Genomic DNA, 47,460 nt, shown 5'->3' on the forward strand with positions numbered 1-47,460 from the left:
CCGGCAACCGCGAACACGTCCTTGTCGCCGCGTCCGCACATGTTCATGACGAGCAGGTTGTCCTGGGGCAGCGTCGGCGCGAGTTTGGTGACCCACCCGAGCGCGTGCGAAGGCTCGAGCGCCGGGATGATGCCTTCGAGCTTGGCCGAGAGCTGGAACGCGGTAAGCGCTTCCTTGTCGGTGATCGAGACGTACTGCACGCGCCCCGTGTCCTTGAGCCAGGAGTGCTCGGGCCCCACGCCCGGATAATCCAGACCGGCCGAAATCGAATGCCCTTCGAGGATCTGTCCCTCGGCGTCCTGCAGCAGGTACGTGCGGTTGCCGTGCAGCACGCCCGGCCGCCCGCCGTTCATCGACGCTGCATGTCCGTTCTCAACCTCGAGACCGTGTCCTCCCGCTTCGACGCCGTAGATCGTTACGCCCTCGTCGTCGAGGAACGGATGGAAAAGTCCGATGGCGTTCGAGCCGCCGCCGATGCAGGCAACGAGCGTGTCCGGCAGCCGCCCCTCACGCTCCATCATCTGCTCGCGCGTCTCCGTGCCGATGATCGACTGGAAATCGCGCACCATGGCCGGATAGGGATGTGGGCCGGCCGCCGTGCCGATGAGGTAGTAGGTGTCGCGCACGTTGGTCACCCAATCGCGCAAGGCTTCGTTCATTGCGTCCTTGAGTGTGCCGGCGCCGGCCGTGACGGGATTGACCTTGGCGCCGAGCATATGCATGCGCGCCACGTTCGGCGACTGCCGCGCCACGTCGGTCGCACCCATGTAGATCTCGCACGGAAGGCCGAAACGCGCGCACACCGTCGCCACGGCAACGCCATGCTGCCCGGCGCCGGTCTCGGCGATGATGCGCGTCTTCTTCATGCGCCGCGCCAGCTGGATCTGGCCCAGGCAGTTGTTGATCTTATGGCTGCCCGTGTGGTTGAGCTCGTCGCGCTTGAAGTAGATTTTGGCGCCGCCCTTGCCGCCCTGGGCCTTCGCCACCTCGCGGAAATGCGTCGTCAGCCGCTCGGCGTAGTAAAGCGGGCTCGGCCTTCCGCCGTAGTGGAGCATGAGGTCGGTCAGCTCGGCCTGGAACGCCGGATCGTCCTTGGCGGCGTTATAGGCCGTCTCCAGATCGAGGATCAGCGGCATCAGCGTTTCGGCAACGAACCGCCCGCCGTAGAGGCCGAAGTGTCCCCGCTCGTCGGGACCGGCTTGCAGCGTGTTGAGCTTGGCTTCGCCTGACTTTTGCTTCTTCGAGGCCATAAGCCTGTTCCTTTGCGATGCGGCCCTTTCGGGCCGCGGATTTTCATGCCTCCTTAGCGGCCTTTGCGGCGTTTAGGAAGCGGCGGATGCGCTCGGGATCCTTCTCGCCCGGCCGGCTTTCGACGCCCGAAGAGACGTCGACGATGGAGGCTCCCGTGAGCGCGATGGCTTGAGCGACGTTTTCGGGTGTGAGGCCGCCTGCGAGCGCGAAGGGCGCCGGGTCGCGCCCGGCGGCGGGACGCACCGCATCCAGGATGCGCCAGTCGAAGGCGAGGCCATTTCCCCCGGGCAGCGCACCGGGGTCGGCGGGCGGCTTGGCGTCGAACAAGAGGAGGCTCGCCCGGCCCGGCGCCAGGTATCGGAGGGCGTCCCGCACCTCCTCCGCCGTTGCGACGGGAACCGCCTTGAGGATGGGAAGTCCGCTCCGGGACCGGATTTCGGCGACACGCTCCGGTGTCTCGTGGCCGTGCAGCTGGATGAAATCCGGCGCCACCTCGCTGGCGACGCGATCGACAAGGGCATCGTCCGGATCCACGAGCAGCGTCACCGTCGTCGCGCCCCCGCGCGTGCGCGCGTGCTGCGCGAGCGTGGCCGCCTCCGCGAGGCTCACGTTGCGCGGACTCCTGGGATAGAGAACGAAACCGACGAGGTCGGCCCCGGCATCGAGCGCTGCATCGAGCGCCGCCTCGGTCCGCAACCCGCAGATTTTCACGCGTGTCGACATGGAAATTTGATCAACTCGAGTCGAGCTAGCAATGCGCACGGCCCGCATCGGCAACCTGCGAGCGTGGCAATGGAGTGAACGGAGGAACGAATATCTTATGCCGCGTTGCGCTTCTCGGGGGCAGCAAGCGCCTTGGTCCGGGTTGAAACTTCTGCGTCGCGCTCCCGCATGAGGCGGTCCGCTTCCGTCTGCCACCGTTTCGCTTCGCCTGTGCGCACGCGCGCTGTACGCCGCCATCGCCCTTGCGAAAGCCACGTCGCCGCGCCGCCGAGCAGCACGCCGATGAGCAACGCCCCGAACAGGAAGCCGTAGAACGGCAGCACCAGCGAGATCACCGGGGCCTCGGGCCGGAAGGGATCGAGCACGAGCCGAACCGAATGACGGTTCGCGACGGCCAGCGTGATGAGAAGCGCCGCCGCAGGAAACGCCGTCAACAGCCAGAGAATTCTTTTGAGCACGCTCGCTCCTCTTGATCCGCATCGCGGACGCTTGCGCGCTCCGCTGAACTAGTCGTTCGTGTTGAGCCGGTCCCTGAGTTCCTTGCCCGTCTTGAAGAAGGGCACGAACTTTTCTGCCACCGGCACCGGAGTGCCCGTGCGCGGGTTGCGGCCCTGCCGCGCGGCGCGATGCTTCACTGTGAACGCACCGAAGCCACGCAACTCGACGCGGTCTCCCTGCGCGAGAGCATCCACGATCTCGTCGAACACAACATTGACGATACGCTCGACATCCCGATGATAGAGATGCGGGTTCGAGGCTGCAATTTTCTGAATAAGTTCTGATTTGATCAAAGCACTGGCCTCCCGGACGGAATTATTATCTTTAGTTTTCCGCAGGTTGCCAAACGGATACGAGTCCGTCAAGGCCGAGTCTGCCGACGTTTGCGGGAAGGTTTACGATATTGAGAAGCCCCCCCAGCGTCGCCGCGAGGACCGCCCCGGCCGCTTGGGAGGCGCTCCCCGTAACCGAGCCCCACGCGCTTTCGGTCGTAGGCTTCCAATCCACCACCTTGAGGTCTTTCGGCACATTGCGGCTGGTTTCGAGCCACCGCACGGCCTCCGCCTCCCCGCCGATCTCGTCGACGAGCTTGTGCGAGAGCGCCTGCCGGCCAGAGTAAATGCGCCCCTGGACCAGCCCGTCCACGTCCCGGGCCACGATCCCGCGCCGCGTCTCGACCAGGGACAGGAACCAGCGGAACCCGTCGTCGATGGTGTCCTGCATGACCTGGCGGGCCTCGGGCGTCGCCGGCTCGAACGGATTGGGCGCCGCCTTGAGGTCGCCGCTCTTCACCTCGTTGAACTTCACCCCGAGCTTGCCGAGCATCTCGGAGACTTCGGGCCACTGTGCAAGCACGCCGACCGAGCCGGTAATGCTGTTGCCGCGCGCCACGATGTGATCGGTGCCGAGTCCGACGATGTACCCGGCCGACGCCGCCACCGTGCCGAACTGCGCCACCACGGGCTTCTTCTCGGCCACATCGCGCAGCGCCAGGTAAAGGCTCTCTCCGCCGGTCGTCGTTCCGCCCGGGCTGTTGACGAACACGAGCAAGGCTTCCACGTGGCTCGCGTCGCGGATCTTCTTCAGCATGGCGAGCTGATCACGGTCATCGGTGATGGTCCCCTCGATGGAGACGCGCGCGATCTGCTTGGTGCCGGCGAGCGTCGAGAGGTCGTCGCCGTTGAACATCAAAGCGCCGAGCAGAAGGCCGACGAAGAGCACCGCCGCACTGCGCCAGAAGGTGAGGCGCCGGCGCATGCGGCGGCGGTCGAGAACGGCTTCGGTCTCAAGCGACATGGGGGATACTCCTGGGATAAACCCTTGCGCGCAAAATAGGAAACTGGCGGCCCCCGCGCAATGGGCAGAGCAGGCAAAAGAAAATGCGCGGGACTTTTCGCCCCGCGCATTGTCGGATCAACCCTGGGTAAGCGTGTGACGCTTACTCCTCGTCGCCCTGATCGGCGTCGCGCTTCTTGATGGCGGCCTTGAAGATGTCGCCGAGCGATGCGCCCGAGTCCGACGAGCCGTACTGAGCGACGGCCTGCTTCTCCTCCGCGATCTCGAGCGCCTTGATGGAGACCGAGATGCGGCGAGCCGCCTTGTCCGCCGCGATGACAGCCGCATCGACCTTCTGGCCGACGGAGAAGCGCTCGGAGCGCTGCTCCGAACGGTCACGCGACAGATCCGAACGCTTGATGAACGTGGTGATGTCGCTGTCGGCGATCTTCACCTCGATACCGTTCTCCTGCACGGCAATGACCTCGCAGGTCACCTGGTCGCCCTTCTTGTACTTGCCGAGAGCGTCCGCCGGATCGCCGCCGAGTTGCTTGATGCCGAGCGAGATGCGCTCCTTCGAGCTGTCGACGTCGAGCACCACCGCTTTGACGGTGTCGCCCTTCTTGAAGTCCTTGATCACCTCGTCGCCCGGCTTCTGCCAGTCGAGGTCCGAGAGATGCACCATGCCGTCCACGCCGCCATCGAGGCCGATGAACAGCCCGAACTCGGTGATGTTGCGGATCGGGCCTTCGACCACGGAGCCCTTCGGATGCTGGGTCAGGAACGCATCCCACGGATTGTCCTGGGTCTGCTTGAGGCCGAGCGAGATGCGCCGCTTGGCGGGGTCGACCTCGAGGATCTGTACCTCGACCTGCTGGCTGGTCGAGACGATCTTGCCCGGGTGAACGTTCTTCTTGGTCCAGCTCATCTCCGAGACGTGGATCAGGCCCTCGACGCCCGGCTCGAGCTCGACGAATGCGCCGTAATCGGCGATGTTCGTCACCGTGCCGGTGAAGCGGGCGCCGATCGGATACTTGGCCTCGATGGCCGACCACGGATCGGACTGCAGCTGCTTCATGCCGAGGCTGATGCGCTGCGTCTCCGGATTGATGCGGATGATCTGCACCTTCACCGTGTCGCCGACGTTCAGGATCTCGGACGGATGATTGACGCGGCGCCAGGCCATGTCGGTGACGTGCAGGAGGCCGTCGATGCCGCCGAGATCGATGAACGCGCCGTAGTCCGTGATGTTCTTCACGAGGCCGTCGATGATCTGGCCCTCTGCGAGGCGGGCGACGATGTCGGCACGCTGCTCGGCACGCGTCTCTTCGAGCACCGAGCGGCGCGAGACGACGATGTTGCCGCGGCGGCGGTCCATCTTGAGGATCTGGAACTGCATCGGCTGGTGCATCAGCGGGCCGATGTCGCGCACCGGGCGGATGTCGACCTGCGAGCCCGGCAGGAACGCCACGGCGCCGTCGAGATCGACCGTGAAGCCGCCCTTGACCTTGTTGAAGATGACGCCCGTCACCTTCTCGCCCTTCTCGGAAAGCTTCTCGAGGCGGGTCCAGCTCTCCTCGCGGCGCGCCTTGTCGCGTGAGAGAACGGCCTCACCGAGCGCGTTCTCGATGCGCTCCAGATAGACTTCGACGGTGTCGCCGACTTTGATCGTGCTGGGCTGGCCGGCCAGGCCGAACTCCTTGAGCGGCACGCGGCCTTCCATCTTGAGGCCGACGTCGATGACGGCGAGGTCCTTCTCGATGCCGACCACCTTGCCCTTGACGACGCTGCCTTCGAAGACGTCGTCCTTGGCGAGGCTTTCGGTGAGCATCGCTGCGAACTCGTCGCGCGACGGGGTGTAATCTTTGCTGATCTCAGCGGACATTCGAACTCCTGGAAGTGTGTTGGAATGAATGACATGCCGCACGGCCGCTCGCATGAGCTCCGTGCAGCGCGGATAGGGATGTGCCGCTGGTCCTCCCGAATGCGCAACGGCGCACACTCGGACGGTTCCAAACCGGCTCGTTCGTGTGGATCTTGTCTCGGCGCCGCCGTGATGGGCTTCTGCCCGCCACTTGAAATTGAGACGCTGTTTCAGCGTCCCGGGTGGCCGATCTTCCTCTTGATCAATCCGACGGCGGCGTCGAATGCCGCTTCTATACTCAAGTTGGTGGTGTCAAGCAACAAGGCATCCGGGGCGACCGCCATGGGGGCGTTGGGCCGCCCGGCGTCGCGCGCGTCCCGGGCGATGATGTCCGCCAGCACCGTCTCGTAGGCAACGCCCATTCCACGGGCCTCGAACTCGGCAAAACGGCGTTTTGCCCGAACTTCGGGGGATGCGGTCACGAAAATCTTAACGTCCGCGTCGGGGCAGACCACGGTGCCGATATCGCGCCCGTCGAGCACGGACCCGGGCTCTTGGCGGGAGAAATCCCGTTGATAGGCGAGCAGCGCCGCCCGCACCTCCGCAATGCGGGCCACGATCGAGGCCGCATCGCCTGCCGCGGTGCCCCGCAGATCGGCGTCTTCCAGCTCTGCAGGGTCGAGGCTGCGGGCTGTGGCCACCGCCGCCCAGAGATCGTCCAGCCGGAAGCCCCGCCGCGCCACGTCCCGGGCCACGGCCCGGTAGAGAAGCCCCGTGTCGAGGCAGTGAAAGCCGAGATGCTCCGCCAGCCGTTTGGCCAGAGTGCCCTTGCCCGATGCGGCCGGCCCGTCGATGGCGATGATCATGGCGACGTCACCCGCATTGCGTTGGGATCGAGGCGCGCCCATCTCCCGAAGGCGCCGGCGAGTGTGAGCGAAAGTCCAAACGCGATCAGGGTCGTCAGCACAGCGCCAAGCCACATTGCAGCGATCACGACCAGCGAGATCATGTACGGCGCGGGCTGCTCGCTGTGTGCCCACATCTCCCTCGGAATGCTGACGCCCCCGAGCACGAAGATGACAGGCATCCACGCCAGCGCATTGGCGACCAGTGTCCGGCCAAGTGGTCCATCCGCCGCGAAGCGCTTTGCGAGTTGCACGCCGAGAAGAATGGCGCCGACGCTGAGGACGAGGGCGGCGCCAAGCCAAAATGGGTGCGCCAAAATCAGAAGAAAGTGGAGCTTTAGGTAGATCAAAGGGCTCACGGTGCCTCCACGGGCGCAAACCGCGCCCCGATCTGCGCCATCAGCGAGCGGAACTCCGGGAAGCTGGTGGCGATCATGGCCGTATCGTCCACGGTGACGGGCGCCTCGCTCGCGAGCCCCATGACCAGGAAGCTCATCGCCATGCGATGATCGAGATGCGTGGCGACCCGTCCGCCGCCCGGCGCCCGCCCTGCACCGTGAACGGTCAGCGTGTCGCCGGAAACCTCGGCCCGGACGCCGTTGGCCGCTAGCCCAGCCGCCGTTGCCGCCAGGCGGTCGCTCTCCTTGACCTTGAGTTCGCCGAGACCGTCCATGCGCGTCGGGCCCTGCGCGAACGCCGCCGTTACCGCCAGCATCGGATACTCGTCGATCATCGACGGCGCCCGCTCCGCCGGCACCGAAACGCCCTTGAGCCTGGAAAAGCGCGCCCGGATATCGGCGACCGGCTCGCCGCCCTCCTCGCGCGGATTGAGGAAGGTGACGTCCCCGCCCATTTCGACCAGCGTCGTGTAGAGCCCCGTGCGCGTCGGGTTCACCAGCACGCCCTCGATCGTCACGTCCGAGCCCGGCACGATCAGAGCCGCCGCGATTAGGAAGGCAGCCGACGACGGGTCTCCCGGCACGGTCACGTCCTGCCCCGCGAGTTCCGCCCCGCCCTTGACCGTGATCCGCGTCGTGCCAGCGTCCGAGACCGTCGACACGCTCGCCCCGAAATGCCGCAGCATGCGCTCCGTGTGGTCGCGTGTCGCCTCCCGCTCGATGACCGTCGTTTCCCCCGCGGTGCCGAGCCCCGCGAGCAGGATTGCGCTTTTGATCTGCGCCGACGGCACCGGTAGCTCGTAGGCGATCGGCACCAGCCGCGAGGTGCCGCGGATGGTGAGCGGCAGTCGGTCCCCGTTACCGTCCACATCGACGCCCATTGAACGCAAGGGATTGAGCACGCGCCCCATGGGCCGCTTCGACAGCGACGCATCGCCGACCATGCTGACCGAGATGTCGTGTGGAGCGATGACGCCCATCATCAGCCGGGTTCCGGTCCCGGAGTTTCCGAAGTCGATCGGCCCCTTGGGCTGGGCGAGGCCCCCCGTGCCGCGCCCCAGCACCTCCCAGACGTCACCGGATTTCGAGGCCGGCGCGCCCAGAGCCGTGACCGCCCGGGCGGTGTTGATCACGTCCTCGGCCTCGAGCAGCCCCCGGATGCGGGTTTTGCCCGTTGCCAGGGCGCCGAGCATGAGGGCGCGGTGCGAGATGGATTTGTCGCCCGGCACACGAAGCAGCCCGCGCAAGGGCCCGGAGGACACTGAGGTGAGCGGCGTGGGATCGGCGTGGGACACGGGGGCTGAGGGCCTGAGTTGCGGGCAGGCGGCCGGAAAGACGGCGCCGGCTCCCGCTGATTTCGGGAAAGTCGAGCGCATAGAGCCGCCGGAGAGGGAAGCTGTCAACGTTGGGATCACGAGTTTCTGAAGCCACTTGCGGATTTCGTTTTGACAGCCGACATGGGCTGTGGCAGACCCCGCTATCCCAATTTTTACTGTGAGCAATAGCCATGGCGACCAAGCAAGCGCGCGGGACGAAGCGCACCTGCCAGAGCAGCGAATGCGGCGCTCGGTTCTACGATCTCAATCGTAACCCGATCACATGCCCGATCTGCGGCTCGATCTACGAGCTGGCCTCATCCCCGCTCGCGTTGGCGGCGTCGGGCGAGGAGAAATCCGGCCGCCGCGGCCGCAAGGCGGAATACGTCGAGAAAGCGCCGGTCGAAGCCACGGCCGAGGCCGAGACCGACGAGGCGCTGCCCGAGATCGAGGAGGATGGCGAAGCCATCGCCGCCGACGAGGACGAGACCTTCCTCGAGGAGGAGGAAGAGGAGGGCGGCGACGTTTCGAACATCATTGGCGGCCCTGTCGCCGAAGGCGACGAGGAGCGCTGACGCGCCGGTGGGCGGTGATGTTGCGCCGCTGTCCGGGATTTCCGTGCGCGGGAGCCAACTTCGCGCTTGAAGTTTTGAACCGATCGGCCTAATGAGCCGGTCTTCCTGCGGGGCTCGCGAGCCCCGCAGACATCCCAAGATCAGGGGCCATAGCTCAGCTGGGAGAGCGCTTGCATGGCATGCAAGAGGTCAGCGGTTCGATCCCGCTTGGCTCCACCATTTCCACTTCGTTTTAAGCATCAATGGCTTAGGCCCACACCCCGGCAAGGGGAGTCGGCGCCGCTCGCTTCGTCTCGTTCGCCGGCAAACGGCAACAGGTCCATCCGGATGCGTTGACGCGCCGCCGTGCGGTGTTGAAGGCGCGTGATGCGGCTATTTCGCTTTGGCGGTTTTCTCGGCCACTTTCACGAACAGCGTTTGCAGCTGCTTGACGGTCAAATTGCCGGTCGACTCCGCCCCGATTGAATCCTGGAACTGCATCACGGCGATCTTGGTCTTGAGGTCGAGCGTCCCGTTGAGCTCCGGCACGTCGTAGCCCATGTACTTCAGGTGTTCTTGCGCCGACTTGATCTCGGACTTTGACGAGATGGTTTTCGCGTCACTGGCCGCCGTCGCCGCGACTCCGGTTGCCGCGAGTGCCGCGGTTCCGCTAGGTGCCGACTGCACCGCAGCAGGTGTGGGCTGTCGAGCCGCGTCGACGGATCCCGTCGCGGTCGTGCTCGCGCTCTCCTCGGCGCTCTCATCGGCTTTGCCGGTTGTGCCGCTGTCGTCGTCGTCCTTCTTGGCCGTCGAGCTGCCGCTCCCCTTGCTCTTGGAGCCGTAAGTTTTCTTCTTGCTGCTCTTGCCTGAGGCGGAAGACTTGCTGGATTTGCCCTTCTTCGTCGTTCCGACTTTCGAAAGTTCGTTCAGAACGCTGAGCCCGCCGGCCACCCCAAGCCCGATGCCGACGCCGCGCCGCTGCGCCTGCGCCTCCGAGACCGGCCAGGCAAGTAGCGACACACAGAAGGCCATGACCATCGCGCACGTCATCGCCGATCGGCACCGAGGCCGGTAGGTTTCTGAGGCAATCATGTCATTTCTCCGCATTCTTCGGCTTCCGCATTTTGGCGAAACTCAGCTATTCCGGCTCTTGGAACACGGGCTTGTCGTTTGACGACGACCCGTAGTTGATCCGCTTGTCGGGATCCTTTTTCTTCTTTCCCACCGCCTTGACAGGCTTGTGGCAATTCGGCGGTGTTCCGACCAATCCGGCAGGGCAAGGCGGTGGGGCCGGCTTCGGCGGCGGCGCGACCGGTTTCGGCGGTGGAGGCTTCACCGCCTTCACGCAATTGGATCCGCTGCCGCCATTTGCGCAGTAGCAATTCGGTGGCGTGCCGATCTGCTTGCCCTTGCACTTGGCCACCTTCGGCGGCTTCGGCTCCTTGACCCTGGCGCAATAGTTGGGGCGGATCTCCTTCGTCCCTGGCGGGCAGAAGCAGGCCGGCGGTTGCCCGATCTGATTTCCGCGGCATCTCACGGGGGGCTTCGGTGTCGGCGGTGGCGATTGTGTTCTGACGCACGCCGTTTTCGTCATCTTCAGACCGGCGGGGCAATAGCAGTTCGGCCGCGTGCCGAGCTGATTGCCGGGGCACGGGTAGCGCGGCGGATCCTTGATGATGACCACGGGCCCGCATTGCGTCTTGCTGATGCGGCGCGTTCCGTCCGGACAGCGGCAGTAGGGTCGCGTGCCGACGAGGTCACCCGGACAGGGACGGACGTCAGGGACGCGGACCGGCGTAGCCGTAGTCTCGGGATCCTGGGCGGTCATGTTCATGCCGCCTGTCAGTGCCTCCTCATCCTCGTCCCGCGTCGGCGGATCGACGCAGGTCCCTGTCGCGGACGAGAGCACGGTCGGCGCCGGACACCGGCATTCGTTGCTGGAAGCGACCAGGATCATGCCGCCGAAGCACTGGTCGTCTTGCACCGTCCCGTTCATTCCGCCGGTGAGTTGATCCGGCTGCGCCGCCATGCTCGGCCCGCCGGTCGGCGGCGGGATGCAGTCAGGGTGAGTGCCGGTCCAGCCGTCCGGGCAGCTGAGCGTCGACGCGGTGTCATTCGTGCCGCCGGTGAGCGGATCCGGCTGCTCCGTCATGCTGGGCCCGCCGGTCATTTGCTCCGGTGGGACGCAGTTGGGATGGATGCCCGTCCAGCCTTCGGGACAGGTCTCCGGCGCAGCCGGCTCGAGCGTCGTCGTGTGGCAGGAGCCTCCGGCGGGCGTCGCACCCTTGTCGGCGCTCACGGCCTCCGGTTGAGTTCCCCCCTTCGGCCCCACGCTCGCGCAGTTGGTGAAAGCGCCCGTCGTCGGCGCGTCGTCCGGGATGCGGATCACGACCTCGTAGTTGTTGTGCTCGCCGACCTCGAGACGCATGTGCCCGGTGCATGTGAAAGGCGCTTGCGTCGGCGGCGGAGTGCACGGGAAGTCATCCGCATTGCCGACCTTGGTCAGCGACACGATCTGCGCCGTGCCGAGCCCGCTCATCTTGTCGGTGACGATGACCGGATCGTCATGCGGGATGTTGCCCGGATTGAAGATGTCGAGATTGAACTTGCACTCCTTGCCCGGCTGGCACGACTGCCCGCCGGTCTTCGCGACCTGCACGTCGAACGGATCGAGCCGCGCCGTCGCGCAGTCTTTACCGGAGTGCCGCGAAGGAGGCGCGGTGCCTTCGGCCGAAAGGTTCGCGCAGTTCTCGAGCTCGTTGGTTTGCGCGTTCTTCCATGTGTCGCCCGCCGTCACGTCGACGACGAGCGACACCGATTGGCCCGCCGGGATGAAGGCATTCTTCAGGTCGCACTCGAGGAGGTTCTTTTGCGAAGGAGCTGACCTGCAGCCCCAATTTCCCCCCGTGCTGTCCGCGGAAAGATGCATCGACTCGGCTTCCGCACTGATGACGCCGCTCGGCGTGCTGACCGCCTGACCAGGGAGAAAATCGGTGATCGAAACGGTTCCCTGGAACGCCGCCTCTCCCTGGTTCGTGATATCGATCTTGAACTTGCAGATCCCGTGCACCGGACAGTGCTCCGGGCCGCTCTTGTCGATGACGAGCTTCGGCGGAGCCGGCACTCGTGCCAATGTGCATTTACGCTGAGGAAGGGCCAAGATGTCTTTGGCGCCCGGTCCTGTCGGTGCCGTGCCATCGGGTGAAGGGACTGGAGGATCGAGCGCAACCACGGTGTCGAAAGTGCCGGATAGCCTGGCTCCTTGCGTGTCGCCGATCCTTGCCCGGATGGATTGCATCAGTGTGGTAGCGGCCTTGTCGCCCGGGAGGGACGGCGTCGTAGCGATGCTGAAATTCAGGGACTGGCCGGGCTCTATCGTGACGTTCGGCACATTGCAGACGCTCGGCTCCAGTGGCTTGTTGCAAACAAGCCCCTCGCCGGAGACAGCCTTGCTCGCGATGACACGCGAATCCGGGCCGACATTGGCAGTCGTGCCGTCGAAGCCATCAACGCTATTCTCAAACTCCAGCGGACCGGACATCGGTGCATTTGTCGTGTTCGTGACGGTAATATCCCAAACGCACTCGCCGCTCGGCGAGCAGGTGTCGCTGCGCGGCTTGGCGAAAACCGCCACGCCGTCTTTCGAGCTCGCGGTTGGCCGCACTTGATTGGCGACCTCGGGCGTAATCCCTTCGGGGATGCCGGAGAGATTGACGCAGTTGGCAACGCCGGTGCCCTGGTCCGATGGCGGAACCTTGAACTTTGCTCGCAGGATCTCTGTCTGTCCCGCGCGAAGAGGCCCGGGATGCGAGCAAGCCATCGTCTTCTCGCCTGGCGTGCAGGTCCACGGGGCGTTGACCGGCCCTGCGAGAGTGGGTTGGGGCGTACCGCTCGGACCCAAGCCGGCCACCATCTCGTCCAGTGCGATCGGGCCCTTCATGTCCTTTCCCGTCGTGTTCGTGACCGCTATTTCGAACTCGCAGTCCCCATCGGGGGAACACGCCCCGACCGCTCTCTTGGCAAGCTCGACCGGCTGAACGGGGGGCGGTGTGCCGCCGCCGGCGCTAGGGTTTGCGCCCGGCGTGGCAGGCGCCGGATTTGGTGTTTGTGGCAAGGTTGGTGTGTTCGTGGGTGTGCCCGGGTCGTCGGGCTTGTTGGTGTCGAAGGTCACGCACGATTGGTTGTCGCTCGGATCGGAATCGGCGCTGGCTGTCTGGGTGGCGCCGCCTTGATTTTGAGCGGCTGGCGCGCCGGCTGCGGCAATGAGCTTTTCGTCGTCCTCGGATTTCGGAATGACGGCCAGGGCTTCGGCGTCGGTCGGAATGGCGGTGTCGATTTTCACCGCGTTGATGTCCGCGTCCCTGGGAAGCGTCAGGCGGACAGGCACGGTACTCTCGGTTTTGCCATTGATGCCCCCGCCATTGATGAAGACGCGGTTCTCGCCGACCACCGTCGTATTGGTGCCGCTACCCGCCGAAGCGCTGTCGACCTTGGCTGGCGAGGTAACAGTGAGACGGACGCCCGTATTGGTATTGGCGTCGTTGTCGTTCCGCACCGTAACGTCGATCGTGCAGTCCTTGAGCCCGGTATTGGGGTCCGGTTCCGCGCATTTCCGCGTATCCGATTTGACCGAGGTGCCCGGAACCGGCGCGGTGTTCTGCGGCGCTGTCGGCGCAGCCGCCGGCAGCGGCACGGCCGGATCGGCGAACGAGACCGACGCGCAGTTCTCCACCGTCACGCCACCCGGCGGCACGGCGAAGCTCATCGTCACCGCGCGGCTCGGGATCGTGGCGCCGGGCTGGATGATCGCCGACCGGTTAATCGGCACGGTGAAGCCGTTCGCGGTCGCCTGCGCACCTCCGTTCGCGGGCAGGTTCGTCGTCGGCGTGGCGCCGGAGAATGCGTCGGTGATGGTCGCGCCGATCATGTTGAACGGCACCGCGCGATCGTTGATGAGCGAGATCGTGAACGTGCACTGGCCGGTAGCGCCGGAGACCGAGCATTGCCGCTCCTTCTTGACGGCGACGTTGGGCGCGTTGGGATCGACGCCTTCCTCGACCGGGGCGTCCTCGCCCGCCGCTAAGCCCTCTTCGACCTGCTGTTCGTCGAAGAAACCGCTCTCGCCTGGGGACCCGCCGCCGAAACCGCCGCCCGCACCACCTTCGGCGACGGCCGCCGCGGGTGCCTCCGCGCCCCCGCAGCGTTGGAAGATCTCGATATCGCCGATATGCCCGGTCAGCTCCTTGCTGTTCTGCATCGGGTCGAAATCGACGAACACGCTTTTGGCCGGCGCATCGGCAGGCCGCACGAGATCGGCGCTCATGATTTGCGCGCCATTGACGACATCGTCGTCCGCAGGCAGCGCGTCACCCGTCGCCGCGACGCTCCCCGAGCAGGCCGCGAGTTTTATGGTGCCGTTGCTTTCGTACGGGTATCCGAGCGTGACACCGCCCGAGGCACTGCTTTTTCCGTTTGCCGAGCCGATACCATAGATCTCCGGCTCGGCCTTCCAACGCGTTGCGCCGCCCGCCGCATCCGGAAGATAGCGCAGCACCGCGCCCGTTTCGGGCTCGATCAGCTTGCGATAGTCGTAAGGGCTCTTGGTCTCGCCGCGCAGCGCAACCGTCATCCGCCCATCGGCATCGAAGACGATGTCGGATACGACGGCCGGACGCTCGCTTTTGACAGAGATTTCGCGGCGTGCGTCCGAGCCGAAGACGCCATCCGCGCCGATGCCCACCGACCAGATCTCCGGACCCGCCGCCACCGCGTAGTAGAGCCGTCCGTCGCGCACGGCCAGGCCGTCGATGCGCCGCTCGGAGGGAGTGATGCCCCACGTCTTCGGATCGTTAGGCTTGAAAGCCGGGCTCGTGACGTCGAGCCGCTTTTTGTCGTCGGCCACGGCAGCAAGGCCCGCCGCCACGCGCCCTGCCGCACCATGGTCGAACGTCGCGCCGCTTTTCCCGCCGGCTTCCAGCGGAAAACGATGAATGAGACCCGTATCGAGATCCGAAGCGAACAAGCTGCCGCTCGCGGGGTCGACGGCAATGTCGCCGAGCGCGGCGCCGCTGTTGCCGCTGCTTCCCTCGACGGTCTCCGCAAACAGGCTGACGGCACCTGTTGCGCCATCGATCTTCCAGATGGCGCCGGGAGTTGCGCCCGGCCCGAACTGGCCGTCCATGAATTTCGCGCCCGGGGCACCCGCCTTGAGGCGCACGGGCTTGCCGTCCGGCCCGGGTTTGTCGGCGACGATGTAAAGGCCATACGCCGAGGTCGACGCGGCGAAGACGTCTGGAGGACTGTCGGCGGCGCCTTCATCGAAGGCCAGACCGAACACTTGGCCGATGTCCTTGGCAGCGACGGAGAACTTGATTTTCGGTGGCAGCAGTTGACCGACCGGCTCGCCTTCGATGTGCGAAAGATCGAGAATTTTCAACGAGGGGTTCGCGATCGAAATCACGGTTTTGTCGATCGGGTTCACACCGCGAGCAACACTTCCGCCCGAAAGCTCGACGCCGGAAAATCCGGAAAGCGCCCCATCGCCGGGTGAAATGCCGGCCTGCGCCGCCGCGTCCGTCGTCGCTGCGGGCGGCTCGGATTGCGCAACGGCAAGGGGAAAGACCGAGAACCCTATCAGAAATAAAAACAGAAACTTACGTGACTTGGCTCCGAACGGAATCCGCATATGCGCACCGCAAAAAAATATAAACGGACCTAAAAAGAGTGAACTTCATCAGGAAGATAGACGTTAGCATCGGGCGCTTCGGCCAGTCATCATTACAAAGGATGATTGAAACATGATGGGAGAATTGAAAGCCCATTTGGCGCGATTGTCTATCTGGAAAGCGTCGCCAGCGTTCCCCGCCAAAGTGGGCAATGAAATTCGAGCGCGATCTGAACAGGAGCTCAACTCACGCCCGTTCCGGTCGTGCGCTGTGGTCTTTGCGCCACCCTCGAAGGTTTGAAAGCACGAGCGCCTCTTATGTGAGGCTCGCGCGCTGCTATGACTTGATAGCGTTTCTTTTCTTCTGCCGTCGAAGAGAATTGATCGATTGGAGAATTTGCAAGTGATTGAGGGGCGCGAAGAAAAGCAGCCGGATCTGCTCGGATTGGTGGGTCAGATCTACGATTGCGCGATTGATCCGGCATTGTGGCCGCAAACGCTTGAGCGCGTCGCAGGCCTCATGGATGCCAAAAACGTCGCCCTCACGCTGAACAGCATTTCCAATCCTGGTTTCGAGATGCGGGCCCGCTGGAACATCGATGCCGATTTCGAGGAGTCGATGCGCGCCAACTACACCACCAATCCGCTGTTGCCCTCGGTGTGGTACTACGGCGTCGACGAGGCCTTCTCCGTCCTGCAGGTTCTTGACGAGGAGGAGCTGAAGCGTACGCCGTGGTGGGAAAAGACCATGGGAAAGCACGGTTACCGTGACTCAGCCGTGAGCTTGCTCGCCAAATCCGTCAGCCAGTTCGGCTCCATCTCAGTCCAGCGGACCGTAGACCGCGAACCGTTCGACGAGCCCGCCCTGTCCATCATGAGCCGGCTCGCCCCGCACATTCGCCGCGCGGTGCACATCGGCGATCTCCTGAAATCGCGCGCGCTGGAGCGCGACATGCTCTCCGACACGCTGCAGATGCTCACGGTTGGCATCGTGCTGACCGATAAGGCCGGCCGCATCGTGCACACCAATCTTGCCGGCAAGTCCTTGATCGAGACCAGCGCGGCATTCCATCGCGACGCCGGTATGCTGGCAGCGCGCAACCCGCGATCGGCCGCCGATCTTGAGAACGCAATCGCGAGCGCAGCCAGCGGCACGACCGTCGATATTCCACGCGTCGGCATCGGTGTCCCCTTGCAGAGCGACGACGGAAAGGACATCGCCGCCTGGGTGCTGCCGCTCGACGGAGGCCTGCGCCGGGATCTCGGCGCGGCTTACACGGCCCAGGTTGCGGTCTTCCTGCGCGAGCTCGGAAACACGTCGCCGGTTCCGGGCGAGCTTTTTGTGCGCCGCTACGGCATCAGCCACGCCGAATGCCGGGTGCTGCTGCTGATCGTGCAGGGCAAGACGGCCCGTGAGGTCGCGACCGAGCTCGGGATTTCCGTGGCGACGGTCAAAACGCATGTGGCGCGCCTACTGGACAAGACGCATACCGAGCGCACGGTTGACCTGATCCAGCTCGCGATGTCGGCCCTTGCGCCGGCTTCGACGTAGCAGCCCGCCCCGATCGGGCGGTTAGAGCGCCTCGGACCTGGCCGCGAGGCGTTGCTCGCGTGCTCGTCGCGCGTGCCGCTCTTCACTATCCCCGCCAAGACCCAGCCAGCCTTGCATGCGGATCAGCGCTTCGGGCAGCACCACGAGGTTGAGGAACGTCGCGGTCGCGAGCCCGCCGAGAATGGCGATGGCCATGGGGGCTTCGATCTCATGCCCCGGCCGCCCGAGGCCGAGCGCGAGCGGAACGAGGCCAAGGGCTGCCATCAGCGCCGTCATGAAGACTGGCGCGAAGCGCTCGGCCGCCGCCACCCTGATGGTGTGATCCGACCAGGGGTGGCCCTCGTTGTCGACGAGGTGCTCGACGTGCGCCAGCATCATCACCGAGTTGCGCGCACCGATGCCGAATACGGTCACGAGGCCGACCAGGCTGCCGAGCGTAAGTCCGATGCCGCTCGCGACGATCGCCGCCATGCCGCCGATGAGGCAGAACGGCACATTGATGAGCAGCACGGCCGCCAGCGCGCGCCGCTTGAACGCGGCCGTCAGCACGATCACGACCAGCGCAATGCTGAGCGCGGTGAGAAGCGCGAGACGCAGCTGGCCCGCCCGTTCCTCTTCGGCCTGCCCGGCGTAGGAGACGTAGACGCCGGGCGGGAGCGCGAGCGCGCCGACACGCTCCTTGACCTCGGCGACGACATCCCTGAGCGAACGCTCCCCGGATCCGTTGAAGTTGACGTTGACCCGCCGCTGCGCCCCCTCGTGCTGGATGTTGACACGCCCGTCGGTGACGGAGATCGATGCCACGTTGCCGAGCAAAACGCGCGTCTGTGCGTTGCTGACGAGCAGGTTCGAGAGCTGCTCGATGCGGTCGCGCTCGTTGGGCGCCAGGATGACGACCACGTCGACGGTCTGCGCGCCGATGAATGTCTGTCCGATCGTCGTGCCTGCAAACGCCGTCTGCACGGTTTCGAGCGCATCCCGTGCTGTAAGCCCGTAGTTCGTCAGCGCCGCGTGATCGAGCTTGATCGATAGCGTCGGGACCTTGGCGGCCTTCGGGATGCGCAAATCGTCGAGCCCCTCGACGTTGGCGATGGCTCTTTCGACCTGCTCCGCCGAGCGCTCGAGCGTCTCGAGATCGGTCCCCGTCAGATTGATGACGACCTGAGCCGTTTCGCCACTGAGGCTTTCGCTGATGCGGTCGCCGAGAAAAGTCATGGCTTCCGTGCGCACCTCGGGGAAGCGCTCGAGCACGTCGCGGATTTTCTCCTGGGCCTCCGTCTCCGTCTCCTCGTGCTCCTCCGTCAGCTCGACGTGAAATTCGCTCTTGTCCGGGCTCCAGGTGTCCTCGCCGAGGTCCGCGCGGCCGATCTGGTGGCCCACTGCGAGAATGAACGGCAGTTTCAGGAGCTCGTTCGAGATTCGCACGCCCGTTGCAGTCACGTCGCCGACCGACGTGCCCTGCGCCGCCATCGCCATCTGGATGACGAAGTGGCCCTCGCGGAACTGCGGGATGAGTTCGCTGCGCAGGAACGGCGCCACTGCGATGGCTGCTGCGGCAGCGCCGGCCAGCGCCGCCACCGTGAGCCGCCACCTCGTGCGCACCTTTTCCATGCACCAGGCCTGGAATTCTTTCATGCGATCGACAAGGCGAGGCGTTTCCTTCGTTTCCTCGCCCGTGAGCAGCAGCGCGCAGAGTGCCGGCGTCACCGTCAACGCCACCACCATGGATGCAATGACGGCAATGATGAAGGTCAGCGCCATGGGGCCGATGAAGCGGCCTTGCACGCCGCCCGTGAACAGGATCGGAAGAAAGACGAAGATCACGGCCAGCGTGCCGTAAAGCATCGATCCGCGGATCTCGATCGACGCCTCCTCGATGGTTGCGAGGTCGTCGTCTCGGCCTTCGGCCTTGGCGAGGCGCAGGCGCCGCATGATGTTTTCGATGTCGATGATCGCGTCGTCGACCAGCACCCCGAGCGCCAGCGCGAATCCGCCGAGCGTCATCGTGTTGAGCGTCTGCCCGAATTCGGCGAGCACGAAGATGGCGGCGAGCAGCGACAGCGGAATGGCGAGGAAGGAGATCAGCGCCGCCTTCCAGCTCCTGAGGAAGGCATAGAGCACGACGAGGATGAGCGCCGAGCCCAAAGCCAGAGCATGCTCGAGGTTGCCGAGCGCCCGCTCGATGAAGGACGCCGGCCTGTGCAGCAGGATGACGTCGATGCCTCGCTGCTTGAGCGCCGGTTTCAGGTCCTCGAGCGCCCTCTCCACCGCGTCCGTGGCCTCGAGCGTATTGGCTCCGAACTGGCTCGATACCGTGACCAGCACGCCGGGTTTTCCCATGATCGTTGCGTCGCCGATGGGCACAGCCGGGCCGAACGTGACGTTTGCAACCTGACCGATGGTGATCGGCGTGTTGTCCTGCATGGCGACCAGCGCCTGCGAGATCGCTTGCGGATCGGGCGTTGGCGGTGGCGCGTCGAGCGTAATGCGCTGCGCGCTGGTATCGATGGTGCCGCCTCCGCGCAGCGTCAACGCCGCTTTTCCCGCCTCCATCACGTCGTTGACGGTGAGGCCGAGCCCCGCCAGCCGCTCGAGGTCAGGCTGGATCTGCACCTGCCGGATGGCGCCGCCATAGACCGTCACGCGCGCAATGCCGGGCAGCGCCAGAAGATGCGGATTGATGGTCCAATCGGCGATGTCGCGGAGCGTGTAGGGATCGACGGAGTTTGAAAGCAGCCCGAACTTGAGCACGTCCATGGTGCTCGATGTGAGCGGCGTCAGCTTGGGCTGCTCGACACCGGCCGGCAGCTCGCCCGCCAGCGTCGCCAGGCGCTCGGAGATGCCTTGCCGGATCGTCTCGGGATCGACGTCCTCCTTGAACGTGATGAGCACCACCGACAGCCCGTAGACGGACTCCGACCGGATGGACTCGATTCCGGGAGCGCCATTGACGGCCGCCTCGATCGGTCGTGTTACGATTTGCTCGACGTGCTCCGGCGCAAACCCCGGCGCCTCGGTCTGGATGGTGACCTGGGGCGGCACGAATTCCGGGAACACGTCGAGCGGCGCATGAAAAGCGAAAAAGATGCCGGCCACGAGCCACGCCACGGACAACGCCGCCACGGCGGAGCGGTAGCGGATCGACCATCGGATCAGCGCATCCATGGCAGCGCTCTAGTCGGGATCGGAGCTGGCGATCGGAGCTGTCCGGTGCTCGCTCTCCGATCCCTGCTCCTCTTCGGGCTTCGGCTTCTTCGCGCGCGGCCGCTCGTCGCCGCCATCATCGTCGTCGTCGAAGGAGCCCGGCTCCGCTTCGCGCGAGAGCAACGCCGAGGCGCCCTGGATCACGACTTTGGTCCCCGCCGCGAAGTCGTTGGTCAGATAGCCGTCCGTCACGGGTGTCGCGAGAGAAACCCGCTTGCGCTCGAACGTACCGGAGCCGGTCTCGACGTAGCACCATGAATCGCCGGCATGCACGACGACGGCTGCCGCCGGAACGATGACGCCGGAGGACGGCGCGTTGCGCTCGGCCGTCACTTTGGCGCGATCGCCGGGCCTGAGGCCGGGGCCGGTCGGCATGATTCCGAAAAACGAGGTGCCGGGCATGGCGAGGCTGCCCGAGGGCGCGGGCCACACTTGATCCACGGTGATCTGCTCGCCACCGCCGAGCGGCGCGATGCGGACATTCTTGGGATCTCGCTCGACCGATCGCGGGAAGTCGAGGCGCACGAGGGTGGTCTTGCCGGACGAGAGCTCGTCGACCAGCTGTTGCCGGTTTGCGGCGGCCAGGAACGGCGCCGTCTCACCCCAGGCATTGCGCAGCTTGAGTTCGAGCAGGGCCACCTGGGTTGCATCCGTGGCCGCTTGCCGCTCGGCGTTGTCGAGGCGGTGCTCGCCAAGCGATGTGGTGCCCTTGAAGCGCTCCACGGTACGCTGGCTGAACGCGTACGCGATCTCCGCGGCACGGATCTCGGCGTTGAGCTGCGTCAGGGCGTCCGGATTGACGAGGGTGGCGGTGCCGTTGATCTTCTGCGCGGCTTCCGCAGGCACGAGGGCGACCGAAACCGGCGTGAAGTCGCTCTCCTCCTCTGCTGAATAGGCTTCGGACCTGGGCTCGTCACATCCGCCGAGGAACAGCGGTCCAAGCGCGAGCATGAGTACGAGCCGCCGCATACCGCTTCAAACGCCTCCCGGGAAAAAGTCCTACGTGAAGTCGGGAAGAATGCCCCATCGGGGATCGGCTCGCCAGCCCAAAGAGGAAGTTTTGATCCGTTATCTAGTTGCAGCAGGCAGCTTTCGACCTGCCGCCCGGGCGGCACTAAGGCATGCGTCCGCCGAAGGTTGCGAGCGGCGCGCGCCGCAGAGAGCTGAAAACGCGGGTTTTTTGCGCGGACTGCAGAGAGTGTATCTTGCCACAAACACGCGCTATACTTCAGTACACTCGCGTCTGTTTGCGCGTTTGTGCGGAGTGCATCGATGTTTGCCGATCTCGATCTGCAGCCCATCGTTAAAGGGCATGCCACGGGTCGAAGCACGGGCGACCGATCCAGCCCGATGCCATCTCGAACCCAACCGATTTCTCGGAGCGCCGGGCTCTTTCTCCGACCGCCACACGACGGCGCCATTGCAGCTTTAACCAAACCGCTTGAAAGCCGTCCCTTTCGCGGGGAAGGCTCGTATTTGTCTGACTGATCCTGGCACAGCGCTCGCCCGAGGGTGGGGTAGGCACCTCCTGGTGCAATCTCTTGGGTCGTTGCGAAGGAAGTCCAATCGATGTTGCAACCGATGTTACACCTTGGTCCATCGTCGGAAATGCAACCCTCTGGCGTCGAGCTGCGAGAGGTCATTGGCATCTTGCGGCGCAATTGGCTTTGGATCGTCAACTCGATCGTTATTGCGCTCCTGCTCGCGGCAACCAGCATCGTCCTGACGCGGCCGACCTATACGGCCACCGCCCAGATCGCATTGAGCCCGCCACGAACCACCACCGCTGCCGGTCAAACGGAGGCTGCGCTCGATCCCGGTGTGCTGGAAAGCCAGCTCATGTTCATCGGCTCGGTCACGCTCCTGAACAAAGTGGTGGAGTCGGAGAAGCTGCTCGACGATCCCGAATTCAACACCACGCTGTCGCCCAGCTTGCTGAGCCGGCTGCTCGGTTCCACGCCCAAGGACGGCCCGGACGCCGCCAACGCCGCTCTCGAAGCCACGCTCACCTCATTGCGCAAGCGTCTGATCGTCGAGCGCATCGGCAAGTCGTATGTGATCGCCGTGTCGGTCGCGACCACCGGCGCTATGAAATCCGTACGCCTCGCCAACGGCATCGCGCGCGCTTTCATCGCCGATGGCCTGGCAACCCAGGTCGGCGCTAACAATCGCGCCCTTCGCCTGATCAATCCGGCCATCCTGCCCACGTCGCCAAGCCATCCGAAGAAGGTGCTCTCCATCGCCATCGGCCTCATCGGCGGTTTGATGATTGGCGTGGCCCTCGCCCTCCTTGTCGAAGCAAGGCGGCCGGGCTTTACGAGCCCGAAGCAGATCGAGGGTAGGCTGGGCGTGCGGGTGTTTTCGGTCCTTGAAGATCTGAGGCGCAAGCGAAACCACCTGCAGATCGTGACCAGCTACCTGCGTCCGAGGAAGACAAACAAGTCCATGGCAGGCGCAGTGCCGGTGGAGAGGCCGCCAGCCGCGAACTATCTCGGCACCACCGACGCCGAGCCGGAACGCGGCAACGTGGTCGGCTTCATGCTGGGCGAGCCGTTCGGTCGCTATAGCGACGGTGTCCGCGGCTTGCGCACGCGCCTGCAGCAGCTCAACGCTGACAAGCCCTCGGTGGTCCTGGTGTCGTCGACGGTATCGAAGGAAGGAAAAACGGCGCTCTCGATGTGCCTCGCCGTCTGTGCCGTGACCGGCGGCCAGCGGGCGGCGATCGTCGATTGCGATCTCCGGCGCGCATCGCTGACGCTGGACTGGAAGCTCTGCGATCGGCCCGGCGTCACGGAGTTCGTCGAAAAGAACATGGGCCTGGAGCAGGTGATCCATCGCGCGAGCGACACCGACATCAGCATCGTCCCCGCGGGCGCGGCAACTCTCGATCCGCAGGCCGTCCTCACGTCCCCCCGCTTCAAGCAGCTGCTGACGGAGCTCAGGAAAAGCTACGATTTCATCGTCATCGATTCACCGCCGATCGATCCGGTCGTCGATGCCGCGCTGATCGCACAGCGTGCCGACGCCGCACTGATGCTGGTGCGCTGGAACTCGACCCCGCAGCATCTGGTGCAGCAGGCCGTGCAGCGGCTCGGTATGCGGCCTGAGAAGCTGGTGACCGCGCTGACGTTCGTGGATGCCGAGCGCTCCCGGCGCTTCGATGCATCGGCTTTCCAGGTCTTCTCGAACGAGTACCAGAATTACTACCGCAAGCATTGACCGCGGCGCGTGCCGGCGGCGCTGCGGCGGAGCGTCTTGCGGTGGGATTGGTCGAAGTTAATGATATACTAACGTCGGCGTTGATCCGGCCCGGCCAGGTGCTCTTGGTATCGGATTGGATACGGATGGCCCTGGCGCAGCTCGGTAGGCGCCGCCTCGGTCTGGAGGAGCGCAGCGAGGCGCTCCTTCTCGAACAGTTCCCTAGGGGGCAAGTCGCGATGGCCTTTCCATCACTCGGGCTAAGAAACAGCGCCGCTTTTCTGAAGGCCCTGTCGTGCGTCGCCGCGCTGGTCGTCACGTGCGGGTCGGCCGCTGCTGCGGAATACAAGCTGCAGCCTGGAGATACGGTCGAGATTACCGTGCAAGGCGTGCCGGAGCTTCAGCGCAAGGCCACCATCCGGGAAGATGGATACATCCCGTTCCCGATGATCGGAAACGTAAACTTCGTCGACCTCACGCTGTCGGAGGTGCGCGACAGCATTCGCGATAAGCTCATCGAGAAAGACATCGTCGCCTATCCCGATGTGACCGTGGATCTGACCGAGGTCAGGCCGATGTACATCCTGGGCAACGTGGCCCGTCCGGGCATGTATCCCTTCAAACCGGAATACACGGTGCGTCACGCGCTGTCTCTCGCAGGTGGCGTGGGCGGGCAGGGCCTGCGTAGCGACAGCATTCTCGAAGCGGCCCAGGTCGCGGGAGAGTTCGAGGCGCTCCGCGTCGAATTCGTGCGTTACCAGGCGAAAGTTCGCCGGCTGCAGGCCGAGCTCGCCGGAAAGACGAGCATCGATTTCGGCACGTTCTCCGCGCTTCCGTTTCCCGAAACGATCTTCAAGGACATCAAGGCGACCGAGGAGCGGCATCTGGGCGCCACGCTCACCAACATCGAGAACGACCGCGCGGCCCACAGCCGTGAGCTTGAGCAAGCGAAAGCCCAGCTCGAAGCACTCGAGGAGCAGCAGCAGACCGAGGACACGGGCCTCAAGCAGCAGACCGAGGATGTCGAGCGCATCAAATCCTTGAGTGAGCGGGGCATGGCCACGTCGGCACGCGTGATCGACGAGCAGCGCTCGATCCTGCTCTCCAAGGGGCGCTTGATGCAGACCATGGCCCAGGTGGCGTCGGTACGCCGCAGCATCGAGGAGCTGCGGCGCGAGATCGACAAATCGCTGGAGTCGCGCAATCTCGAGGCGCTGAAGGAGCTTCAGGAGGCGCTGGTGAATGCCGAGACGGTGTTCGTCAAGATGCAGACCACCCAGGAGAAGATGAGCTACTTCGGATCTCCTTGGCAGAGCGATGACGCCAGCAGCCGGATCCGCTTCGTGATTCACCGCAAGCAGGTCGGCAAGGACATCGAGGTTGTGGCACAGCCCGGCACGACGCTCATGCCGGGCGACGTCATCGAGGTGCTGATCAACCGCCCGACGATGGATTTCCTGAAGCCGACCTCGCTGCCGTCCGCCGAACCCCCGACGAACGCCGAGATCGCCGATCAGAAGACCTCTGCTCCCATCCCCTGAGGGGCGGGGTGACGGCAAAGGCGCGCCCAAAAGCTTTTTTGCCGCCTCGGCTGGACCCGGCCCCGCACCTTCTCTTCCGCACGTCAGTCCCGAGCGAGCATGGCGCGCAGTCAAAGAGAAAGGCCGCGCAACGATGGCTGCGCGGCCGAGGAACGTTTGCTGATATTTGTAGCTCTGCGGCGTTTTAGGCCGTGCGATCCTTGCGCCAGGTCTCGGAGGCAACTTCCGCCAGATCGGCCGTCACCATTTCATCGACAAGCGTCGGGAAATCGCACTTCGGCTCCCAGCCGAGCTTCTCGCGCGCCTTGGTCGCGTCGCCGAGCAGCAGATCCACTTCGGTCGGACGGAAATGCGCCGGGTCGATGCGCACCACGTCGCGCCCGCTCCGGGAATCGACACCGACCTCGTCGACGCCCTTCCCGCGCCACACGATCTTGCGCCCGACCTTGGCGAACGCCAGCTCGACGAACTCGCGTACGCTGTGCGTCTCGCCTGTTGCCAGCACGTAGTCGTCGGCCTCCGGCTGCTGCAGCACGCGCCACATGCCCTCGACATAATCGCGGGCATGACCCCAGTCGCGCTTGGCGTCGAGATTGCCGAGCACCAGGCGCTGCTGAAGCCCGAGCTCGATCGCTGCGACTGCGCGCGTGATCTTGCGCGTGACGAACGTTTCGCCGCGCATCGGGCTCTCGTGGTTGAAGAGGATGCCGTTGGCGCCGTAGATGCCGTAAGCCTCGCGGTAGTTGATGGTGATCCAGTAGGCGTAGAGCTTGGCCACCGCATACGGCGAGCGCGGATAGAACGGCGTCGTCTCGCGCTGCGGCGTCTCCTGCACCTTGCCGAACAATTCCGACGTCGAGGCCTGATAGAAGCGCACGCGCTCCTTCATGCCGAGAATGCGAATGGCCTCCAGCAGCCGCAGCGTTCCGAGCGCGTCCGCGTTGGCCGTATATTCCGGCGTTTCGAAGCTCACCTGCACGTGGCTCTGCGCGGCGAGATTGTAGATTTCGTCGGGCTGGGTCTCTTGCAGAAGGCGGATCAGGTTGGTGGCGTCGGTGAGATCGCCGTAGTGGAGATGGAGCTTGGTGAAGCTCTCGCGCGGGTCGACGTAGATGTCGTCGATGCGTCCCGTGTTGAAGGACGAGGACCGCCTGCGAACACCGTGCACGGTGTAGCCCTTGGAAAGCAGCAGGCGGGCGAGATACGCGCCGTCCTGACCGGTGATCCCTAGAAGTAGTGCAACTTTTTCCGCCACGATGCCGAGCTCCCCGCTGAAATAGGTGTGGGCTGAGAGTGTGTCTGAAACAATCTTATCACGCCCGCCCTTGCATGCGTTAACCCTAATCGTCCCGCTGCGTCGTTCCCGCGCGTCCCTTACGCTAGGAAAATGACTGTCCTGCGGGCCGTTGAAAGGCCGCATGCGCGCTTCATCTTGTGGCGCGAAAGGCCGACCCCGGTTGTCATGGCAAAGACCAACTTTATGAGCAGCGATGACGCGCCGGGGCGCCGCAAGGTCCTCGCGATACCGGCGCCGTACGGGCTGCACCCGATACCGCTCGCCCTTGTTCTTATCCAGGGCAAGTTCTTCTACTGGACGAATTTCTCGTTCGAGCAGCACCCGCTCGCAATGCCCGGTCTGCGCGAGCTTTATCTGTTGGTGTCGCTCGTGTTCGCCGCCAGCTTCGTGCTCGGTGCGCTCTACGGACGCAGGTTCTATCCGACCGACCTCGCCCTCGTCGGGCTCTTGCTGGGCTTCAATCTCATCTGCGCCACGCTCGCCTATCTGAACTTCGGCCAGCCCTTGCCGTACGGCATCCTCGAGGAACGCAGGATGGCGTCGTTTCTGTCGTTCTTCGTATTGCTCTATGCCATCGAGCGCTTCCGCATCTCACCCGAGGCGCTGGTGTCGTCCATCCTCGTGGCGGCCGCGATCTACCTCGGGCTCGGTCTTTTTCTGCAGACCGGCGTTCTGGGCGATCTGACGGCCCGCGACATCCCCTATCTCGACCCGCGCAAACACCGGATCCTGAATGGCGTCGAGCTCTACATGGTCTCGATTGCGATCAGTCTCGTCATGGTGCTCCGCTTCCGCGCCTGGTCGTATGTCGTTCCCATGATGGTGGGCGCCATGGGCATGCTTCTGATTTCCCAGACCCGCAGCTCCATGGCGGTTATGCTGCTTGCAGGGACGATCATCTTCGCTCTGAGCAGCCCGACGCGTCTCGTCATGTTTGGGCTTGGCGCTGCCGGGCTCGCGGTCCTGGCCGTGTTCGGCGGCGACCTGCTCTGGGAGGCAGTGGAGTTCCTGCACGGCTTCGTTGTCGAGATCTTCTCGGGCGGTCAATCGACGAACAGTCCGGCCGAGATCACGCTCGAAGATTCCGTTCGCACCCACACCGCGTCCGTCATTCTATCCGAGCTGTGGAAGAACGGCTGGATGGGGATGGGATCCCTGTCGCTGCAGTGGAACGGCGGATTCCACTCCGTCTACGATCCGCACTTCTTCCTGACCGATGTTGGTATGCTCGGCGAGTTCTATCGCTTCGGGATGCTGCTGCCGCTGGTCTATGGTTCGTTTTTCTATCTCATCTACTGCTTCATCAGTCCCATCCGCGACCCCATTGGCCGCCAGGTCCTGATCGGAATTCTTGTTCTGCTCGTTTGCAATGCGATCGCGGGCTCGGGATTCATCTCGCTGCCCGGAGAGCTCTACGCGCTCATGTTTGCGGTGGCCGCCGCTTATCGGCGCCGGGAAGCATTGCAGGCACGGTACGAACCGATGCGCCAGGTGGAGCAGTTGCCCGGCGGCGGCGCACAGGCAGAGCCCATCACAAGCTTCGATCAGGAAGCTGCCAGCGGCCCACCAAATCGCGCATCTTGAGAGCGCTGTCCATGAGGCGCCGCTGTGCGCGCCGCATGATGCTCTTCGATCCGGCGCGCTGGCCGGCGCGGATCAGGCGCCGATCGGAGAAGATCGTGACCGGAAGCCGTCGCACCGGCCCCACGTCGGCGATGCTGTTGTCGAACAGTCTCGTGTCCGCGCAGTGCAGGCCCGACCCATCGTGCCCGATGTTGTCGACCAGCGAGCGTACCGGACAGATCGAAAGATAGCTGTGCCGGAACTGGCTGAAGCTGTACGGCAGCACCCAGTCGTCGAATTCTCCGGCCTGCTGGCGGACGAGCAATTCGAAGAGATCGTCGCCCACGTCGCGCAACGCCTGAACCTCGCTTTTGGAGGCTGAGAAACGTTGAAAATCGCTGACCGACCAATCGACGTTATCGAGTGTCCGCTCCCAGGTCGCCCAGCCCCAGGGGAAAAAGCGTGGGGTGAAGTAGGCGTCGTACTCGTAAGCCTGCGGGATCGGCATCAGGCGCGCCGGAAAATTATACGCGCAGGCCGACATGACGTTGGGATGCGCGGCATATTTGTCGAGACACGTCGTGAGGAAGCCGAGGGCGTGCTTCGAGAAGACGAGATCGTCCTCCATGACGATCGCGCGCCCCCTATCCCGGAGAATCTCGGTAAGCCCGGTTATGATGGAGCTCGCCGCGCCCATGTTCTTTTCGCGCAGCACGCTTCGAACCGACGCAAAGCCCTCCACATTGCTGATGATCTCGCGCACCTCGCGCACGGCGGAAGCGGCGCGCTCCGTCTTCGGTGCATCGGAGAAAATGACAAGGTCGCACTCCGAGGCGCCGTCGCAGGCAGCCAGAGATCGAAGCGCTTTTAAGGTGTGCGCCGGCCGGTTGTAAACGAACAGCGCTACGGGCGTCCGCACGACCAATGCCCTTTCTAAGGGTATTCAATAATTACAAAAGTAAGCGTGTACGTGTGTGGCGGCTTGTGTAGCTGAAGCGTGGCAATTCCGGACTGCGGTAGAATTGCAGTCCGCCCTTCGAACCCCCCAGCCACCCTGCGCCCCCACAGACGTCTGCAGGATAACAGATGTCGATTATGGGACGGAAAACTACATAAGTTTAGGGTTGCTAACCGCGGCAGTGAGGCGCAGCCCGTCAGCCGGCGCGTATAATTAACGCTACCTTCCGACTTCGATCTCGTTGTTCGTGGACGAAGGCTACAATCGCCCTCCGAGCAGTCCGCATTGCGGGCCCGTGGGATGCTGCGTGACGGACGCTCGCCGTTGATTTCGCTCGCTTCCACATGGTGTGGCGGCCGAGGCGTAGAATTGTGCGAGAAGGCAGCGCATGGGGACTCCGCCACTTTTTTCCATAATCACCGTATGCCGCAACGACTTGCCGCGGCTTCACGACACGGCCGCATCGATCAGGCGGCAGACCTTCAAGGATTGGGAGTGGGTGGTCGTTGACGGGGCGTCGAGCGACGGCACGTCGGCCTATCTCGAGACCCGGCCGCTCGAGAACATGATCTGGAAGTCGGAGCCGGATCGCGGCATCTACGACGGCTTCAACAAGGCCGCGGCGCTTTCGACCGGTCAGATCCTGATCTACATCTGCGCCGGCGATCTCCTGACCGACCCGGACGTGCTCCAGCGCACCGCGGATTTCATCGCCAAGAACCCGTCCTTCGATATCTATTATGGCGACGCCAACGAGCTCTACGACGACGGCAGCAGGTTCCTGCGCGCCGCACGCAGCCACACCTGGGTTTGGTACAGCCAGTTCACCCACCACCAGTCGATCTTTTATCGGCGCCGTTGCTTTGATCTGGCGCAGTATCGTGAGGAGCACGCCATCGGCGGCGACTACACCTTCACTGCCGAGCTTCTTCACAAGGGCGCCACCGCGGTGCAGATGCCGATTGTTGTGGCCGATTTCCCGGTCGGCGGACACTCGTACCGCAACTATTGGCAGGGCGAATGGGACAACTGGCGTTGCCGGCGTGACATCCTGGACATGTCGTGGCCGACGTGCGCCGCCATCCTCGCCGTACATGGCGCCGTCCGTGTCGGCCGGCTCGCGCTGCCTGGCGTATATCGTCAGCTTCGCTACGCGGGCCGCGCACAGGACCAGCAGGCTTGAGAGTACGACATTAAGGGAATGCGCCCGGCGCGGGACGGCCTGCGCCGGGTCTTAGAGACCCATCCAGTCCTTCGAGAGGCCATCCGTGACCGCCGCAACCGAGCAATCCGCGGAGGGGCAGACCGAGCGCATCCTCGGCCTTCCGATCCGCTCGATGGCCCCGGAGCGTTGCGTGGCCGAGCTCGACACGCTTGTCGAGCAGGCGCCCGTGCGCCTCGGCTTCGTCAACATCAATACGGCCTACCTGATTGCCAACGATCCCGCATACCAGGATGCGTTGCGCCGTTTCGTGCTCCTGAATGACGGCGTGGGCCTGGATCTCGTGAGCCTCGTCCTGCACGGACGGGCGTTCTCTCACAATCTCAATGGCACCGATTTCGTCCCGCACTATCTGCGTTCGACGCGGCATAGCTATCGTGTGTTTCTGCTCGGGGCCAAGCCCGGAATAGCGGATGCCGCCCTCGAAGTGCTGCGCAAGCTGGCGCCCCAACACGAATATGTCGGCTCCCGCCACGGCTATTTCACGTCCGAGGAGAACGAGGCCGTACTGCAGCGCATTCGCGATGCCAGGGCCGACGTGGTGATCGTCGCGCTCGGTAACCCCGGCCAGGAAATGTGGATCGCCAGCAATACCGAGCGCTCGGGCGCCAAACTGGCCATCGGTGTCGGCGCGCTGTTCGATTTTTTGACGGGCACCGTCTCCCGCGCCCCGCTTTGGGTGCGCAAGGCGCGCCTCGAATGGCTCTATCGGCTGATGCAGGAGCCGAAACGGTTGGCGATGCGCTATTGCGTATACGCGCCTGCCGTCCTCTTCCGCGCCATTGCGTTCGGCAACGGCAACCAGCGTCGCAGCTCCTAGACCTCGCCGTCCCTGACGACTAGTAGGCGTTGGGGTTGACGAACCCTTTGAACGGGGTGAGCAGGATGATCTTCATGTCCATCCAGAACGACCAGTTCTCGATGTAGAAGAGATCCATCTTCACGCGCCGCGCCATGAGCTCGGGATCCTCGGTCGAGCCGCGCAATCCGTTGATCTGCGACAGACCCGTCAGGCCCGGGCGCACGAGATGGCGCTGCGCATAGCTCTGCACGTGCTGGCGATAGTAGTGGTTGTGCGCAAGCGCATGCGGCCGTGGTCCCACGAGAGACATTTCGCCCTTGAGCACGTTGATGAGCTGCGGCAGCTCGTCGAGGCTCGTGCGGCGCAGGAACTTGCCGACGAACGTCACGCGATCGTCGTCCTTGGTTGCCTGCGTGACCTTGTCGCCGTTCTCCATCACCCGCATGGTGCGGAACTTGTACACGTCGATGATGCGGTGATTGTAGCCGTTGCGCCGCTGGCGGAAGAACGCCGGGCCCGGGCTATCGAGGCGGATGGCAATGGCGATCAGCACCATCAGCGGCGCGAACGCCAGCAGGCAAAGCAAGCCGAAGCTGTAGTCGAAAAACAGCTTGCAGACGCGCCCCCACTCGCCCATCGGGCGCGACCTAGTCTCGAGCAGGTTGAGGCCACCGAGCCGCTGAGCGCTGCGGATTGGCAGGCCAAGCTCCGCATAGTGCAACCACACGTGCACCGGAAGCACGCTGAGCTGATCGACCACCGCGCCGAGCCGCGCATCGGGCCGCGAGAAGGCGACGATGATCTCGTCGATTTCGTTGCGCTCGCCGATGGAGATGACCTTCTCGATCACGTTCGCTTCGTCGACCGCACCATTGGTCGCAAACACGCCGGTGACGCCGATTCCCGGCATTTTCCGAAGTTGCTCGGCGACCTGCTCCCCGGAGTCGTCGATCGTCACAACGGCAATCCGCCGTGCGGCCGATCCCATGCGGTAGAGCCACGCCAGAATTTGCGCCGACGCGATGCGCCAGAGAACGAGAAGAAGCGCCGACAGCACGAACCACGTCAGCAGCCAGCCGCGCGAATAGTCTTCGGACACTTTGAATAGGAACGCGACGACGATGAGCAGCAGGAACGTCGCGCCGATGCAGAACAGAAGATCGTGAACGCGTGCGCGCCAGTCGAGCAGCGCGCCACGCTCGTGCAGTCCGTAGCCGCGCGCCATGTAGTAGGTGATGAGACCGGCAACCAGACCGGCTACGAAATACGGATGCGATGCTTGCTCGCTGCCGAGCACCAGCGTGATGTAGAAAAATTTCGCCAGAAGCGCTGCGACTGCGACCAGCACGAAGTCCGCAAGCGCCAGGAGATCGAGAACGATGCGGTCCGACAGGTGCACGTTGAAATCGCGCCGCCCGAAAGGCATATCGAGAGCATTAGCAATCGCTCCCAGGCTCCGCCGTACCATTTTTCCTAGTCCCCCAAACCGCACTTGAGCGAAATGCTAGGGATGCAGATTTGTCTGCGCAACGTGAAGCTTAAGGAATGATTAATAACGTCGAGGCATCTGCGTCGGTGGCGTCAGGTGCGACAGTTAGACCCTTGACGATGGATCGCGCGGGAACGGTCGCAGTTCACCACCGCGAATGTCCGCTGTTGCTGGAGATCCGCCGTCGTGCCACTTGATGGCTCGGGCCTTGGATCCGGAAAAGTTTCCCTGCGCCATTCGGGAAGCGACGCATGAGCAAAATAATCCTGCTTGCGGCGGCAGCGGTCGCAGCAATGGCGCCGTCATCGACGCCGGTTGTCGAGCCGCAGGCCGACCCGCTTTCCACGCGCAGTATTTTTCTGACCGGCGTCAATCTTGCTGGCGCGGAGTTTGGCCCGCCGCCTCGTCCCGGCGGCCCGCCGGCCAAACACGGCGTTGACTATGTCTACCCGAGCGAAGCCTACGTCGAGGGATACAAGTCGCCGTCCTACTTCCTGGCCAAGGGGATGAATACGTTTCGCATTGCGTTTCTTTGGGAGCGCATTCAGCCCAAGCTCATGCAGGGGTTGGATCATGCCGAGCTTGCACGCCTGGCGCGCACGGTGAATACCCTCGCCCGGCGAGGTGCCTGGGTCATTCTCGATCTGCATAACTACGCCCGCTACGAAGGCAAGACCATCGGTTCCCAGGATGTGACGCTCGAGGCCTTTGCCGACGTCTGGAAACGTCTAGCGGCCACCTTCAAGCACAATCCGAAAGTGCTTTTCGGCATCATGAACGAGCCGTACGAGATGCCGACCGAAACCTGGGTCGATGCGGCAAATGCCGCGCTGGTGGCTATTCGCGCCACGCGCGCCCGCAATATCGTGCTGGTGCCTGGCAATGGCTATACCAGCGCCGGGCTTTGGGCGTCCGACGTCTACGGCACTCCGAACGCGATGGCCCTCGATAAAATTCACGATCCGCTGCAACGGATTGTGTTCGAAGCGCATCTCTATCTGGATCACGACGGGTCCGGCACCAATGGGGAATGTCCGAGCGCGACGCTTGGTGTCGAGCGGCTGCAGCCGTTTACCGATTGGCTGAAAGCGCGCAAGCAGCTCGGATTCATCGGCGAGTTCGGCGCCGGTACGAGTGACGTCTGTCTCGAAGCTCTATCGTCCCTGGCAACAACGATGCTCGACAACCGGGACGTGCTCTTGGGCTGGACGTACTGGGCCGCAGGACCTTGGTGGCCGGTGGACTACTTTTCGCGCATCGAGCCGGGAGAGAAGAGCGATGCCCCACAGATGAGGGCGCTGCTGCCGCATCTTGGTGCACCGCAAACGGTCGGCGCCATGGCGCCGCACCTAAGCGCACCCGAAGACGGAACCGCGCGTGCCATAGCGCGCTGAGCGTCCGCACCCTGATAGGGATATTCGTGTCCGGCCGCGATAGTTACGGAAGCGGCCGGTCCGGCGGCGATGCGGCCGGAGGCTCGCTCGTCAGAATGCCCTCGAGTGAAAATCGCTGCTTTGCCTGCAGGCGGAAGAGGTGACGCCCGCCGCGGCCGAGCAGCAGATGCACGCCGATGCCGGTGATGAATACCGTGAGCACGCTGGCAATCGCCGCACCGACCGCGCCGAACGGCGGGATCAGAAGAAGATTGAGCAACACATTGGCGACGGCCCCGGCGAGCGTACGCTTCATGGACACCACTAGCCGGCCGCGTGCGATCCACCAGTATTCGGTCGCAACGCCCTGGGCAACGAACACCAGTCCCACGATCTGGATGGCGAGGATCAGGGCGCTCTCATGGTAGGCCTCGCCGAACAGGAGATGGATCAGGAAGGGCGAGAGCAGGCAAACGACGACGGAAATGGCAATGAAGACCACATTGAAATAGGTGAGCAGCACCTGGAAGAGCCGCAGGAACTGATGCAGGTTGTTGCGATAGCTCCGGAATAGGAACGGCGCCGCCGCGGTCATCAGCACGACGGGCGCAATTTGAGCCGCCTCGTAGATGCGCGTCGCCGCCGCGTAGACGCCGACCTCGTGATCGCCTTTCAGCGCCGCGAGCATCATCACGTCGCAGCGCATGTAGACCATGTTGGCCAGCGTGGTGATGAAAAGCGGCGCGCCAAGCACGTAGAGCTCGCGCACTTGCCGCGGCAGCGCGGCGTCGAATTTCAGTTTGAGGCCGCGCTTGAGGTAAAAGACCAGCAGCAGCACGCCCACAAGTGCGAGCTGGACCACATGCGCCACGCCGACCAGCGCCATGCTGGCGCCGAAGGCGACGAGGGCGATCTTGAGAGCGGATCCCGTAAGAATGGCCGTGATGCGCGCGATCGCCGGCACCGTGGCGTTCTTCGTGGCGCGGAACCAGGCTTCCAGCGTTTCCAGCGGGATGAACAGCAACACCGGCAGCATGATGAGCAGGAGCTCATAGCCGACCGCGCCTTCCGGATACGTGAAGTAGCCCGCGATAGCTGCCAGCAGCATGAAGCCCACCGCATTGATGAGCCGCATGACGATAGCGCTGGCGAGGAAGCTGTCGTGGGATTTGGTGTCGTCCGAGCAGTGGCGGATGATGGCGAGGTCGAGGCCGTACTTGAGGCTGGTCGCGGACACCAGGATGATCGAGGTGGCGAGGCTCCACACGCCGAACTTGTCGGGTCCGAACACGCGCGCCATGTAAACCGTGACGAACAGGCCGAAAACGATGTTCACGAGCTGCTCGGTAGCCTGAATGATGCTGCTCTTGCTGAAGGTCATGAACGCCCCCGAGCCGAGCAGGGGCTGCACGAACTTTGTGATGCGAGCGATCATTCACCGGCTCCGCGTGAGCGCCGGACCGCGCTGCCCATGTGCGCAGCGGCCGTCTTCGCGGCGAGGAGGCTCGGAGCAGCGATCCAGCAATGCACTGTAGGACACTCCGGGCGAGAGTTTTGCGATGCGGACCCGTGCCAGAAGGACCAGAAAAGTGTGGCGCCGCCAAGAGCTTCGCGCACGGCAACAGGCGACGACGTCGAGACAACCTTAATGAGTGCCGGACCAGCCGACGATAGGCCCGCGCGACTACCGGTTGGCGAAGAACGTACGGATCGTAGCCGCGACCCGCCGCGCATCGTCGTCGGAGATATGGTGATGCACCGGCAGGCAAAGGCCGGTCTCGGACAGCTTCTCGCTGACGGGCAGCGACACGGGAGGATCGCTCTTGAGCTTCGGCTGCAGGTGCATCGGGTAGAAGAAGCCGCGCGTCTCGATGTTCTCTTCGCGCATGAAAGCTTCGAGATCGGCCTTGTGCGCGGTGGTGAACGCCACGCGGAACGGAATGACGTCCGAGCTCGGATGCACCTGCATGAGCTTGATGTCGCCCACGCCGGCGAGCTCGCTGGCATAGAGCCGCCACAGCTCGTTGCGCCGGCTGCGGATGCGATCGAGCTTGCCGAATTGCACGAGACCCATGCCGGCCTGCAGATCGGTGATACGGAAGTTCATGCCGTGCTCGGGATGAATGAACGTTCCGGAGTTGGGCCGCCCCTGGTTTCTGAGCAGCTTCAGCCTCTCGAACAGCGCGTCGTCCTGGGTGAAAAGCGCGCTGCCCTCGCCCATGGTGATCGACTTGTCGGAGAAGAACGAGAACACGCCGACATTGCCGAACGTGCCTGCGTGCTTGCCGTTGAAATGCACGCCGAAAGCCTGCGCCGCGTCCTCGATGACCGCGAGTCCATGCCGGTTGGCGACGTCCATGACGCGCTCGATGTCGCACATCTGTCCGTAGATGTGCACCGGCATGATGGCGCGCGTGGCGGGCGTGATCTTCCGCTCGAGATCCTCGACATCGATGTTATAGGTGTCGGGATAGCAGTCGACGAAGACCGGTTTGAGGCCGGCGAAAACCGCCGACATCGCCGAGCCATAGAACGTGAAGGCCGGGATCAGGATCTCGCTGCCGCGCGGCAGATCGAGACCGAGCAGGCCGAGGAACAGTCCGAGCGTGCCGTTAGGCGCAAACACGACATGTTTGGTCTTGGTGTAGTCGCGGATGAGCTCGGCGAGCTTGGCCGCGTTGGGACCCTCGGTCAGCCATCGATCCATCACGGAGCGCTCGACCTTCTCCAGCTCCTCGGCGTCGAGGAACAGGTCGACTTGGGTAATACGTTTCTTGGGGGGCTCTTGGTTTGTCACCGCAGCACTCGCGCTCTCTAGAAATCACGCTCTGACAGGATTGGATCCGCTACCGGCCACCAGATCTTGGCACGCGGGTCGTTCCATTTGACGGTAAATTGCTTGGTCTCTTCGTAGTAGGTCGTCTGTTTGTAGTGGAAGATGCCGACGTCCGACATCACCAGGTAGCCGATGCCGTACTTGGCCGGCACGTAGACCTGGTGCCGGTTGGTGCTGGTCAGGTTGAACGACTGCCATTGCATGAACTGCGGGTGAGATTCGTCGGCCTGGACCGCGACCATGTAGAGCGACCCGTAGACGCATTTGACGAGCTTCTCGGTCTTGTCGTCGCCGTGCATGCCGCGCAACACGTGCTTGCGGTTGGTCGCGTAGTCGTCCTGCTTGAAGTCGGCGACGATTCCCGCGTTCCGATAGATGTCGCGATTATAGATCTCGACATAGTCACCGCGAAAGTCCTCGAACGCGGTGGCCGGTGTGATCAGCTTGACACCGTCGAGCTTGGTATCTTTGCACGTAAACGACATGTCGGTGTCTGCCCCCCAGCCCGACGCAGCACCCTGGCCGGCTCCGGCCGGCGTTGCTGCACCGCACGCTCGCGGACTTATAGACGGCGCGCAGCCCGGCGACCAGCCGCAACCGCGCGCACAGGTTAATGCCGCGGGGCCAAGGTCGGGAGGGCCGTCCGGACGGGGTCAGCTATCCGACCGAAACACCATTTTGGGGCGAAGATTGCCAAGATTGCGCGGCGGCGCCTTGAGCCGCACGGGCTGCGTTTTGCCGTTCCAGAACAGGCGGTCGGTGAACGCTAGCAGATCCACGGCCAGCGTCAGCGGCGGCGCCACCAGGAGATAGAGCATCTTGGTATCGGTCCGGCATTCCGGCCATTCGCGCCGTGCGATCCAAAGCGCCCGTCCGATGTAGAAGGCGAAAAGCGCGAGAAGCAGGGTCGAGCCGGAGATGAGGAAAGTGAAGTCGGTAGCTTCTTCTGTCACGTTGCGGAACCACGTTGCAGATTTCAGTTGGACGAAAATGTAACATCGAACTATGCGGTCGCGTTCCCCATAAATGACCCCTAAGGAATCTGGCGTAGGGCGCCGTTCGCGCATGCGAAAACTGCGCCGCCGGACCCGTTCATCTCCTTCATTTACCGTGCAACCGCTCTCGCTCGGGCAGGTCCGCCGACGCGCGTGATCTGGCATCGAAGCTGCAGCCTGCCGCTCAAGCAGGAGTAAGGCGGCCCATGAGCGAGAGATATCCCACACCAGCCCTGTCCCTCTGTCTCGGATTGGGACTTCTGGTTGCCCACATATCGGCCCTCGGCGCCGCCCCCGCTCGCGAGATGGAGGCAGGCCACAAGGCACCGACCGGCCTCGAGCTGATCGCGTTCGAGGCTCCGGGATGCAACTATTGCCCCGTCTTCCGCCGCGACGTGGCACCCTCCTATACGGCCTCGCGCGTCGGCAAATCCGCGCCGCTCCGCTTTATCGACCTCAATGATGAAGCCGCTGCGAGTTTCGCGCTCGCGAGCCCCGTGACCATGGTGCCGACCGTCGTCCTGGTTCGCGACGGCGTCGAGATCGGACGCGTTGCGGGCTACGTCGGACGCGAGAGCATGCACCGCCTGCTGGAAACGATGCTGCCACCGGAGTGATCGCGCCGTGCGGCGATGCTATGCTGCCGCAGGAACATCTCCGAAGGTGAGGGCAGGTGCCGCTCTTCGTCCACATCGCCCCCGAACCGCTGGCCAAGCGCATCCGCCGCAGCGGCATTGCCGCCCGTCGTCTCGATGCCGCGTACAACGGATTTGATCGCCTCGTATGGGCTTTTCCGGTCATGGAAAGTTACACGCTCACCCATCAATGGGCGCGCGAGCTGAAGCGGTTGGGTGCACGCACGCTTGTCGCCGTCACGTTTCGCGTTCCCGACACCGAGCCTGTCCTGGCTCATCACTACAACGACGAGCCGCGGTTGATGAAGGCCGCGGAAGCGGTTGCCGCTATCCGCGCCATGTCCGATCCGCGCGGCGGCCAGGTCGTCATTCCGCGACGCATTGAGCCGCAGGAGATCGTACGCGTGACGCCGCTGCCCCGCACCTTCGGCTGGCGGTACTTTCCCGGCGTGAAGAGCGCGGACCGGCGCCCGTGCGACTGCCCCATGTGCGCCCCGCGCGGCGAGGTGAAGGCGAAGCGCTATCGCGATCGCCTTCCGCTCCTCGCGCGCCGATGGGACGCACGCCACGAAAAGTCGTAGCCGCGCGCCCGTCTAGCTGAGCGCTTTTTGTCCGTAGTGCTTGAACTGCTCGATCACGATCTGCATCTCGGATTCGGGCAGCACCGCCGGCGGGCCGATGGCGAGCACCTTGGTATACTGCTCGGCCAGGACTTCGATCTCGTGCGCGAGCTCGAGCGCTTCCGGCAGGGTTTCGCCCAGTGCGATCGCGCCGTGATGGGCCATCAGGCATGCGCGCCGGTCTGCAAGCCCGCTTGCAACGGTATTGGCCAGCTTCTCGCTGCCGAACGTCGCATATGGGATGACCGGAATGTCGCTGTTGCCGGATACGGCCACCATGTAGTGGAACGCCGGGATGGACCGCCCCGCGCAGGCAAGCACGACAGCGTGCATCGAATGCGTGTGCACCACCGCGCCCATGTCGGGGCGCGCACGATAGGCGGCAAGATGGAACTGCCATTCCGAGGAAGGCTGCCTTTGCTTGCCTGGCACCGATCCGTCCGCGTTGACGAACACGATGTCCTTGGGGCCGATGTCTTCGTAGGCCAGTCCCGTCGGCGTGATCAGCATCCCACCGCCAAAGCGGGCCGAAACGTTGCCGGAGCGTCCGGGCGAGAGACCGCTGCGGCTCATGGCAAGCGCCGTGGCAGCCACGGCCTTCCGCAGAGCGAGCTCATCGCGTGCGTGCGCCTTCCGCGCCCGCGTCTTGGATCCCTTTTTGGTTTTGCTTGCCTTGGCTTTGACGACCTTGACCTTGTTCTTGCCGCGTTTACTCATGCCGCAGACTCACCTCGTTCGGGATAGAGAGAAAGAAGTCCCTTCCGGTCTGCCGAAGCCACCCCCCGCTCGGTGATGAATCCGGTGACCAGCCGCGCGGGCGTCACATCGAATGCAGGGTTGGCGGCCGGCGATCCGGAAGCGGCGATGGAGAACGCCGCAATGGATCCATCCGTATGCTGACCGTACATTCTGAGCACCTCGTCCGCGCTACGCTCCTCAATCGGTATGTCCCTCCCCGAGGCAACCGTCCAGTCAATCGTGGAATATGGTAACGCTACATAGAATGGCACGCCGGTGTCGTGCGCTGCGAGCGCCTTGAGGTAGGTGCCGATCTTGTTGGCGACATCGCCGTTTGCTGCAACACGGTCGGTGCCGACGATGCACAGATCGACCTCGCCGTGCTGCATAAGATGACCGCCGGCGTTGTCGACGATGATGGTATGCGGCACGCCGTGCCGCCCGAGCTCGAAGGCCGTGAGCGCGGCGCCTTGATTGCGCGGCCGCGTCTCGTCCACCCACACATGCACCGGGATACCGGCGTCGTGCGCCTGGTAGATGGGCGACGTGGCCGTGCCCCAATCGACACAGGCAAGCCAGCCCGCATTGCAGTGCGTGAGGATGTTGACCGGCTTGCCGGCTTTTCTCTCGGCGAGGGCGCGGATCAGCGGCACGCCGTTGACGCCGATCAGCCGGCACGTCTCCACGTCGTCGTCGGCGATGGCGCTCGCCTTGGCGAAAGCGCCGGCTGCACGCACCTCGGGCGCCAGCGGAGCCACGGCTTGGCGCATTTCCTCGAGCGCCCAGCGGAGATTGACCGCCGTCGGTCGCTGCTTGGCGAGGAATTGGATGGCCGCTGCGAGCGCTTCGTCCGACGCGTCGCGGCGGAGCGCGAGCCAGAGACCGTAGGCGGCGGTGGCACCGATCAGCGGCGCCCCCCGCACTTGCATGGTGAGGATGGCATGCGCCGCCGCCTCCACCGTGCCGATCGTAACGGTCTCGAAGCGGTGCGGCAGCTTCGTCTGGTCGATGATCACGACCGATGCCCCGTCGTCGCCGGGCCAGATGGTACGAAATGCCTTGCCGTCGATTTTCATGGCGGGCCTCGTGTCAGTCGGCGCCGCCGATCACCGGAGGCCCGAGCGGGATATGGATTGTCTCGTCGAGGCCGCACGCCGCGCAGGAGAGATGATACCACTCCGCGTGGGGACGCGCCGATTGGTCGACGAGCGAGAGCCCGGCTGCGCGGCAGCGCGGGCAATCGAGCGCCGCGTCGGCGTCGCTGTGCCGCCGTCGAACGGCCTCGAGCCCAAGCCGCAGCTCGTCAGCCGAGAGCGCCATTCAATGCCCTTCGAATGCCACCAAGGCATGACAGTCGATGCCATGACTTTTCAATAGCTTGAGACCGCCGAGATCGGGCAGGTCGATAATGAAGGTGGCGCCCACGATCTCACCCCCGGAACGGCGGATCAGTTTGACGGCGGCTTCCGCCGTGCCGCCCGTGGCGACGAGATCGTCGACAATGAGAATTCGCTGCCCCGTCTTGAGCGCGTCCTCATGGATCTCGATGACGTCGACGCCGTACTCGAGCGTGTACTCCTGTCCGATGGTCTTCCAGGGCAGTTTTCCCTTCTTGCGGATCGGGATGAACCCGCACCCGAGGCGGTCGGCAATAGCGCCGCCGAGGATGAACCCGCGCGCCTCGATGCCCGCCACCGCATCGACGGGCAACGCACGAAAGGGTTCGGCCATTTGCGTAATCGCGGCCTTGAGCCCCTGCGCGTCTCCAAGCAGCGTCGTCACGTCGCGAAAGAGGATCCCCGGCTTTGGATAATCAGGAATCGTACGTATCAATCCCTCAAGCGTGCTCACGGACACCTCCCCGTCAAAATCGCGGCGCAACTTAACAATAAGAATGCGCTGCGCAAAGTATGACGCGTATGCGCGAGAAGCCGGGGCGGAAGCAGCGTTTGGTGAGGCGAGACAATGGCCTCTGAGGTGTAGTTCAGGTGTTGAGATGACGGACGCCAATATATCGCTAACGGCGGATAGCGATTTCGACGATCTCCCCCGCACATTGAGACGAGAGAAGGAAGCCAGAGCCCGCGAGGCGCGCGAAGCCAAGGCGCGCCGCGAACGCGAGCGCGAAGGCTACATGAATGCGAGCCTCGGCGATCCGCCGTCCTACCTCTCGCGGGCCCAAAGCGCCCCGGCCGTCTACGGCGAAGACCCGGTCGCGGCCACGGTTCGCCGCCTCGACGTGCCGTTCCTCCACCTCATGATGTTTTTCCTGAAAGCGGTGGTGGCTGCCATCCCTGCGCTGATCCTGCTCGGCGCCATTCTCTATTTCGCAGGCAAAGGTCTCGAGGCCGCCTTCCCGGAGCTCATCCGCATGAAGATCCTGATTACCTTCCCGGGCGGTTGAGAGTTTGCGCGGCACAAAAAACGCGCCGGCGAAGAGGGTTCACCGGCGCGAAGGTCAGAATGTCCGGCATTGTTTTTTGCCGGTTCGCTTTTTTAAAGAGCGGATCGCTTCTTCAGAGTGAGTTCGACCAGTCGTCGAGTTCCTTCTTCACCTGGTCGCGGCCGTACCCGTAACGCTCCTGGATTTTACCCTCGAGCTGATCGCGGCGGCCATTGATGACGGTGAGGTCGTCGTCAGTGAGCTTGCCCCACTTCTCTTTGACTTTGCCCGAGAACTGCTTCCAGTTGCCTTCTATACGATCCCAATTCATGGCGTGCTCCTTTTGAGTGCTGACGTGGTGAAGGCTCCAGCCCACGGCTCCGCGATGTCGCCGGTGCGGGCCGGCGATCGCTTCGTTGTCGAGACTGGAGCTTTGGTGTGGAAGGCGGGCCGGGAGGCCCGCCTGGCTAAGCCCGGCGAATGAATCCGAGCACGAGCGAAATGACGAGGAACACGATGGCTACCCAGAACAGGAGCCGTGCACCTTCCATCGCCGTGCCGGCAACGCCGCCGAAGCCTAGGAACGCCGCGACCAGCGCGACGACGAGAAAAACAACGGCCCAGTGCAGCAAATTGCCCATCGAACCAACTCCCGAGCTTTTGGACGTTTCGTTGCGTTCCCGAGAAAACAATGTTTCCCGGTCAGCGTGAAATTGGGTGCAGCACATTTCAGGGAAGAAACTAGCGAGCACCCACGACGGGAGAAAAACGTCGCCGGGCAGGATTGGTTCCGCCGCGTCTGAACAGACATCAGGAGAAATGAAAGAAGGAAATTAGCCCGCGGGACCGATGGGGAATTGGCGCGTCCAGGTGGCGCCGCTCGTATCGCGCGCCGTGACCGTCATCTCCGCGGCGCCGTTGGTCAGGTAGTCGAACTCGACCAAGGGATTTTGCGCCACTGTGATCGAGCCCGTCATCTCGAATACCAGTTCGTCCCCCTGGCGCGCCTCGATCCGGTCCACCATCAGAAGCGGGATGTAGAGCAGCGAAATCGGATCAAGCACCATACCCGTATGGTTCGGGTGGTTGAGATTGTAGCGCGCGCGGGCGATTTGATGCGATGCGCTCGGCTTCTCCCCCACGCCCGCGAAATCCATCTTCCCCATGTTGGCGGCTATTTCGGCAGGGTCGCCCACGGGCGGTGCCGAGCACGAGGCCTGTCCGCCCGCGAACTTCACCAATTGCTCGGCCATGTAGAGAGCGCCATCGTCGGCCTCGACCACGACGCGCACGTCGGATTGCTGATCGAGACGGATGTGCGTTGCGAGGTGCACTTGCCCGCGACCTTCGCCGAGGCGGAACACTGCGGCCACTGGCGAGGGGTTCATGTCGACGACGAACGAGACCGATCTGATCGTACGGCCGTTCGGCAGCTTGATATCGGCATCCAGTGGCACGCTGCGCACGTCGTCCGGGCGGTAGGGCGCTGTGAGCTTCACGATCCCGCGGCCATCCTGGATCGTGCGCCCGCCGAAAGCCTCGGCATGAATGCCCGGCCAGGTGTCGCTCGCTCGCACGCCGGTGAAAGAGACGGACCCGAGCAGAAAGGCTGCGAGGGCCAAAGCAAGCGGACGGCGGGCCATGGGGTTTCCCCTTCTTGAGACCGGAGACCTCAAAATAGGTCATAAGCAAATCGATAAAGCGGGACTTTCTTCCCGGCGCTGAAGGAAGTCAATCCGCTGACCCATGCCCACCCGCCTTCTTTAGTGCGCCATCGCCGGCCGGAAACCAGCCTTTACGGCCTCTGCCTCGCTGCAGAACCACCGCTCGCCCTTGCTCGGCTCGACCCTGACCTTGGCGTACCAGGGGCTCCACGGCGCGTGGTAGATGTGGCCGTTCGCGGTCACGTTGCCTTTGATCGCGCAGCCTTTCGGCGCTTCCGTTTCAGCGTCGGCCCAGCGGCGCTCGCGGAAAAGCCACGGCGGCTCCGCCTCGCCCTTCCAGATGCCGGCCTTGGCCTTGCGGGCTTCCGCTTCGAGAACCTGATAGCGCGTCGAGTATTTGACGAACGCCCAAGCATGTCCGCTGCGCACCATTTCGGCGTTGATGTCGCGTCCGTCGGCCGTGCACCATCCGAGAACGCGCCCATACTTGTCGCGGCCTGCGGACTCGCAATCGACGCGTCGCCCGCCCGTCATCCATCTGAGCGCCGCCGTCGCGGCCCGCCCGCATTTCCAGGTCCCGAGCCAACCGCCGCCGCAGGTCTGATCCGCCTCCGGCGCGTCGATGCCTTCGAGCCGCACGCGCTCTCCGCCGATTTCGAGCGTGTCGCCATCCACGACTGTGGCGCGGCCGCTGATGACGGAGGCTTCGTTGCCCGTCGTGAGGGCGGCGCCTGGGTAGGGCGCCTGGAGGAGGGCTGCCGCAGCCAGCGCAAACGCCACCGGCTTGAGGCGGACGACACGGAATACTTCACTCATAAGTTGTAAAATGACCGAGTCGCATGTCGAAATGCAGACCCCATCGTGGCGCAATCATGCACGGTTTCGCCGCCGTACGACCCCATAATATTGCTGAATTGTAAGGATTAAATACAACTATCCGTAGACGGTGGAGGGGTTCGCGCAAAAGTTGTAGATGAATCGCGACGAATGCGGAGGAATGACGTCTCGGCGTCGCCAGCCGGCCCGCCGAGCGTGGATAAATGACGAACCGACGGCGCAGATTTGGCCCCGCCCTGACATAATTACAGGCTACGAGCTGAAGCGACGGCTGGAGCGGGTCGGACGTGCGTCGGGCGTGCAATTTGAAGCCCCGCACGTGGCCCACCGCGGCAGCCCCGAAGTCAGGAATCCGATGACGAGCAGAACCCCGCCGGGGCGGCCCCCCAACTTCGAGACTTATCGTCCCTCGGAGGAACGGAGCGGCGCGCCTCAAAGAGCAGGCCCGCAGGGCCGCTCACCCCCGGACAACGGCGGTCAGACCCGCCCGCCCCAAGGCTACCAGGCGCCCCAGGGATACCAGGCGCATGGCCAGCCGGGTCAGGGATATGCTCCTCAGGGCCATCCGGCGCGCGATCGTCAGGGCTATGCGCCCATCGCCGCGCCACCACCCGGTTCATATGCGCGCCCCTCCGAGCGTCGTGCTCCACGCCAGAGGTCCGGACTGGGTTCGGCGGTTTTCTATGGCGTGCTCGGGCTTGTCGCCATGGCGGCCGGCGCCGTTGCCGTCGCGATCACGGCGTTGCCGGCAAATTTCGTGCGCGATCGCGCCATTGCTGCGGTCAAGGAGAAGACCGGGCGCGATCTCGTCATCGCGGGTCCGGCGTCCTTCACGATCTATCCCGCGCTCGGCGTCTCCCTCGCCGACGTCTCCCTGTCGGGCGCTCCGGGATTCGAGAGTTCGAAACCGCTCGTCGCCATGAAGGCGCTGGACTTGAGCGTCGCCTTTTGGCCGCTGTTCCAGCGCGAGGTCCGCGTCAGCGCGCTCGTCCTCCGCGAGCCGGTGTTCAACCTCGATGTGGACAGCAGCGGCCGGCGCTCATGGGATTTCGCGGCCGCGGTCGAGCGCCGGACGCGCACGCGGCTCGCGCAGGCCGAACCGGCGGCAAACGCCCCGCTCTCGGATGCAGGCCCCGCCGACGCGAACAAAGATCACCTCCGCCTGTCGAACCTCAAGCTCGACGATGTGCGGATCGAGAACGGCGCTCTAAGCTACAGCGACGCGCGCACCGGCCACGCCTCCGAGTTCTCCGCCATCAACGTCAAGCTCGCGCTCGCGAACCTGGCCGAACCGCTCGATGCCGAGGGCAGCCTCGCCTGGAAAGGCAAGACCGTGTCCTTCGACGGCACTCTGACCACGCTTGCCGATGTGCTCGACACGCGTCCGGCGAAGCTCAAGGTCGTGCTCGGCACCGATGTGCTCGATGCCGACTTCGAGGGATCGACCAAACTCGATGCGCTCACGACCGAGGGCATCCTGTCCGCAAAATCTGCCTCGGCTCGGGCTCTTCTCGCCTGGCTCGGCACCGATGTGTCGCCCTCCGCGGGCTTTGGACCCATGACGGCCAAGGGCCTTCTGCGCGCTGTGCCCGATCAGTACACGTTCACCACCGCCGAGATCGTGCTCGACCAGACGACGGCACGCGGTGACATCAGCCTCGATACGCGCGGCGCACGCCCCTTGGTCAACGCCAACCTTAAGCTGACGGAGCTCGACCTCAACCTCTATGCCTCGAACGGAGAGGCCAAACGCGCCGTGCCGTCTGCCGAAGCAGCGCCGGGCGGTGGCGGCAAGGCCCAGTCCATAGAGGATCTGCTGCAACAGGCCCCGCCCGGCCCGCGCGTCCAGGGCTACACCAAGCGCGACGGCTGGAGCGAGGAGCCGTTCGATCTTGCAGCCCTCGGGACCCTCGATGCCGACGCCAAGCTTTCCATCGACAAGCTCACCGTCAGCACCCTTCACCTCGGCCAGTCGGATCTGACGGTCGCGCTCAAGAACCGCGTCCTGAAAACGACCTTCGATCAGATGCGGCTCTACCAAGGCATCGGCAAGGGCACCGTTACGCTCGACGGCACTGCCGAAGCCAAAGCCGGTCTCGATGCCGACCTCACTCTCGACGGCATCTCGGCCCAGCCCCTTTTGAACGATGCCGCCGATTTCGATCGCCTGGCCGGAAAGGGGCGGCTCGCGCTCGCGCTCCAGGGCCGCGGCGCCAGCCAGCGCCAGTTGGTGGAGACGCTGGCCGGCAAGGTTGAGCTTGCGTTCGTCGATGGTGCGATCATTGGCGTCAACATCCCGGAGATGATGCGCAACCTGGGCAAGGGCAACTTCGGCGGCCTCGATGCGGCGCCCAGCGACAAGACCGATTTCAGCGAGATGAGCTCGAGCTGGATCGTCAAGTCGGGCATCGCCGAGAACCAGGATCTGAAGCTCGTGAGCCCGCTCCTGCGTGTCTCGGGCTCGGGCCGCGTCGAGCTTCCCGCTCGCGAGGTGGACTACACTTTGCGTCCCAAGCTGGTCGCCAGCCTCGCCGGCCAGGGCGGTGCCCAGGATGTTTCGGGCATCGAAATTCCGGTGCGCGTGCACGGACCTTGGCAGAATCCGAAGTACACGCCCGATTTTGCGGGCGCCTTGAACAACCCGAAAGCGGCGGACGCGATCAAGGACATCACCAAGCAGTATAAGGGCAAGAAAGCGGACGAGATCGTCAACGACCTGCTGAGCAAAGACGAGAGCGGGAAGTCGAAGGGCAAGAAGCTGCTCGATCAGTTCCTCAACGGCCAGTGAGCTTGAGTGAATGCGCGCCGGCGACGCGCATTCTGTCCCAAAATGAATCGTAAAAACGGTGTGACGATTGCGCGCGAAATTTTGACGGCGCTACCACACGTTTTCCCTTGCAGCGAAGCACCACTTGCATCATATGAGCGGTCTCCGTTCGTCCACCTGCCCTTAAGGTCAAGGACTTCCATCCCCACACCCCCAAGGTAAGGAGCGTTCGGGTTGAATCTGTCTGCTGGTTGGGGAGGGTCATATGGCCTTTAATGACACCCTCTTCCAATTGGGGATGGACTTGACTCGTTCAAGCCCCGCCCAAAAGGAAGATC

Annotated in this window: 40 protein-coding genes and 1 tRNA gene; 13 read left to right on the top strand and 28 right to left on the bottom strand. The window is 64.1% G+C overall.

Annotation, left to right across the window (positions count from 1 at the left end):
- The 9 genes from trpB to aroA form a co-directional block, all read right to left on the bottom strand.
- On the bottom strand, window positions 1–1,250 hold a 1,250-nt coding region (trpB, locus tag QZV93_RS08245; RefSeq protein ID WP_295557513.1), incomplete at its 3' end, for a tryptophan synthase subunit beta.
- A gap of 43 nt (window positions 1,251–1,293) precedes the next feature.
- Window positions 1,294–1,974: a phosphoribosylanthranilate isomerase gene (locus tag QZV93_RS08250; protein ID WP_295557514.1), complete on the bottom strand. Its 681-nt coding sequence runs from the start codon at window positions 1,972–1,974 to the stop codon at window positions 1,294–1,296.
- Window positions 1,975–2,069: 95 nt separating this feature from the next.
- A complete protein-coding gene (locus tag QZV93_RS08255; protein ID WP_295557516.1) occupies window positions 2,070–2,432 on the bottom strand; it encodes a hypothetical protein in 363 nt (120 codons plus the stop codon).
- A gap of 48 nt (window positions 2,433–2,480) precedes the next feature.
- The gene (gene ihfB, locus QZV93_RS08260) at window positions 2,481–2,765 is read right to left on the bottom strand and encodes an integration host factor subunit beta (protein WP_295557518.1); all 285 of its coding nucleotides are present in this window, start codon (window positions 2,763–2,765) and stop codon (window positions 2,481–2,483) included.
- 31 nt (window positions 2,766–2,796) lie between these two features.
- Window positions 2,797–3,768 (bottom strand): signal peptide peptidase SppA, encoded by a 972-nt coding sequence (sppA, locus tag QZV93_RS08265; protein WP_295557519.1) that lies wholly within the window; start codon window positions 3,766–3,768, stop codon window positions 2,797–2,799.
- A 142-nt stretch (window positions 3,769–3,910) separates the two neighbouring features.
- Window positions 3,911–5,632 (bottom strand): 30S ribosomal protein S1, encoded by a 1,722-nt coding sequence (gene rpsA, locus QZV93_RS08270; protein WP_295557521.1) that lies wholly within the window; start codon window positions 5,630–5,632, stop codon window positions 3,911–3,913.
- 209 nt (window positions 5,633–5,841) lie between these two features.
- Window positions 5,842–6,477, bottom strand: a complete 636-nt coding sequence (gene cmk / locus QZV93_RS08275; protein ID WP_295557523.1) for a (d)CMP kinase — start codon at window positions 6,475–6,477, stop codon at window positions 5,842–5,844.
- Window positions 6,474–6,875: a hypothetical protein gene (locus QZV93_RS08280; protein ID WP_295557525.1), complete on the bottom strand. Its 402-nt coding sequence runs from the start codon at window positions 6,873–6,875 to the stop codon at window positions 6,474–6,476. The genes cmk and QZV93_RS08280 overlap by 4 nt, the downstream gene beginning before the upstream one ends.
- On the bottom strand, window positions 6,872–8,209 hold the full coding sequence (gene aroA, locus QZV93_RS08285; RefSeq protein ID WP_295557580.1) for a 3-phosphoshikimate 1-carboxyvinyltransferase: 1,338 nt from the start codon (window positions 8,207–8,209) through the stop codon (window positions 6,872–6,874). The genes QZV93_RS08280 and aroA overlap by 4 nt, the downstream gene beginning before the upstream one ends.
- Window positions 8,210–8,421: 212 nt before the next feature.
- Here aroA and QZV93_RS08290 point away from each other — a divergent pair, with 212 nt between their 5' ends.
- Together QZV93_RS08290 and QZV93_RS08295 are read left to right on the top strand one after the other, a co-directional pair.
- Entirely contained in the window at window positions 8,422–8,805 is a 384-nt protein-coding gene (locus tag QZV93_RS08290) for a TIGR02300 family protein (RefSeq protein WP_295557526.1), read from the top strand.
- Between the two features lie 143 nt (window positions 8,806–8,948).
- Window positions 8,949–9,024 (top strand) — tRNA-Ala (locus tag QZV93_RS08295).
- Between the two features lie 153 nt (window positions 9,025–9,177).
- Here the strand turns inward: QZV93_RS08295 and QZV93_RS08300 are convergent.
- Window positions 9,178–9,816, bottom strand: coding sequence for a peptidoglycan-binding domain-containing protein (locus tag QZV93_RS08300; protein ID WP_295557528.1), 639 nt, complete (start codon window positions 9,814–9,816; stop codon window positions 9,178–9,180).
- Window positions 9,817–9,922: 106 nt separating this feature from the next.
- Window positions 9,923–15,469 carry a hypothetical protein gene (locus QZV93_RS08305; protein WP_295557529.1) on the bottom strand — a complete coding sequence of 1,849 codons (5,547 nt, stop codon included), beginning with the start codon at window positions 15,467–15,469 and terminating at the stop codon, window positions 9,923–9,925.
- A gap of 382 nt (window positions 15,470–15,851) precedes the next feature.
- Here QZV93_RS08305 and QZV93_RS08310 point away from each other — a divergent pair, with 382 nt between their 5' ends.
- Entirely contained in the window at window positions 15,852–17,000 is a 1,149-nt protein-coding gene (locus QZV93_RS08310) for a helix-turn-helix transcriptional regulator (RefSeq protein WP_295557530.1), read from the top strand.
- A 21-nt stretch (window positions 17,001–17,021) separates the two neighbouring features.
- On the opposite strand, the gene QZV93_RS08315 is transcribed toward QZV93_RS08310, so the two are convergent.
- Both QZV93_RS08315 and QZV93_RS08320 read right to left on the bottom strand, forming a co-directional pair.
- Window positions 17,022–20,165, bottom strand: coding sequence for an efflux RND transporter permease subunit (locus tag QZV93_RS08315; RefSeq protein WP_295557532.1), 3,144 nt, complete (start codon window positions 20,163–20,165; stop codon window positions 17,022–17,024).
- Between the two features lie 9 nt (window positions 20,166–20,174).
- Window positions 20,175–21,173 (bottom strand): hypothetical protein, encoded by a 999-nt coding sequence (locus QZV93_RS08320; RefSeq protein ID WP_295557534.1) that lies wholly within the window; start codon window positions 21,171–21,173, stop codon window positions 20,175–20,177.
- Between the two features lie 639 nt (window positions 21,174–21,812).
- Between QZV93_RS08320 and QZV93_RS08325 the strand changes: the two genes are divergently transcribed.
- Window positions 21,813–23,423: a tyrosine-protein kinase domain-containing protein gene (locus QZV93_RS08325; protein ID WP_295557536.1), complete on the top strand. Its 1,611-nt coding sequence runs from the start codon at window positions 21,813–21,815 to the stop codon at window positions 23,421–23,423.
- A gap of 218 nt (window positions 23,424–23,641) precedes the next feature.
- Window positions 23,642–24,943 (top strand): polysaccharide biosynthesis/export family protein, encoded by a 1,302-nt coding sequence (locus QZV93_RS08330; RefSeq protein ID WP_295557538.1) that lies wholly within the window; start codon window positions 23,642–23,644, stop codon window positions 24,941–24,943.
- A 184-nt stretch (window positions 24,944–25,127) separates the two neighbouring features.
- On the opposite strand, the gene gmd is transcribed toward QZV93_RS08330, so the two are convergent.
- Window positions 25,128–26,198 (bottom strand): GDP-mannose 4,6-dehydratase, encoded by a 1,071-nt coding sequence (gene gmd, locus QZV93_RS08335; protein WP_295557540.1) that lies wholly within the window; start codon window positions 26,196–26,198, stop codon window positions 25,128–25,130.
- 225 nt (window positions 26,199–26,423) lie between these two features.
- On the opposite strand from gmd, the gene QZV93_RS08340 reads away from it, so the two are divergent.
- Window positions 26,424–27,824 carry a hypothetical protein gene (locus QZV93_RS08340; protein WP_295557541.1) on the top strand — a complete coding sequence of 467 codons (1,401 nt, stop codon included), beginning with the start codon at window positions 26,424–26,426 and terminating at the stop codon, window positions 27,822–27,824.
- On the opposite strand, the gene QZV93_RS08345 is transcribed toward QZV93_RS08340, so the two are convergent.
- Window positions 27,772–28,722, bottom strand: a complete 951-nt coding sequence (locus tag QZV93_RS08345) for a glycosyltransferase (RefSeq protein ID WP_295557542.1) — start codon at window positions 28,720–28,722, stop codon at window positions 27,772–27,774. The two genes, QZV93_RS08340 and QZV93_RS08345, sit on opposite strands and share 53 nt — an antisense overlap.
- Before the next feature lie 427 nt (window positions 28,723–29,149).
- Between QZV93_RS08345 and QZV93_RS08350 the strand changes: the two genes are divergently transcribed.
- Both QZV93_RS08350 and QZV93_RS08355 read left to right on the top strand, forming a co-directional pair.
- Window positions 29,150–29,944, top strand: a complete 795-nt coding sequence (locus QZV93_RS08350; protein WP_295557544.1) for a glycosyltransferase — start codon at window positions 29,150–29,152, stop codon at window positions 29,942–29,944.
- Between the two features lie 85 nt (window positions 29,945–30,029).
- Window positions 30,030–30,803, top strand: coding sequence for a WecB/TagA/CpsF family glycosyltransferase (locus QZV93_RS08355; protein WP_295557546.1), 774 nt, complete (start codon window positions 30,030–30,032; stop codon window positions 30,801–30,803).
- A 19-nt stretch (window positions 30,804–30,822) separates the two neighbouring features.
- Here QZV93_RS08355 and QZV93_RS08360 read toward each other — a convergent pair whose 3' ends face one another.
- Window positions 30,823–32,211: an undecaprenyl-phosphate glucose phosphotransferase gene (locus tag QZV93_RS08360; protein ID WP_295557548.1), complete on the bottom strand. Its 1,389-nt coding sequence runs from the start codon at window positions 32,209–32,211 to the stop codon at window positions 30,823–30,825.
- 314 nt (window positions 32,212–32,525) lie between these two features.
- On the opposite strand from QZV93_RS08360, the gene QZV93_RS08365 reads away from it, so the two are divergent.
- Entirely contained in the window at window positions 32,526–33,668 is a 1,143-nt protein-coding gene (locus QZV93_RS08365; RefSeq protein WP_295557549.1) for a glycoside hydrolase family 5 protein, read from the top strand.
- Between the two features lie 43 nt (window positions 33,669–33,711).
- Here the strand turns inward: QZV93_RS08365 and QZV93_RS08370 are convergent, their stop codons facing one another.
- From QZV93_RS08370 to QZV93_RS08385, 4 genes are all read right to left on the bottom strand, one after another.
- Entirely contained in the window at window positions 33,712–35,082 is a 1,371-nt protein-coding gene (locus QZV93_RS08370) for a flippase (RefSeq protein WP_295557551.1), read from the bottom strand.
- 249 nt (window positions 35,083–35,331) lie between these two features.
- On the bottom strand, window positions 35,332–36,444 hold the full coding sequence (locus QZV93_RS08375; protein ID WP_295557553.1) for a DegT/DnrJ/EryC1/StrS family aminotransferase: 1,113 nt from the start codon (window positions 36,442–36,444) through the stop codon (window positions 35,332–35,334).
- Window positions 36,445–36,461: 17 nt separating this feature from the next.
- The gene (locus QZV93_RS08380) at window positions 36,462–36,968 is read right to left on the bottom strand and encodes a dTDP-4-dehydrorhamnose 3,5-epimerase family protein (RefSeq protein WP_295557555.1); all 507 of its coding nucleotides are present in this window, start codon (window positions 36,966–36,968) and stop codon (window positions 36,462–36,464) included.
- 168 nt (window positions 36,969–37,136) lie between these two features.
- Complete coding sequence (locus QZV93_RS08385; RefSeq protein WP_295557557.1) at window positions 37,137–37,436, bottom strand: hypothetical protein; 300 nt, start codon at window positions 37,434–37,436, stop codon at window positions 37,137–37,139.
- Between the two features lie 248 nt (window positions 37,437–37,684).
- Here QZV93_RS08385 and QZV93_RS08390 point away from each other — a divergent pair, with 248 nt between their 5' ends.
- Window positions 37,685–38,095: a thioredoxin family protein gene (locus QZV93_RS08390; RefSeq protein ID WP_295557559.1), complete on the top strand. Its 411-nt coding sequence runs from the start codon at window positions 37,685–37,687 to the stop codon at window positions 38,093–38,095.
- Window positions 38,096–38,151: 56 nt separating this feature from the next.
- Complete coding sequence (locus tag QZV93_RS08395; protein ID WP_295557560.1) at window positions 38,152–38,694, top strand: hypothetical protein; 543 nt, start codon at window positions 38,152–38,154, stop codon at window positions 38,692–38,694.
- A 12-nt stretch (window positions 38,695–38,706) separates the two neighbouring features.
- Here QZV93_RS08395 and QZV93_RS08400 read toward each other — a convergent pair whose 3' ends face one another.
- Genes QZV93_RS08400 through QZV93_RS08415 form a run of 4 tightly spaced genes read right to left on the bottom strand, consistent with a single transcriptional unit; the run spans window position 38,707 to window position 41,322 of the window.
- Window positions 38,707–39,450 (bottom strand): class II aldolase/adducin family protein, encoded by a 744-nt coding sequence (locus tag QZV93_RS08400; RefSeq protein WP_295557561.1) that lies wholly within the window; start codon window positions 39,448–39,450, stop codon window positions 38,707–38,709.
- Window positions 39,447–40,547 (bottom strand): S-methyl-5-thioribose-1-phosphate isomerase, encoded by a 1,101-nt coding sequence (gene mtnA / locus QZV93_RS08405; protein ID WP_295557563.1) that lies wholly within the window; start codon window positions 40,545–40,547, stop codon window positions 39,447–39,449. The genes QZV93_RS08400 and mtnA overlap by 4 nt, the downstream gene beginning before the upstream one ends.
- Before the next feature lie 13 nt (window positions 40,548–40,560).
- Window positions 40,561–40,791 (bottom strand): hypothetical protein, encoded by a 231-nt coding sequence (locus QZV93_RS08410; protein ID WP_295557565.1) that lies wholly within the window; start codon window positions 40,789–40,791, stop codon window positions 40,561–40,563.
- Window positions 40,792–41,322: an adenine phosphoribosyltransferase gene (locus QZV93_RS08415; protein ID WP_295557567.1), complete on the bottom strand. Its 531-nt coding sequence runs from the start codon at window positions 41,320–41,322 to the stop codon at window positions 40,792–40,794. It lies immediately after the preceding gene.
- Between the two features lie 145 nt (window positions 41,323–41,467).
- On the opposite strand from QZV93_RS08415, the gene QZV93_RS08420 reads away from it, so the two are divergent.
- Entirely contained in the window at window positions 41,468–41,875 is a 408-nt protein-coding gene (locus tag QZV93_RS08420; RefSeq protein WP_295557569.1) for a hypothetical protein, read from the top strand.
- Between the two features lie 112 nt (window positions 41,876–41,987).
- On the opposite strand, the gene QZV93_RS08425 is transcribed toward QZV93_RS08420, so the two are convergent.
- From QZV93_RS08425 to QZV93_RS08440, 4 genes are all read right to left on the bottom strand, one after another.
- Complete coding sequence (locus tag QZV93_RS08425; protein WP_295557571.1) at window positions 41,988–42,185, bottom strand: CsbD family protein; 198 nt, start codon at window positions 42,183–42,185, stop codon at window positions 41,988–41,990.
- Between the two features lie 136 nt (window positions 42,186–42,321).
- Window positions 42,322–42,495 carry a DUF1328 family protein gene (locus tag QZV93_RS08430; RefSeq protein ID WP_295557572.1) on the bottom strand — a complete coding sequence of 58 codons (174 nt, stop codon included), beginning with the start codon at window positions 42,493–42,495 and terminating at the stop codon, window positions 42,322–42,324.
- 192 nt (window positions 42,496–42,687) lie between these two features.
- Window positions 42,688–43,497, bottom strand: coding sequence for a quinoprotein dehydrogenase-associated SoxYZ-like carrier (locus tag QZV93_RS08435; protein ID WP_295557574.1), 810 nt, complete (start codon window positions 43,495–43,497; stop codon window positions 42,688–42,690).
- Window positions 43,498–43,617: 120 nt separating this feature from the next.
- Entirely contained in the window at window positions 43,618–44,334 is a 717-nt protein-coding gene (locus QZV93_RS08440; protein WP_295557577.1) for a thermonuclease family protein, read from the bottom strand.
- 376 nt (window positions 44,335–44,710) lie between these two features.
- Here QZV93_RS08440 and QZV93_RS08445 point away from each other — a divergent pair, with 376 nt between their 5' ends.
- Window positions 44,711–47,143 carry an AsmA family protein gene (locus tag QZV93_RS08445; protein WP_295557578.1) on the top strand — a complete coding sequence of 811 codons (2,433 nt, stop codon included), beginning with the start codon at window positions 44,711–44,713 and terminating at the stop codon, window positions 47,141–47,143.
- Window positions 47,144–47,460 lie beyond the last annotated feature (317 nt).

It is taken from the genome of uncultured Hyphomicrobium sp. (assembly GCF_902826555.1).
In the GTDB taxonomy this organism is placed as follows: domain Bacteria; phylum Pseudomonadota; class Alphaproteobacteria; order Rhizobiales; family Hyphomicrobiaceae; genus Hyphomicrobium_C.

Excerpts from the sequence above, each read along its gene's own strand:
- QZV93_RS08250 (WP_295557514.1), bottom strand. The coding sequence starts at position 1,974 with ATGTCGACACGCGTGAAAATCTGCGGGTTGCGGACCGAGGCGGCGCTC.
- sppA (WP_295557519.1), bottom strand. The coding sequence starts at position 3,768 with ATGTCGCTTGAGACCGAAGCCGTTCTCGACCGCCGCCGCATGCGCCGG.
- rpsA (WP_295557521.1), bottom strand. The coding sequence starts at position 5,632 with ATGTCCGCTGAGATCAGCAAAGATTACACCCCGTCGCGCGACGAGTTC.
- cmk (WP_295557523.1), bottom strand. The coding sequence starts at position 6,477 with ATGATCATCGCCATCGACGGGCCGGCCGCATCGGGCAAGGGCACTCTG.
- QZV93_RS08290 (WP_295557526.1), top strand. The coding sequence starts at position 8,422 with ATGGCGACCAAGCAAGCGCGCGGGACGAAGCGCACCTGCCAGAGCAGC.
- QZV93_RS08300 (WP_295557528.1), bottom strand. The coding sequence starts at position 9,816 with ATGGCCTTCTGTGTGTCGCTACTTGCCTGGCCGGTCTCGGAGGCGCAG.
- QZV93_RS08305 (WP_295557529.1), bottom strand. The coding sequence starts at position 15,469 with ATGCGGATTCCGTTCGGAGCCAAGTCACGTAAGTTTCTGTTTTTATTT.
- QZV93_RS08315 (WP_295557532.1), bottom strand. The coding sequence starts at position 20,165 with ATGGATGCGCTGATCCGATGGTCGATCCGCTACCGCTCCGCCGTGGCG.
- QZV93_RS08320 (WP_295557534.1), bottom strand. The coding sequence starts at position 21,173 with ATGCGGCGGCTCGTACTCATGCTCGCGCTTGGACCGCTGTTCCTCGGC.
- QZV93_RS08325 (WP_295557536.1), top strand. The coding sequence starts at position 21,813 with ATGCAACCCTCTGGCGTCGAGCTGCGAGAGGTCATTGGCATCTTGCGG.
- QZV93_RS08330 (WP_295557538.1), top strand. The coding sequence starts at position 23,642 with ATGGCCTTTCCATCACTCGGGCTAAGAAACAGCGCCGCTTTTCTGAAG.
- QZV93_RS08340 (WP_295557541.1), top strand. The coding sequence starts at position 26,424 with ATGAGCAGCGATGACGCGCCGGGGCGCCGCAAGGTCCTCGCGATACCG.
- QZV93_RS08350 (WP_295557544.1), top strand. The coding sequence starts at position 29,150 with ATGGGGACTCCGCCACTTTTTTCCATAATCACCGTATGCCGCAACGAC.
- QZV93_RS08360 (WP_295557548.1), bottom strand. The coding sequence starts at position 32,211 with ATGCCTTTCGGGCGGCGCGATTTCAACGTGCACCTGTCGGACCGCATC.
- QZV93_RS08365 (WP_295557549.1), top strand. The coding sequence starts at position 32,526 with ATGAGCAAAATAATCCTGCTTGCGGCGGCAGCGGTCGCAGCAATGGCG.
- QZV93_RS08370 (WP_295557551.1), bottom strand. The coding sequence starts at position 35,082 with ATGATCGCTCGCATCACAAAGTTCGTGCAGCCCCTGCTCGGCTCGGGG.
- QZV93_RS08380 (WP_295557555.1), bottom strand. The coding sequence starts at position 36,968 with ATGTCGTTTACGTGCAAAGATACCAAGCTCGACGGTGTCAAGCTGATC.
- QZV93_RS08390 (WP_295557559.1), top strand. The coding sequence starts at position 37,685 with ATGAGCGAGAGATATCCCACACCAGCCCTGTCCCTCTGTCTCGGATTG.
- QZV93_RS08400 (WP_295557561.1), bottom strand. The coding sequence starts at position 39,450 with ATGAGTAAACGCGGCAAGAACAAGGTCAAGGTCGTCAAAGCCAAGGCA.
- mtnA (WP_295557563.1), bottom strand. The coding sequence starts at position 40,547 with ATGAAAATCGACGGCAAGGCATTTCGTACCATCTGGCCCGGCGACGAC.
- QZV93_RS08410 (WP_295557565.1), bottom strand. The coding sequence starts at position 40,791 with ATGGCGCTCTCGGCTGACGAGCTGCGGCTTGGGCTCGAGGCCGTTCGA.
- QZV93_RS08420 (WP_295557569.1), top strand. The coding sequence starts at position 41,468 with ATGACGGACGCCAATATATCGCTAACGGCGGATAGCGATTTCGACGAT.
- QZV93_RS08425 (WP_295557571.1), bottom strand. The coding sequence starts at position 42,185 with ATGAATTGGGATCGTATAGAAGGCAACTGGAAGCAGTTCTCGGGCAAA.
- QZV93_RS08430 (WP_295557572.1), bottom strand. The coding sequence starts at position 42,495 with ATGGGCAATTTGCTGCACTGGGCCGTTGTTTTTCTCGTCGTCGCGCTG.
- QZV93_RS08435 (WP_295557574.1), bottom strand. The coding sequence starts at position 43,497 with ATGGCCCGCCGTCCGCTTGCTTTGGCCCTCGCAGCCTTTCTGCTCGGG.
- QZV93_RS08440 (WP_295557577.1), bottom strand. The coding sequence starts at position 44,334 with ATGAGTGAAGTATTCCGTGTCGTCCGCCTCAAGCCGGTGGCGTTTGCG.
- QZV93_RS08445 (WP_295557578.1), top strand. The coding sequence starts at position 44,711 with ATGACGAGCAGAACCCCGCCGGGGCGGCCCCCCAACTTCGAGACTTAT.